This window comes from Streptomyces olindensis, assembly GCF_040645895.1.
GTDB classification, from domain to species: domain Bacteria; phylum Actinomycetota; class Actinomycetes; order Streptomycetales; family Streptomycetaceae; genus Streptomyces; species Streptomyces olindensis.
In genome coordinates this window covers 1-55,393 of the sequence record NZ_JBEYZD010000046.1, presented here as the reverse complement: position 1 = coordinate 55,393, position 55,393 = coordinate 1, and the positions used below count along the sequence as shown (strand labels likewise).

Below are 55,393 nucleotides of genomic sequence, written 5' to 3'. Positions count from 1 at the left end.
CGCCCGGGGCGAGCACCAGTGTGCGCCGCGGTGTGCGCTGCCGCCGTTCCGCCTCGCGTCGCTCATGGGCGACGAGGTAGGGACGGACGAGGCCGATGTCCTCGCCGCGTAACGCGGGCACGCGCGGCAGACGGACCAGTGGTGCCTCCGAGGGCCGCACGGCCCTTGACGGTTCGGGGGCTCGATGGCGGCCTCGTGCCGGCAGCAGCAGTCGCAGCAGCGCTTCGAAGATCCACGCGATAGCGTGACGCATGTCGTCAACCTCCACGGGGTTGGTGGCCACGCCCCCGGACCGGTCGCACGGTCGCGGGGGTCTTCCGACCCTGGCATCGTGCCGACATGCGAAGGCCGGAACTATCAGACATTGCTGATAGCCCCGGCCATTGCCTGCCTTTACGTCACATCCCGAGCCAGGAACCGTAGTTGCCGAAGCTCTCCGGCATCCTGCGCTTGGCCGCCTCCAGACCGGCGTATGTCTCGCGCACGGTCGGGTGGTACCGCGTCTGCTGCGGGGCGAGTTTCCGAGCCTTCAACAGGCTCCGGAACGCCGCGTCCGTGCGGCCCGTCCACATCTCGGCCCGCGCCACCTCGGCGTGGTGGTGAGCGAGGCGCGACGGCGGCCACCCTTCCGGAATCGTCATCTCCTGGGCCGAGCCCACCGCCTCGGCGTACAGGTCGAGTTCGGTGAGCACGCTGACCCGGTGCACGCCGACGTTGGTCGGACCGAAGGAGAGCCACTGAACCTTCTCGGCCGGTCCGGTCTGCCCCGCGATGCGCTCTGCCTCGCCGAGGTGTCCTTCCGCGGTGTCCTTGTCCTTGTCCCGGCCCGCCATCACGGCGGCGCCGAGGTGGAGCTGTCCCGTGACGACATCGGTGACGCGCCCCGGCTCCGCCTGCTCCAGGGTGGCCATGCCCAGCCCAACCAGCCGCTTGCCCGTGCGGTAGTCGCTGGCCCGGAGGTAGACAAGGGCGCGCAGGTACTGGCGCATTCCGCTCAGCACGGGGTCGGAGGCCCGCTGCGCGGCCCACTCCATGTGGTCCAGCGCCACCATGCACAGGTCGGGAAACCCGAGCTTCGTCGTCACGTCGTAGGCGGTCCGGTACGTGCTCGCCAGCAAGCGCCAAGTGCGGTCCGCCGGGTGCGTGTGCGCCGTCGTGGTGGCCTCGTGGATGAGGCCGGGCAGGTCGGCGGCGACCTGTTTGATGTCCGTCGCGCGGACCATGGCGCAGAGCTTCTCCGCGTGCCTCTCCAACTCCTCGACCGGGCGGGGCCTCACCTCCGGGTCGGGGCCCAGATCGTAGATGTTCAGGGCCTCGCGAATCGGGTGGATCAGGCCGTCCAGCTGGTCCTGGCGCAGCTCTTCGAGGTAGGGCTGCCCGGTCAGTTCGGTGACGGGCACGGAGAGGGCACGGGCGAGTGCGCCGATCACCGACGGGCTCGCGGGCAGGACGCCCTGCTCCACCTTGGTCAGGGTGCTGTAGGAAACGTGCGAGAAATCGGCCAACTCGCGTTGCGTCAACCGCCGGACTTTGCGCACGTGCGCGATGCGTGCGCCCGCGCGCTCGTCAGTGTTCGGGGACATCCTGGTCTCCGTTCTGCATCGACACGAGAACGGTACCCCCGCCCCCTGCCGACCTCCTGCGATTGCCTCCCGTCACTCCGAGCCTCCGGCCCCCTCACGACCGATACGGATACGCCCCACCACCCGCTCCCGGAACGACCGCCGCCCCACCGCCTCCGCCACCTCCGTCAGCAACGCGGCCAGCGGCATCGACAGCTCCGCGTCCAGTTCCGCCATGGCCGCTCGCGTGGCCTCCCACTCCGCCTCGATCCGGGGGAGGAGGGCACGGGCCTTGGGGGTGAGGTCGATCAGGCGGCGGCGGGCGTCGTGGGGGTCGGGGGTGTGGGTGACCAGGCCCGCGCGGGCCATCTGCGCCGCCGTCTGGCTCGCGGCGGAGTGCGTGACGCCCAGCGTGGTGGCCAAGTCGCGGACGGACAAGGGACCTTCGGCGACGAGGGCCCGTACGACCGGGGAGTACCGGGGACGGTACTCGGGGAGGCCCTGCTCCTCGTAGACCTTGGCCACGTCGCCGTCGAGGAGTTCGAGGACGTGGCGGAGCAGGGTGCCCACGGCGACGGGATCCGGATGACGGCTCATGCCGATAATCTAACAGTGCTGTTATATTGCAGCGCATTATCGCAGTGCATCTCAATGTGGGGAGGCATCGCACATGGCCGCCGGGCTTCGTCCTAGGCTTCATCCCCCCGTCGAGCCGTACGAGCACGGCATGCTCGACGTCGGCGACGGCAACCGCGTCTACTGGGAGACCTGCGGGAACCCCGTCGGCAAGCCCGCCCTCGTGCTGCACGGCGGGCCGGGATCGGGAGCGGGGCCGTTCTGGCGGCGGCTGTTCGACCCGGCGGCGTACCGGATCGTGCTGTTCGACCAGCGCGGGTGCGGGCGCAGTACGCCCGACGCCGCCGATCCGCGGACCTCCCTCGCCGCCAACACCACGCACCACCTCATCGCCGACATCGAGCTGCTGCGCCGGCACCTGGGCATCGACAACTGGCTGGTCCTGGGCGGCTCCTGGGGCGTGACCCTCGCGCTGGCCTACGCCGAGCGGCACCCGGAGCACGTCAGCGAACTGGTCCTCTTCAGCGTCACCAACACCACCCGCCGGGAGGTGGAGTGGGTCACGCGGGACATGGGGCGGATCTTCCCCGAGGAGTGGGCCCGCTTCCGGGACGCCGTGCCGGAGGCCGAGCGTGACGGCAGCCTGGTGGACGCGTACGCCCGGATGCTCGCCGACCCCGACCCGGCCGTGCGGGAGCGGGCCGCGCGGGAGTGGTGCCGGTGGGAGGACGTGCACGTCTCCACCCACCCGGGGCACAAGCCCGACCCGCGCTACGAGGACCCGCGCTTCCGCTTCCGTTTCGCGCGCCTCGTCACGCACTACTGGCGGCACGCGGCCTTCCTGGACGACGGGGCGCTCCTGCGCGACGCGCCCCGGCTCACCGGCATCCCCGGCGTGCTGATCCACGGCCGGATGGACATCAGCGGACCCCCGGACATCGCCTGGCGGCTGGCCCGGGTGTGGCCCGACGCCGAACTGGTGCTGATCGGCGGGGAGGGGCACGGGCTGTCGGGAGACGCGACGACGGACGCCGTGCTGGCCGCGACAGAACGGTTCAGCGGGACCGAACGGTTCGGCGGGACGGAACGGGGCGGCGGGGCGGAACGGGGCGGCGGGGCGGAACGGGGCGGCGGGGCGGAACGGGGCTAGCGGCGTGTGAGGGTCACCCACCGGTCTCCCGGGCTGACGTGCGCCGGGTGCCGCAGGTCGCCAGGCTGCACCATCTGCGCCGTCCGCGCTCGTCGAGGAACAGCCAGCCGCAGTCGGGGCTCGGGCAACTGCGCAGGGTGAAACGGCGCGCGTCGGCGAGCAGTTCGCCCGCCGTGCGGGCCACCGCGCACAGGGGCAGCCGCAGCCCGGCCGACGGCGACGGCTGCCAGCGCCCGAGCCCGTCCTCGCCCCGGGTGAAGACCGACAGCCGCGCGGCCTCCTCCACCACCTCGGCCACCGCACGGAAGGCGCGGCCGTCCTGCGGGTCGGTCAGGCAGGCGTACAGATCCGTACGGAAGCGCCGGGCCTCGTCCAGCGCGGCCGCGGCCTCCTCCGGCTGCCGTCGGGCCCGCTCGCGCAGCCGGGCGACCTGCCACTCCTCGACCAGGTCCAGGTGCCCGGCCCAGACGGCGAGCGTGGCGTAGCCCCGCAGCCAGTCCGACCCGGGCAGCCGCTCCCCGCCCCACCCCGCGTAGGTGTTGCAGAACTCCAGCGCCGGGTGACCGCCCGTACTCCACGGCAGCCACTGGTCGTCGACCCGTACCGCGTAGACGGGCCCGGGCGGCCGGTCCAGGCGTGGATCGTCGCGCAGCATGCGGGCGTGCAGCGTGCGCAGGTCGCGCCCGGGCTCGACGCCGAGCCGGTCGGCCAGCAACTCGCGGGTGCGGTCGTACAGCCGGAGCGCTTCGGCCCGGCGGCCCGCGCGGTGCAGGGCGGTCATCCCGGCGGCGACCAGGCGTTCCCGCGTGGGGTGTTCGTCCAGCAGCGGCGGCAGCTCCGTGACGACCCGCTCGTGCAGGCCCGTGGTGAGCTGGGCTTCCGCCCGCTGCTCCGCCGCGGACAGCCGCAGTTCGACGAGCCCGCCGCCGAGGCGCGAGCGCAGCCCGTCGTCGGCGACGTCCGCGAGGAGCGGGCCGCGCCACAGCGCGAGGGCCCGGTCGTAGTGGCCGATCCGCGCCAACGGGTCGCCCGCCTCGGCCGCCTGCCCGACGAGCGCGGTGAACTCCTGCGCGTCGATCCGATGCGAGCCCCGTTCGACGGCGTAACCGTCGTGCCGGGTATCGACGGACACCCCGTACGGCCGGAGCGCGGCCCGCAGCCGGCCGACGTACGTGTGCACGGTCGCCCGGGCGGAGGCGGGCGGCGCGCCGTCCCACAGCAGGTCGATGAGGCGCGCGGTCGTGACGGCACGGCCCGCGTGCAGCAGCAGGACCGCCAGCAGGCACCGCTCCTGGCGGCGGCTGCCCAACGGCACCGGCCGCCCCTCGTGGCGGGCGGTGAACGGCCCGAGCAGCTGGAACTCCATGATGGCCCGGCAGCCTAACGCGGCGCCGGTGGTGAGGCTTTGGTCAGCGGCCGGGGCGAGGGTGGCGTACGCCCCGTCCGTCCATCCGTCCGTCCGTCCATCCGTCCATCCGCCCGTCTGCCCGTTCGCTCGTCCGAGGAGAACCCGAGAACCATGCGACGAACCGCCCTCGCACCGCTTGCCCTTGCCGCCCTGCTCTTCGCCGCCCAGCCCGCGTCCGCGGCGGCCGGCCCGGGCTGGGAACCGGCCCCCTCCGCGCCGTGGGACGTCGGCGCCGGCGCGCGCTGCGACTTCCCCGTCCACGGTGAGCCGGTCGTCGACGAGGTGATGCGGCGTGTGCTCGACACCCACCCCGACGGTTCCGCCCGGCACGTCGCCTACCGGGGCGATCTCGTCGTCCGCGTCACGAACACCGGGACGGGTGCCTCCTACGACGCCGACGCGAGCGGCTCGGCCGTCGTCGAGTACGGGCGGGACGGCTCACAGTCCTGGACCGTGCGCGGGCCGGTGCTCGTCGGCGTGGGGGAGGGCCAGGGGAACCTGCCGCGCGGCCTGTACATCGTCGACGGCGTCTTCACGATGCGCATCAGCGCCACCGGCTACAAGGACGTCCGCCTGCTCCACGCGACGACGGACAACCTCTGCGACCGCATCGCCCCGGCGGCGGACTGACACGGCCGTCAGCGGCCGCCCGTGAAGGCCCGCCGGCTGTGGGCGAGCAGCTCCCGCACCGCGGGGCCGTGCGAGCGCCGCCAGACCAGGGCGAGCAGGGCCGGTTCCGTGACGTCGTCGATCGTGCGGGCGACCAGGTCGCCGCCACGGCCGGTCGCCATCGACTCGCTCAGTACGGCGACACCGAGCCCGCGCGCCGCCAGGTCCGCGACGGCGTCCGCGGCGCCGGCCTGCAGGGCGATCACCGGCCGGAGGCCCTGCGCGGCGCAGGCGCGGTCGAAGACCGTGCGCAGGCCGGTGCCCGGGGGCATGCACACGAGGGAATGGCCGGCCAAGTCCTGCAGGCGCACCCGGTCTTGTTCCGCCAGGGGATGCCCGGCCGGGACCGCCACGACGAGGCGCTCGCTGATGACCGTCAGCGATTCCAGGCCCTCGGGGGCGCCGGCGGTCCCGACGAGTGCCAGGTCGACGCTCCCGTCGCGCACCGCCTCGACGAGCCGGTCGGAGTTGTCTTCCAGCAGGGAGAGTTCGACCCCCGGATGGGCCCGGTGGAAGGCGGAGAGGGCGTCGAAGAGCGGGGTGAGCGTGCAGCCGACGACCATCCCGACTCCGAGCCGGCCCCGGATCAGGTCGGTCACCTCGCCGACGGCCTGCCCGACCGCCCCGGCCGCGGCGAGCGCCGCACGGGCGTGGTCGAGCGCGGCGCGGCCGGCGGCGGTGAGGGTGGCGGTGCGCGCGGAGCGGTCGAACAACTCGGCTCCCAGCTCCCGCTCCAACTGGCGGATCTGAGCGCTGACTCCGGACTGGCTGATGTGCACCCGCTCGGCGGCACGCGTGAAGTTCCGCTCCTCGGCGACGGCGACGAAGTACTCCAGCTGCCTCAGTTCCATGACCGGGAATTCTAGCTACCAGTAGATTCATCTGTTGGACTTCTGATCGTGGTCCCGGGACGCTGGAAGCACCGAAGGAACCCGTCGTGTCCTCAGGAGGAGCCGTGTACGAGAAGGCCATGCGTCCCGAAGACCTCACCCGCCTGTTCGTCGAACGCTCCAACGCGGGTGACGCGGCCGGGGTCGCCGCGCTCTACGAGGAGGACGCGGTGCTGGCCTACCCGCCCGGCGAGCGCACGGTGGGCCGGGAGGCGATCCGCGCCCTGTGGGAGAAGGTCCTGGCCGACCGCCCGCGCTTCGAGCCGGAACCACCTCTGCCGACCCTGGTCAGCGGCGACATCGCCCTCACGTCGACTCCGCCGAGGGACGGCGCCGGGGCCCGGGCACAGGTGGCACGGCGCCAGTCCGACGGGAGCTGGCTGCGGGTACTGGACCAGCCGGAGTTCGTGCCGCCCACACGCTGAAACCGGCTCCATACCGCCCCGGCCAGCGTCGTCCCGTGCCGCCGGGGCCTGTTCTGCGGCGCGTCCGCGCACCGGACGGTTTCAGCGCGCCCTACGCGCCGTACTCGCCCGCCGCACCAACCGCGTAGGCACCAGCGTCGTCCCGTGCTCCGTCCCGTCCTGCCGCATCTTGCTCAGGACCCCCTCCACGCACAGTCGTCCCACCTCGGCGAAGTCCTGGTGGATCGTGGTCAGGGGCGGGAGGAAGGACGCGGACTCGGGGATGTCGTCGAAGCCGACGACGCTGATGTCCTCGGGAACGCGGCGGCCCCGCTCGTGCAGGGCCCGGAGGAGGCCCAGGGCCATCTGGTCGTTGGCCGCGAACACCGCCGTGCAGTCCGGCTCGTCGGCCAGGCGGAGGCCGGCCCGGTAGCCGGACTCGGCCGACCAGTCGCCGCGGACCGGGGGCGGCGGGGTGCGGCCCGCCTCGGTGAGCGTCGCGTGCCAGGCGTTGGCGCGGCGCTGGGCGGCGAAGGAGCCCTCGGGGCCCGCCAGGTGCCACACCGTGTCGTGGCCGAGGTCCAGCAGGTGCCGTACGGCGTCCCGGGCCCCGCCCGCCTGGTCGGTGTCGACGACGGTGTAGCGGTCGCCGGCGTCGGAGTCGGCCACGACGACCTGCACTCCGGGCGGCAGCGAGACCGTCGCCGCGTCGAGCAGGTGGATCTCCATGATGACGATGACGGCGTCCACCGCGAGTTCCCCGAGGCGCGAGAAGGCGCCGTTGACCTCGTCCTGGGTGGGGACGGCCACGGGCAGCAGTGTGACGGCGTAACCGTGCTGGGCCGCGGACGTGGCGATGGCCTCCAGGGTGCGGATGTTGCCCATGGTGGACAGGGAGAAGGTGATCACGCCGAGGGTGCGGAACTCGCCGCGGCGCAGCGCGCGGGCCGCGCTGTTGGGCCGGTAGCCCAGCTCCCGCATGGCGGCCAGGACCTGCCGGCGGGTGTCCTCGGTGACGCCGGGGAAGCCGTTGGAGACCCGGGAGACCGTCTGGGACGACACCCCCGCGAGCTGGGCGACGTCCGCCATGGACGCGCCCTGGCGGGGACGGGCCGCACGCCTTCTCGTCCGGCTCGTGCCCCCCGGCACGCTCTCGCCGTCCACGGTGCCCACCTGCCCCTCGCTGCCCTCGCCGCCCGACTGGCGCGAATTTCGGTCCGGAACGACTCCTTGACCCCTGAGATTCGGACAGTGTAGACATCCCGCCAGTGGATGTTTACGTAAACATTGCCTAGTCGAAATCGTACGAGAAGCCGCCAAACCCGTACCACTCGCACCCCCGTAGGCCCCGATCTCTGTGTCCCGCCGGGACGCGCGGCACGCAGAAGAGCTGGAGTACTCGAGATGGCACACCGCACCCGCAAGAGAAGGCTCCTCGGGGCCATCGGCGTCACCGCGCTGGCGACCGGAACCGTCCTGGCGACGACGACCCTGCCGGCCGCGCACGCCGAGCCCGCGGTCCAGGCCGCCGGGGTCACGGTCCGGCCGGACCCCTCCTACTCGGGGGAGAAGTTCGAGGGCTGGGGCACGAGCCTGGTCTGGTTCGCCAACGCCACCGGCGACTACCCGCCCGCGATCCGCGAGAAGCTCTACAAGCTCCTCTTCGGCGACGAGGGCCTCGCCCTGAACATCGCCCGCTACAACATCGGCGGCGGCAACGCCCCGGACGTCAAGGACTACCTGCGGGCCGGCGGCGCGGTCGAGGGCTGGTGGAAGGCCCCGGCGGGCACCACCCGCGAGGACGTCGACTGGTGGGACGCCGAGGACCCGGCCGACTGGAACAGACACGCCGACAAGACGCAACGCTGGTGGGTCGACCGCATCAAGAAGGACATCACCCACTGGGAGACCTTCAGCAACTCCCCGCCCTGGTTCATGACCGAGAGCGGCTACGTCTCCGGCAACTTCGACGCCGGCAAGGACCAGCTGAAGCCCGAGTCGGTCGAGGACTTCGCCAAGTACCTGGTGGGCGCCACCGAGCGTCTTGAGAAGGCGCACGGCATCAAGGTCGACACGCTCGACCCGTTCAACGAGCCGAACACCAACTACTGGGGCACCAAGCTCGGCCCGGACGGCGAGCCGACCGGCGGCCGCCAGGAGGGCGCCCACATGGGCCCCGAGCTCCAGCAGAAGGTGCTCCGCGCGCTGGCCCCGGTCCTGGAGAAGTCCCGTTCGAACGCGGAGATATCCGCGATGGACGAGACCAACCCCGGCACGTTCGCCACCAACTGGAACTCCTACCCCCAGGAGGTCCGCGACCTGGTCGGCCAGATGAACGTCCACACCTACGGCACCGGCCAGCGCACCACGGTCCGCGACCTCGCGAAGGCCGCCGACAAGCCGCTGTGGATGAGCGAGGTCGAGGGCGACTGGGGCGACGGCCAGAGCTTCACCGACATGCGGCCCGGCCTCGGCCTCGCCCAGCGCATCGTCGACGACCTGCGCGAACTGGAGCCCAGGGCCTGGGTGTTCTGGCAGCCCGTCGAGGACTACGACAACATGAAGCCGGGCGGGGAGTCGGCGAAGGGCGGCAACTGGGGCGAGATCCAGCTCCCGTTCAGCTGCACCTCCAAGGACACCCTGGAGACCTGCCCGGTCTACACGAACACCAAGTTCGACACGGCCCGCAACTTCACGCACTTCATCAAGCCCGGCGACCGGCTGATCAAGACGAACGACACGTCCAGCACCGCGGCGATCTCCCGCAAGGGCGACGCGGCGACCGTCGTCCACGTCAACAGCGCCACCGAGGCCCGCGAGGTCACGCTCGACCTGTCGAAGTTCGGCCGGGTCTCCTCCCGCGCCACCGTCACCCCGGTGGTGACCAGCGCCGACGGCAAGCTGGAGAAGCAGAAGCCCGTCGCGGTCACCGGCAAGCAGGCCACGCTGACCGTGCCCGCCCAGTCGGTGACGTCCTTCCTCGTCAAGGGCGTCTCCGGAGTCGCCAAGGACGCGGCGGAACTGCGCAAGGGCCACACCTACCGCCTGACGGGCGTCCAGAGCGGCAAGGACCTCACGATCGCGGACAACGGCACGGGCCTGGTCATCCGGGGCGCGTCCGCCGACCCGGCCGGCCGGCAGTGGACGGTGGAGCAGATCCGCGGCGCCGACAACCGCAAGCGGTACGTCCTCACCGAGTCGTCCACGGACAAGCGCCTGGCCGTCCGGAACGGCGCGCTGGTGGCGGAGCCCGACGAGGGCCGCCGTGACAAGGCCACCGAGTGGATCATGTCGACGACCGGCGACGGCACCTGGACCCTGGTCAACGCCGCGACCGGCCAACTCCCGGACGTCGGCGGCCAGTCCACGAACGAGGGCGCGTCCGTGGGCCTGTGGCAGCCGAACTCCGGGGCGAACCAGCGCTGGAAGGTGACGGAGGTGACGGGCGGCTAGCACACTCCGCTCAGGGCTCCCTGCGACGCCCCCGCCTGCCACTGCCGAATCGGGGTGGCTGGGCCGGGGCGTCGTGCACGCCTACGGTGCCTTCACGCACCGAGTCGAGTTCGGCGTCGCCTGTGGGTCAGTGGGCCCCTTGGCCACAGCTCACTTCACGGACCCTGCGAAGATCGCCGTTTCCATGTCGTAGTCGGGGGCGACCTCGACCTGGAGGTACGACTCGTCGCGGGGCAGCTGGCAACCGAAGAGCGCGGTGATGGTTCGGCCGGGGCGAAGGTGCGTGGACGGTGCCCCTTCGAGGCCTCGGGCGCTGTCGAAGATCTCGTCGCCCTCCTGTCCTTGCTCTCCGTACTGGCACTGGACGGTAAGGCCTCCTAGGTCCAGGATCTGCGAGGTTTCGTTGACCACTTTGAGGTTGAAGCGGGCATAAGGGGTGTTCGACGGCGAGGCGGTGTCGCTGGAGACGGCACGCGTGATGTCTGTGAGTGACAGTTGCACGCCGTTCTCGTACTTGTAGCTCTCGGTCAGCGTGAGCGTCGCGTCACTCGCCTCTTCGCTCGACGTTTGGGCGTCGTCGGTCGGCGTTGTCGGCGTGTCGGTCGGCGTTGCGGTGACGGTCTCCGTGACCGTTTTCGTGCTGCTCGGAGGTGTGTCGTCTCCGCAAGCCGCGACCGTCACGCCCGTAAGGATTATGGCGACGAGGGCGGCGGTCGTGCGCATGGCGGCCCCCTGATAGTTCGGCTGTCTCCATCATGGACACGCAGGGTGAGGACCGCGAGTCGACGCTGCGCCGCGGGCCGGTGCCGTTCGGACCGCGGCGCCGGTTCCGCTGCCTGGTGGCTGCGCCGGACGACCCCACAGGGGAACAGGCAGAGCCGAAGCCCCTCGAAGCCCTGGCCGTCAAGGTTGAGCACGTCGGTGTGACAAGGGGCGGCCGCTCAGCCACCCTCCCCCGGCGTCACCAGCCCCGCCTCGTACGCCACGATCACCGCCTGGGCCCGGTCGCGTAGTTCCAGCTTGGTGAAGAGGCGGTTGATGTGGGTCTTGACCGTGTGGTCGGTGATGGTGAGTCGGTCGGCGATGTCCGCGTTGGACAGGCCCTGGGCGATCAGGAGGAGGACCTCGACCTCGCGGGCGGTGAGGCGGTCCAGGAGGGTCTTGGGGGTGGTGACCGGGCGGCGGGGGGCGAACTCGGCGATCAGGCGGCGGGTGATGCCGGGGGCGAGCATGGCGTCGCCGGCGGCCACCACCCTCACGGCTTGGAGGAGTTCGGGGAAGGTCGCGTCCTTCAGGAGGAAGCCGCTGGCGCCGGCCGCGAGGGCGTCGAAGACGTACTGGTCGAGGTCGAAGGTGGTGAGCATCAGCGCCTTCGTGGCGCCCTCGGTCTCCCGCAGGATCGTGCGCGCGGCCTGGATGCCGTCCAGTTTCGGCATGCGGATGTCGAGGAGCGCGATGTCCGGGCGGTGGGTGAGCGCGAGGGCGACCGCCTGTTCGCCGTCCTCCGCCTCGCCGACGACGTCGATGTCGCCCTGCGTGGACAGCAGGTTCACGAAGCCGGTCCGGACCACCGCCTGGTCGTCGGCCACGATCGCGCGGATCGGTTCCCCCGCCGTCACTCGTACACATCCTCCGCGAAGCTCTTCGCCCCGGCGCGCACCGGGAGTTCGGCCTCGACGAGGAAGCCGCCCCCGGGACCGGCCGGCCCGCAGGTCAGACGTCCGCCGAGTAGGTTCGCACGCTCCCGCATGCCGCTCAAGCCGTGCCCGCCCGAGACCTGCGGGGACCCCTGGGGGCCCGGGCCGTCGTCGGTGATCCGGATGCGGACCTCGTCGTCCGCGAAGGCGAGGCGGATGCCGACCGCGGCGCCGCGGGCGTGGCGGCGGGCGTTGGTCAGGGCCTCCTGGACGATGCGGTAGGCGGTGAGTTCGAGGGACGGGGGAAGGAGCGGGGGGCGAGTGCCCTCCGTGCGGAGGGTGACCTCCCCGCCGCCCGAGCGGTGGGCCTCCAGCAGCGCGTCGAGGGAGTCCAGGGTCGGCTGCGGAAGGACGGGGGCCTCCTCGGCGGCGTCGTCCGCGCGCAGCACGCTGAGCAGTTGGCGCAGTTCCGTCAGGGCCGAGCGGGCCGAGGCGGCGATCTGCTGGAAGCCGTCGCGGGCGGGCGGGGACAGGTCGGGCGTGGTGTACGTGGCGCTCTCCGCCCGGACGGCGATCACGGACACCGAGTGCGCCACGATGTCGTGCAACTCCCTTGCTATGGCGGCCCGTTCCTGGGCGGCGGCGTGCCGGCGCTCCATGGTGATCAGTTCCCGCTGGGCGGCCTCCCGGGCCTGCCGTGACTCCTCCCGGCTGCGGAAGGCGTCCGCGACGCCGACCGTCGCCACCATGCCCACGGCCAGGACGAAGGACTCCGTGAAGTACGACAGCGAGCCGTCGGCGCCCACGGCGGGCGCCCGGCCTCCGAGGTCGTACACGCCCATCGCCAGGTGGCCCGCGTTGACGAGGAGCGCGCCGGTGATCGCGGCCGTGATCAGCACGGCGGGGTGCAGGACGCGGTGGCGGGCGAGCGAGTAGAGGCCCATGACCCCGGCCACCGCGACCGTCATCAGCAGCTCGGGGCGGAAGAGGAAGTTCAGCAGCGCGGCGGGCACCACCAGGAGTCCGACGCGGGGCTCGCGCCGGCGCCAGAGGAGCGGCGGCACCACGAAGGGCAGGGTCGTCAGGACCGTCGTCGAGGTGATGCGGGAGTGCAGGACCTCGGCCGCGGCCAGGAGGACCAGCAGGACGCCGCTGACGTACGGGTAGCGGGGCGAGCGCGGCCAGGCGGTGGGGCGCAGGGACGGCGACAAACGCATGGGCACATTGTCGGCGGGGGGCGTTCCGGCCGCGTCACCGTACGGGTTGACCCGGGCGCCGGGTGAGTACCACGGGTCGACGCCCAGGATCGGAATCCGGTGTGACGCTTCTCGTCCGCCCCTTGCGAAGACTGGCCGACACGAGTGCCGGGTGACAGGGGGAGCGCGATGCAGGGGCTTTGGCGGGGGCCGGTCGACGTGCCGACCTCCTCGGTGGCGGCCGTGCGTACGCCCCTGCCGCGTACGGCGCCGGTGCCGGTGCCGGTCTCCCCCGTGCCGCCCCGGCGCCGCGGCTCCACCCGGCGCTGGGAGACCACCTGCTGGGCGGCCTGCGCGGTGTTCGCGCTGCTGCTGTGCCTGTGGACGACCATCACGCCGCACCGTGTCTGGGGCGCCTGCGCCGCCGTCGGGTACGGGCTCGCCGGGCTCGTCGCGCACCGCTCCGCACGGGTCTGGGGGCGGTCGAGCGCGGCCGTGGCCGCGGCCGGGTCGGTCCTCGTGCCGCTGGTGTTCCTGATCGCCCGCGGGTGGCGGCAGATGGAGGTCGCGGTTGTGGAGCGGGCCGGCGGCCTGCTGCTGGACTCCGGCACGCCTTACGTGCCTGAACCGGGCCATCTCAGCGACTACAACCCGTACTTGCCGGGCATGGCGCTCTTCGGACTGCCCCGGGCCGTCCTCGGTGACGTCCCGCTCGCGGACGCCCGGGTGTGGTTCGCGGTGGTGTCGCTCGGGGCCATGGGTCTGGCGGCCGCGCTGTGCCGTGGTTCCGGCGGTGCCGGGTTTCCGGACGACGCCCGCCGCTGGCCCACCCCCGTCCACGCCCTCCTCTGGCTCGCCGCCACCCCCGCCGTCGCCCTCCCCCTCGCCGTCGGGGGCGTTGATCTGCCCGTCATCGCGCTGATGTGCCTCGCGCTCGCCCTGGCGGGCCGTGGCCGTCCCGTCGCGGCCGGGCTCGCGCTCGGGGCCGCAGCCTCGCTGAAGTGGACCGCCTGGCCGCTGCTGCCCGTCGGGCTCGCCCTGCTGGCCGTGACCGCCGGGCGGCGGGCCACCGTACGGGCCGGGGCCACGGCCGTGGCGCTCGGTGTGCTCGCCGTGGTGCCGGTCGCGTCGGCCGACCCGGGGGCGTTCGCCGAGCACGTGCTGCTCTTCCCGCTGGGCGAGGGCGGCACCGCGTCTCCGGCGACCAGCCCGCTGCCGGGGCACCTCCTGGCGACCCGGGTGCCGGGCGGCTTCGCCCTGGCGGTGGCGGCGCTGGCGCTGAGCGCGGTCGCGGTGGCCGTGTCCCTAGTGACGCGTCCGCCGCGCACCACCGTCGCCGCGGCGGACCGGCTGGCGCTGGGCCTCGGGATCGCCATGTGCCTGATCCCCGCCACCCGCTTCGGATACGCCGTCTACCCGCTGGTGCTGTTCGGCTGGTTCCGGCTCGCGCCGGCCGGCCGCCGGACGGCACGGCCAGGAGGTGCCGTGCCCACGCGACCCGCCACGCCCCCGGAGACCGGGCGTCCGCTGCGCTGGACGTCCTCCCCGCTGCGCGACCGGGCCACCGCGGCGCACCGCAACCACCTGTTCACCGTGAAGCCGCTGGAGGACTGACCGACCATGCCGCGCACGCTCGTCGTCACCAACGACTTCCCGCCCCGCCAGGGCGGCATCGAGACCTTCGTCCACGCCATGACGGTGCGCTTCCCGGCCGACCGGGTCGCCGTCTACACCTCCAGCACCCCGGGCGACCGGGCCTACGACGCCCGGCTGCCGTTCCCGGTGGTGCGGGACCGCACCCACATGCTGCTGCCGACCCGGCGGGTCACCGCCCGGGCGGTCGAGCTGGCCCGCGCGCACGACTGCGACAGCGTCTGGTTCGGGGCGGCCGCCCCGCTCGGGCTGATGGCGGGCGAGCTGCGCCGCCGTACGGACGTCCGGCGGCTGGTCGCCACCACGCACGGGCACGAGGTGTGGTGGGCGCGCACGCCCGGGGCGCGTGCGCTGCTGCGGCGGATCGGGGCCGGGGTGGACAGCGTCACGTACCTCGGCTCGTACACCCGGGCGCGGATCGCCGCCGCGGTCGGGCCGGAGGCGGCGGCGCGGATGCGGCGGCTGGCGCCCGGTGTCGACGCGGACGTCTTCCAGGGCTCCGAAGCCGCGGGGGCCCGGGTCCGTGAGCGGTACGGACTGGGCGACCGGCCGGTGGTGCTGTGCGCGGCCCGGCTCATTCCGCGCAAGGGCCAGGACACGCTGATACGGGCCCTGCGCCGGGTGCGCGGCAGCATCCCCGGCGCGGTGCTGCTGCTGGTCGGGGACGGCCCGCACGCCCGGGCCCTGCACCGGCTCGCGGTCGAGGAGCGGGTGGCGGACGCGGTCGTGTTCGCCGGCGGGCATCCGCACGAGGAGATGCCCGGTTTCTACGCCGCCGCCCAGGTGTTCGCCATGCCGTGCCGGACGCGTCGCGCGGGCATGGAGGTGGAGGGGCTCGGGATCGTGTTCCTGGAGGCGTCGGCCGCCGGACTGCCGGTCGTCGTCGGCGACTCGGGCGGGGCACCGGACACCGTCCGGGACGGGGAGACCGGATACCTGGTCGACGGCCACGACGTACGGGCGCTCGCCGACCGGCTCGCACTGCTCCTCGGCGACACCGGACTGGCCCGGGACATGGGCCGCAAGGGCCGCGCGTGGGTGCGGCGGGAATGGGGGTGGGAGCGGGCGCACGGGCAGCTGACGTCCCTGCTCGGGGCGGGCTGAGCCGCGGGGGCCGCCGGGCCGGGCACAGGGCCCGCCCCGCCGAAACCGGTGTCGTTCAGGCGCAGTGCGTCAGCCACTTGGCGACGATGGCCGCGCGGCTGCGGACGCCGTGGCGGTCGAAGAGCCGCTGCATGGGGGATTCCGAGCCGGCCGGTCTCCTCGGCCGGGCCTGCCCCGACTTCCTCATCGAACGCCCGGCCTCCGCGGGCGGCGGCACCGTCCGGCCGGCCATGCTCCAGCCAGAGGGCCGCGGGGCGCTGGTGGCGCACCGGGACACCCGGAGAGGTCCCTCGTCACCGCCCCGCGTCGCTGGTTCGGCGCGTCCCGGTCAGGCCGCCGATCTCCAGGGCGTCCACCATCCGCAACGCCCGCGTGAGCGTCTCCGCGATCGACGGCCCCTCCGACCGGTCCGGGCGCAGCGCCCACTCCTCCACGCCGATGCGCAGCGCGGTGTTGAGGACCCCTGCCTCCACCCGGACCGCGAGGTCGTCCGCGGGCCGGCCCGTGCGCTCGGCGATCATCGCGGCGAACGCCGCCTCCGCGTCGTAGTGCGCCTCCAGCCACACCGCCCGCAGCCCCGGCTCGTCACGGCACAGCCGCAGCAGGTCGCCCAGGGCCCGCAGGCCGCGGGCGTCGCCGTCGTCGTGCGGGAAACTCAGGATGGCCTCGGCCAGGGAGCGCTGGTCCCCTCCGGAGTCCCGCAGCCGCTCGGTCAGCAGCTCCAGGCCCGTGGTCAGCAGGGGGCGCACGCACTCCTCCTTGGAGCGGAAGTACCGCCACAGCGTGCGCGTCGACACCCCGGATGCGGAGGCGATGTCCTCCGCGGTGACCGCCGCCACGCCCTTGGCGGCGAACAGCCGGACCGCCTCCTCGGCGATCTCCCTGCGCGTCGCGGCGCGCCGCCGCTCCGTCAGCGGTGGCCGCCCCGTGGCACCACCTGCTCGTCCGGCCATGCGCCCTCCTCGACTTGCCCTGCACACCCTATTTTAGGTCGCACCCTGTCTTGCTGGCGGGAAATGACCGTCTGGCACGCCGCGTCTTTATGTCACGCTGCGACAGAAACGGGTACGCTGCCTGACGCCGCACCGCGACGAGCGAAGGAGCGCCATGGGTGCCACGGGTCTGTCAGGCAAGAGCGTCATCGTCACCGGGGCCGCCTCCGGCATCGGCCGCGCGGCCGCACTGCACTTCGCCGCCGAGGGAGCGAGGGTCGTGGTCGCCGACCTGAACGCGGAGGGCGCCGAGAGCACCGTCGAGGCCATCGAGTCCGCGGGCGGCACTGCCGTCGCCGTCCCGGGCGATCTGAGCGACGGCGCGGTGGTGGACGCGGTCGTGGCCGCCGCGACCGGCACCTTCGGCGGCATCGACGTCCTGGTCAACAACGCGGGCGTCATGGACAGCATGTCCGCCGCGGCGGACGTCACCGACGCCGAGTGGGAGCGGGTCCTGCGCATCAACCTCACGGCCCCGTTCCTGCTGACGCGCGCCGCCCTGCCCCACATGATCGCGGCCGGTGGCGGTGCCGTCGTCACCACCGCGTCCGAGGCGTCGCTGCGCGGCAGCGCCGCGGGCACGGCCTACACCGTCTCCAAGCACGGCGTGCTCGGGCTCACCCGTTCCCTCGCGGTGATGTACCGGGACCAGGGCATCCGCGCCAACGCCATAGCCCCGGGCGGCACGGCCACCGCCATCACGGCCGACGTGCACATCGACCCCGAGGCCCACGGACCGGCCGTCATCGGCCGGCACTTTGTCAACATGGGCCGGCTGTGCGAGCCGGAGGAGCAGGCCGCCGCCATCGTCTACCTCGCGTCCGACGCGGCGAGCGGCGTCAACGGCGTGATCCTGCCGGTGGACAACGCCTGGGCCGCCGTCTGACCGCCCAGGCCCGCACGTCCCCATCCTTCCCCCCGCCGGAGAGCCACGAGAAGAAGAGGACCCCCATGTCCACCCCCCACCCCCCGCTCGACTTCGACCCGGAGGCCCTGCGCGCGCGGTACCGGGCCGAGCGCGACCGGCGGATCCGGCCGGACGGCAACCGCCAGTACCGGCGCACCACCGGCGAGTTCGGCCACTTCGACGACGACCCGTACGCCGAGCCCGGGTTCAGCCGGGAGCCCCTGAACGACCACGTCGACGTGGTGGTCGTCGGCGGCGGCTTCGGCGGACTGCTCACCGGTGCCCGGCTGCGCCAGGCGGGCGGCCTGCGAAGCATCCGGATCATCGAGAAGGGCGCCGACTTCGGCGGCACCTGGTACTGGAACCGCTACCCGGGCATCCACTGCGACATCGAGTCGTACGTCTACCTGCCGCTGCTGGAGGAACTCGGCTACGTCCCGAAGTGGAAGTACGCGCCGGGCGAGGAGATCAGGGAGCACGCCCGGGCGATCGCACGCCACTTCGACCTCTACCGCGAGGCCTGCTTCCGCACCCAGGCGCGCGAACTGCGCTGGGACGAGGGCGAGTCCGTCTGGATCGTCACGACCGACCGCGGGGACCGCATGACCGCCCGGCACGTCGTCGTGGCGACCGGGCTGCTCAGCCAGCCCAAACTGCCCGGCATCGAAGGCATCGAGACCTTCAAGGGCCACATGTTCCACACCAGCCGCTGGGACTACGACTACACCGGCGGCGACGCGAACGGCGGTCTGACGAAGCTCGCCGACAAGCGCGTGGCCCTCATCGGCACCGGCGCCACCGCCATCCAGGTCGTTCCCCACCTCGGCCGGGACGCCCGGCACCTGTACGTCTTCCAGCGGACGCCCTCCTCCGTGGACGTGCGCGGCCAGCGCCCGACGGACCCCGAGTGGGCCGCCTCGCTCCGGCCCGGCTGGGCCCGGCGGCGCCGGGACAACTTCCTCGCGGTCGTCACCGGCGCCCGCACCGACGAGGACCTGGTCGCCGACGGCTGGACCAGCAGCGCCCGCCTCCAGCAGAAGCTCATCCCGAGCGACGGCTTCGCCGGTCTCGCGCCCGAGGAGCGTGAACGGCTGGAGGAGATCGCCGACTTCCAGAAGATGAACGAACTGCGCGCCCGCGTCGACGCGATCGTCCGCGACCCGGAGACGGCCGAGAAGCTCAAGCCCTGGTACCGCTACATGTGCAAGCGGCCCACCTTCAGCGACTCGTACCTGGAGACCTTCAACCGGCCCGACGTGACGCTCGTCGACACGGCCGACCACGGGGGCGTCGAGCGCTTCACCGAGAGCGCGGTGGTGGCCGGCGGCGTGGAGTACGAGGTCGACTGCGTCGTCTTCGGCACCGGCTTCGAGGTCGGCGTCTCCGGACTGCTGTCCGGGCAGCTCCCCGCGTACGGCAGGGACGGGGTCGCCCTGCTGGACGCCTGGCGGGCGAGCGGCCCGAAGACCCTGCACGGCTTCTACAGCCGGGGTTTCCCCAACCTGTTCATGCTCGGCTCGGTGCAGAGCGCCAGTTCCGTGAACTACGTGCACGTCCTGGACGAACAGGCCACGCACGTCGCCGAGGTGATCGCCGAGGCCCGCCGGCGCGGTGCCCGCCGCGTGGAACCGGCGGCCGGGGCGCAGGACGCCTGGGTGGCCACGATCCGCGAGAAGTCGGTCGACCTGTTCACGTTCCAGTCCGAGTGCACCCCCGGCTACTACAACGCCGAGGGCATGCCGAGACCGCGCGGCGAGTCGTACGGGGACGGCCCGATCGCCTTCTACGAGCTGATCCGGCGCTGGCGTGCGGAGGGCGGCATGGACGAGGTGCTGGGCTCATGACGCCGTGGCGGGGCGAGCGCCTCAACCGGCCCAATCCGCTTCAGGGTTCCAACGGCGTCGCGTTCGGCCCGGACGGGCGGCTGTACGTCGCGCAGTTCCTCGCGGGGCGGATCAGCGCGGTGGACCCGGCCACCGGTGACGTCGAGGTCGTGGTCCCGGCGGACGGCCCGGTCCGGTCGCCCGACGACCTGGCGTTCGGGGCGGACGGCTCGATGTACATCGCCGACCTGGTCCCCGGCCGGGTGTGGCGCCGCGGCCCCGACGGGGAGTACGGCCTGGTCTCCGACGAGGTGAAGGTGCCCAACGGCATCACCTGCGTCGGCGACCGGCTCTTCGTCAACGAGATGCGGATGAACGGCCGTCTGCTGGAACTCTTCCCCGGCGGCGGCGACCCGGTCGTCCTCACCGACGGCCTGGCCTTCGGCAACGCGATGCAGCTCGGCCCGGACGGCTGCCTCTACTACCCGCACATGATCAGCGGGCAGGTCTGGCGCATACCCCCCGACGGCGGGGTGCCGGAGGTCGTCGCCGAGGACGTGCACGAGCCGGTCGCGGTCCGCTTCGACCTCGGCGGCGTCCTGCACGTCCTCTCGCGCGGCCCCGAGGGCATCGTCACCCGCGTCGACCTGCACGGCGGCGGCTCCCGCTCGCTCGTGACCAGCGGTGTCACGGGCCTGGACAACGCCGCGTTCGACGCGGAGAACCGCATGTTCGTCTCCAGCTTCGCGAGCGGCGGCATCACCGAGCTGCACCCCGACGGCCGCACCCGGCCCGTCGTACCGCGCGGCCTGGACGGCCCCTACGGTGTGACGATCGACCTCGGGGGCACGGTGTACGCGGCGGACCACTACCGCGTGGCCCGCCCGGAACACCCCGCCGAGGACGGCTCGGACGACGTGGCCACGGAGATCCTCCGGCCGTTCTTCCACGGCATCACCGCCGACGGCGGCCTCCTGCACACCACGTCCCAGTACGGCACGGTCCAGACCTACGACCCCGCCGACCGGTCCACGCGCCTGCGGGCGGCCGGCCTGGACCAGCCGCTCGGCATCGCGGCCGGGGCCGACGGCACGCTGGTCGTCGCCGAGACGGGCGCCGGCCGCGTCCTGGCGGTCGACGCGTCCGACACGGTCACCGTCCTCGCCGAAGGCCTCGGACACCCCGTGGACGTGGCCCTCGACGCCGACGGGCGCTGCTACGTCAGCGACGACCGGGCCGGGGCCGTGCTCCGGATCGACGACGGCGAGCCGGTGGTCGTCGCCGACGGCCTCGGCGCCCCGGAGGGCCTCGCCGTCCACGGCGACGCGCTCTTCACCGTGGACACCGGGCACCGCCGCCTGTGGTCGCTCTCCCTGACCACCGGCGAGAGGCGCGTCACGGCCGAGGACCTGCCGGTCGGCCGGCCGCCGGGGACCGCGCACGGCCCCGCCCCGGCCCTCTTCACCCACGGCGTCCCCGGCCTCGCGCCCCGGTTCGCGGGTCTCGCGGCGGCCCCGGACGGCTCGCTGCTGCTGTCGGCCGACGCGGAGGGCACGGTGCTGCGGCTGACGCCGGACGCTTAAGGCCCTGTCGCCGCAGCCCCGCCCGCCCCGCGAGTGGGTTCAGCGGCGGCGGCCCCGGGACGGCCCGCCCCGCCGTCCGCCCGGGGCGGAACCCGTGCGCGCCGGGCGGTTCTCGGCGGCCGGCGGCGTGAGGACGACCGGCACGCCGGACGGCTCCCGGGCACCGGTGATCCGGCTCAGCTCGGCCTCGTCGGAGCGGACCCGGGTGACCTGCGGGGTGATGCCGGCGTCGGCCATCAGCCGGCTCATCTCGCGGCGCTGGTGCGGCAGGACCAGCGTGACGACGGTGCCGGACTCGCCCGCCCGGGCGGTCCGGCCGCCCCGGTGCAGATAGTCCTTGTGGTCGCCGGGCGGGTCCACGTTGACGACCAGGTCGAGGTTGTCGACGTGGATACCGCGCGCGGCCACGTTGGTCGCCACCAGCACCGAGACCTGACCGTCCTTGAACCGGGCCAGGGTCCGGGTGCGCTGGGACTGGGACTTGCCGCCGTGCAGCGCCATCGCGCGCACGCCGACCGCCAGCAGCTTCTTGGCCAGCCGGTCGGCGGCGTGCTTGGTGTCCAGGAACATGATCACGCGTCCGTCGCGGGCGGCGATCCGGGTCGTGGTGGCGTGCTTGTCGTCGTCCTCCACGTGCAGCAGGTGGTGCTCCATCGTGACGACCGCGCCCGCGGACGGATCCACCGAGTGCACGACGGGGTCGTGCAGGTAGGTGCGCACCAGCCGGTCGACGTTGCGGTCCAGGGTGGCCGAGAACAGCATCCGCTGCCCGCCGGGCCGCACCTGGTCGAGCAGCGCGGTCACCTGCGGCATGAAGCCCATGTCGGTCATCTGGTCGGCCTCGTCGAGCACCGTGACGCCGACCTGGTCCAGCCGGCAGTCGCCGCGGTCTATGAGGTCCTTGAGCCGCCCGGGCGTCGCGACGACGACCTCGGCGCCGGTGCGCAGGGCGTTCGCCTGCCGGCCGATCGACAGGCCGCCCACCACCGTCGTGAGCCGCAGCCGCAGCGCCTTGGCGAACGGGGTGAGGGCGTCGGTGACCTGCTGGGCCAGCTCCCGCGTGGGTACGAGGACGAGCGCCAGGGGCTGCCGGGGTTCGGCGCGCTGCCCGTCGACGCGGGCCAGCAGGGCGAGGCCGAAGGCGAGCGTCTTGCCCGAGCCGGTGCGCCCGCGGCCGAGGACGTCACGTCCGGCCAGCGAGTTCGGCAGCGTCGCCGCCTGGATCGGGAACGGGGCGGTCAGGCCCTCGGCGCGCAGCGTCGTCAGCAGCCGCTCGGGCAGGTCGAGTTCGCTGAACGACTCGACGGCGGGGAGCGCCGGGGTGAGGGTGACCGGGGGTGCGAACTCCCGGCCGGCGGCGGGGCGGTGCCCGCCGTTGCCGCCCGCCGGGCGGGAGGCGGTGTTCTGGCCTGCCGCCTTGCGGGGCCGGTGCCCGCCGTTGCGGGAGCGGGTGGAGCCGTTGTTCCTGCGAGCCGTGCGGTCCAAGGGGGAACCTTCCTCGATGCGGCACGTATCGGGGAATGCGCGGCGGCGCCGGAGCGCGGCAGGATTCGCAAGAGCGGGCCGGAATGGGGAAACGAAAAGAGCCGAGGCCCGCACCGCAGGGGTGCGGGCCCCGGTCAGGGCATGCGCGCCGACGTCAGGCGGGAACGATGTTCTCGGCCTGCGGGCCCTTCTGGCCCTGCGTGACGTCGAAGGTGACCTTCTGGCCTTCCTGCAGCTCACGGAAGCCGGAGGTGGCGATGTTCGAGTAGTGGGCGAACACGTCGGGACCGCCGCCCTCCTGCTCGATGAAGCCGAAGCCCTTTTCCGAGTTGAACCACTTCACGGTGCCGGTGGCCATGTGAATCTCCTTTGGGGGGTGCCGTACCCGGAATCCGCACCGTGCGGAAACCGGAGTCGCCGAAATGATCACCCGCCGGAGAGATCCGAAAATCCTCGGCAACAAAAAAGAGCGCTCGTCGACAAAGGTCGAAAGAGCACTCGAAGTCTCTGGGAACCAAAACTGCAACAACAAGCAAGGTAGCACAGGCCCGGGACGAAGTCAGGGGAATGTCGTACCCGCGGTGGACCCGCACGCCCCCGCGTACTGCGATCTGAGTACCGGAGATTGTCGGCAGCCGCACGACGACGGGACGGCCCGCTCACGGAGACGCTTGGCGGACGATCGACACCAGATGTGGAGACCTCCTGCCGTGGCTACTTTCCTGTATCGAGTGGGCCGTCTGGCCTTCCGGCGACGCTGGTACGTCGCACTGGTCTGGGCGGCCGTCCTGGCCGCCGTGGGCCTGGGCGCCCTCAAGGCCCCGGGGGCCGCGGACGAGGAGTTCTCGATGCCCGGCATCGAGTCCCAGAAGGCGTTCGACCTGATGGAGGAGCGCTTCCCCGGAGCCACGGCCGACGGCGCGACCGCCCGGGTCGTGTTCATCGCGCCGGGCGGCGAGAAGGTCACCGCCGCCGGGAACAAGCAGGCCATCGAGGAGGCCGTCGGCGACCTGGGTGACGGCACGCAGGTCGCGAGCGCCGTCGACCCGTTCCAGGCGAAGACGATCAGCAAGGACGGCTCGACCGCCTTCGCGACCGTCACCTACAAGGTCGGCGCCAACGACCTCACCGACGCCAGCCGCACCCACCTGGAGCACGCCATCGACCAGGCCCGGGACTCCGGGCTGACCGTCGAGGCCGGCGGCACCGCGCTGGCCGAGGAGGGCGGGCCGGGCGGCATGGCCGAGGTGATCGGCGTCGCCATCGCCGCCGTCGTGCTGCTCATCACCTTCGGCTCGCTGGCCGCGGCCGGGCTGCCCCTGCTGACCGCCGTCATAGGCGTCGGCGTCAGCATGGCCACGATCCTCGCCCTGTCGAGCGCCCTCGGCCTGTCCACCACCACCGGCACCCTCGCGATGATGCTCGGCCTCGCCGTGGGCATCGACTACGCCCTGTTCGTCGTCTCGCGGTACCGGGAGGAGCGCGCCAAGGGACGCACGCCGCAGGAGGCGACCGGGCTGGCCGTCGGCACGGCCGGGTCCGCGGTCGTGTTCGCCGGGCTCACCGTCGTCATCGCGCTCGCCGGGCTCGCCGTCGTCGGCATCCCCATGCTCACCAAGATGGGCCTGGCCGCCGCGGGCGCGGTCGTCGTCGCCGTGCTGATCGCGCTGACCCTCGTCCCGGCGTTCCTCGGCTTCTGGCCGAACGCCGTGCTCACCCGCAAGGCCCGCAAGAGCGGCCGGATCGAGGAGAGCACCGAGGACAACGGCGGCACCCGCTGGGCCCGGTTCGTGCTGCGCCGCCCCCTGCCCGTGCTGATCCTCGGCGTCGTCGGCCTCGGCGCGCTCGCCCTGCCCGCGACCGGCCTGCAGCTGGGCATGCCCGGGGACGAGGCCAAGCCGACCTCCACCACCGAGCGCCGGGCCTACGACGCCCTCGCCGAGGGCTTCGGGCCGGGCTTCAACGGTCCGCTGACCATCGTCGTGGACGGCAAGGGCGCCGCCGACCCCAAGGCCGCCGCCGACACGATCGCCCAGGAGATCGGCTCCACCAAGGGCGTGGTGTCCGTCTCCCCGGCGCGCTTCAACGAGGCCGGCGACACCGCCGTCTTCTCGGTGGTGCCGTCCACCGCGCCGACCGACGAGAAGACCAAGGACCTGGTGACGACCATCCGGGACGAGCGGCCCGGCATCGAGTCGGACAGCGGCGCGACCTACGAGGTCACCGGCACCACCGCGATGAACATCGACATCGCCGAGAAGGTGCAGGCCGCGCTGGTGCCGTACCTGATCGTGGTGGTGGGCCTCGCGATCGTGCTGCTGCTGGTGGTCTTCCGGTCGCTGCTCGTCCCGCTCAAGGCGGCCCTCGGCTTCCTGCTGTCGGTGCTGGCCTCCCTCGGCGCGGTCGTGGTGGTCTTCCAGCAGGGCCACGGCGCGGAGCTGCTGGGTGTGGAGCAGACCGGCCCGATCATGAGCCTGATGCCGATCTTCCTGGTGGGCATCGTCTTCGGCCTCGCGATGGACTACGAGGTGTTCCTCGTCTCCCGGATGCGGGAGGCCTACGTCCACGGCGAGACGCCCGCGAAGGCCGTCACGTCCGGGTTCCGGCACAGCGCCCGGGTGGTCGTGGCCGCCGCCCTGATCATGATCGCGGTGTTCGCCGGGTTCATCGGCGAGAGCGACTCCATGATCAAGATGATCGGGTTCGGGCTCGCCTCGGCCGTCCTGTTCGACGCGTTCGTCGTCCGGATGGCGATCGTGCCGGCCGTCCTCGCCCTGCTCGGCGACAAGGCGTGGTGGCTGCCGAAGTGGCTGGACCGGCTGCTGCCCCGCGTCGACGTGGAGGGCGAGGCGCTCAGCCGCCGGCCGGAGACGGACCCGGCCCCGCGCTCCGCACCCGACCTGGAGCCGGCCCGCACCTGAGGAACCCCCACCCCCAGGGCCGCCCGTGGCGAAGGACACGGGCGGCCCCTCGGGCGTTCCGACCCGACGTCGACCACGATGGATCCAGCCCATCGACCCGGAGAACCCCCATGTCCCTCATCCCGGAGCGGCGCTACGCCGATCGCCTCGAGGAGTTCACCGACCGCCACGCCCTCCTCGTCGACCTGACGATGGTGCTGGCGCTGATGGGCTGTGCGACGCTCGGCGGCTCGCTCACCCTGCCCAACGCGGATCCGCCCGACCAGGACAAGACCGCCACCGTCCTCATGGGTATCTCCTGCCTCTCCCTGCTCAAGCACCGCACGTACCCCCGCACCGGCGTCGTCGTCACCGCGATCTGCACCGTCGCCGCGGTCAAGGTCGGCTACCTGGTCACCCCCCTGCTGCTGGCGCCGATCATGGCGGCGCTGTACTGGCTGGCCACGCTCACCGACCGCCGGACCACCCGCGTCTACGGCCTCACCACGATGCTGGCGGTGACGGTCGCGGCCGTCTTCGCCGACTCCATGAACCACCTGTCGCTGCTGCTGAGGGCGATGGGCCCGGTCTTCTGGCTGCTGCTGCCGCTCGCCGCCGGCCGCGGGACCCGGGCCCGGCGCGCCTATCTCAAGGCCGTGCAGGCCCGGGCCGAGCACGCCGAGCGGACCCGTGAGGAGGAGGCCCGGCTGCGCGTCACCGAGGAACGGGTGCGCATCGCCCGGGAGCTCCACGACGTGGTGGCCCACCACATGGCCCTGGCCAACGCCCAGGCCGGCACGGCCGCCCACCTGGCCCTCACCAACCCCGAGCAGACGAAGAAGATCCTCACCGACCTGACCGGGACCACGTCCTCCGCGCTGCGGGAGCTGAAGGCCGCGCTGGGCCTGCTGCGCCAGGACGACGACGCCCCCGGAGCGCCGCCGCTGGAGCCGTCCCCCGGCCTCGCGCGGCTGCCCGAGCTGGTCTCGGCGTGCGAGTCGGCGGGCCTGGCGGTCACCGTCACCACGGAGGGCGAGCGGCAGCCGCTGTCGCCCGGCGTCGACCTGACCGCGTACCGGATCGTGCAGGAGGCCCTGACCAACGTCAGCAAGCACGCCGCCGCCGAGTCCGCCCACGTGCGTCTGGAGTACACCGGCTCCCGGCTGCTGCTCACGGTCACCAACGACGGTCCCAGCAAGCCGGGGGCCGCCCCGGGGCGCGGCTTCGGCGTCATGGGCATGCGCGAACGGGCCCAGTCCATCGGGGGCGAGCTGTGCGCGGGCCCCCGCCCCCAGGGCGGCTTCGAGGTCACCACCGCGCTGCCGCTGCAACCCGCCGTCCTCGCGGAAGGAACGACACCATGAGCATCAGGGTGCTGCTCGCCGACGACCAGGCCCTGCTGCGGGCCACGTTCCGGATCCTCATCGACTCCTGCGCGGACATGGAGGTGGTCGCCGAGGCCTCCGACGGCGCGGAGGCGGTGGAGCTGACCCGGACGCACCGCCCGGACATCGTCCTCATGGACATCCGCATGCCCGGCACCGACGGTCTGACCGCCACCTCGGCCCTGTGCGCCGACCCGGAGCTGTCCGCCACCCGCGTGCTGATCCTGACCACGTTCGAGACCGAGGACTACGTCGCCCAGGCCCTGCGCGCCGGCGCCAGCGGCTTCCTCGGCAAGGACGTCACCGCCGACACCCTGCTGACCGGCCTGCGCACCGTGGCCTCCGGTGAGGCCCTCCTCTCGCCCGGCGCCACCCGCTCCCTCATCAGCCGTTTCCTCATGGCCCCGGCCCCCGGCACGCACCTGGCGCCGCCGGAGCGCCTCGCCGACCTCACGGTCCGGGAGCGGGAGGTGATGGCCCTGGCGGCGGAGGGGCGTTCCAACACCGAGATCGCCGAGGACCTCACGCTCAGCCCGCTGACCGTGCGCACCCACATCCACCGGGCCATGACCAAGCTGGGCGCCCGGGACCGGGCGCAACTGGTCGTCATCGCCTACCAGACGGGCCTGGTCCGGGCCACGCCCCCGGAGTGAGGGCGGGGGCCGCGACCCGCTGAGGCAAGGCGGGGGGCTACGGCCGGCCGTACACCGCCACCATGATGTGCTCCGCCACCTTGTTCATCTCCCGGCCCTTGGCGTCCGTGGAGTTGACGCTGTACACGAGGGTGCGCGAGCCGTCCCGGGTGGCGGCGACGGCCGTGTTGTACCCCCAGCGCCCGCCCGTCTTGCCCCAGACCTCGCGCCCGCCCAGCACCTTCATGGAGAGGCCGGCGGAGTGGGCGGCCGGCTCGCCGCTCCGGAAGTCGGTCACCTTCGGCAGGGTGAACATCTCCTCCAGCAGCGGGCCGCGCACGAGGCGCCCCCCGAACAGGGCGTGCGTGAACCGCTCCAGGTCCGCCGTGGTGGAGACGAGGTCCCCGGCCGCCCACGCGTCCGTCGCCCCCCACACGGACACGTCGCGCAGCCCGAGCGTCCCGTCGGCCAGCCGCATCCGCTGGTAGCCGTGGTTGTGCGGCCCGACGATGCGCGGGTTCGTGCCCGGGAAGTACGTGTCGCGCAGTCCCAGCGGCCTCAGCACTCGGCGGGCGACCTGGCGTTCGTAGGTGTCGCCGGTGACGCGCTCGATGACGAGGCCGGTGATCTGGTAGCCGATGTTGAGGTAGTGCTGCCGCGTGCCCGGCGCGAACTCGGGCTTCTTCGACGTCGCCGAGCGGATCAGGTCGCGGGTGTCGTGGACCCGGAAGCGGTTCGCGTACCACTCCTCGACGGTGGTCCCGGGGAGGTCCGGCGCGGGGATGCCGTGCGTGTGGTCGAGGAGCTGCCGGACGGTCACGGCCGCGTACGAGGCCGGGATCAGCTCCGGCAGGTACGAGCGGGCGCTGCGGTCGAGGTCCAGCCGGCCCTCGGCGGCCAGTTGCAGGGCGACCGCCGCCGTGAAGACCTTGGTGACGGACCCGGCGCGGAAGCGGCCGCCCGGATCGGCCGGGCGGCCGGTCCGCAGGTCGTGCACGCCCGAACTGCCCCGCCAGACACCGTCCTTCCCCCCGACCCGCACGAGTGCCGCCGTCGCGTCGGCGTGGGGGAGCCCGGCGAGGGCGGCTTCGAGGGCCGGGTTGGGGGACTGCGCGGCGGACGACGCGGCCGGGGCCGAGGCGGCGGCCGGCAGCGCGGACGGCCCCGCCGTCGCCCCTGCGACGAGCGCGGCGACGAGCAGGCAGGTACGGGCCTTCATGGTCAACTCCAGGGGCGGCAGGCGTCGTTGTGGACGGCTCCATCCTCCGGACCGGGGACGGCACGCGGATCGCCCCCGCGGGCGGTTCCGGCCGGCCGGTTCCTCGCCGGTGCGGGGGAGGCGCCGGCCCGGGCCGCTCACCCGGGCGGGGGATCCCCGGCCGTGACCAGGCCCGTCTCGTACGCGCAGATCACGGCCTGGACGCGGTCCCGCAGGCCCAGCTTGGCGAGGACGTTGCCGACGTGCGTCTTGACCGTGTGGTCGCTGACCACCAGCTCGGCGGCGATCTCGGCGTTCGACAGTCCGCGCGCGAGCAGCAGCAGCGTCTGCCTCTCCCGCGCGGTCAGCACGTCCAGCCGGGGGTCGGGCCGGCGCGGCCGGGCGGTGGCGGGCCGGGTGTACTGCTCCACCAGGCGCCGGGCCACGGACGGCGCGAGCAGCGAGTCGCCCCGGGCGACGACCCGCACGGCGTGCGCGAGGTCGTCCCGCCGGACGTCCTTCAGCAGGAACCCGCTGGCGCCCGCGTGCAGCGCCTCGTACACGTACTCGTCGGAGTCGAACGTCGTCAGCATCACCGTCCGGCAGTCGCCCGCCGCGCTGATCGCACGGCAGGCCTCGATCCCGTCCAGGCGCGGCATGCGGATGTCGAGCAGCGCCACGTCCGGCGCGTGCCGCCGCACCGCGTCGACCGCCGCCGCCCCGTCGCCCGCCTCCGCGACGACCTCGATGTCCGGCTGGACGTCGAGGATCAGCGCGAAGCCGCTGCGCACCAGCTCCTGGTCGTCCGCCACCACGACCCGGATCGTCACGACCCCGCCTCCACCGCGACCGGTACGGGGATCCGCACCCGCACCTCGAATCCGCGCCCGTCCGGCCCCGGCCCGGCGACCGCGCTGCCGCCGTGGGCCGCCGCCCGCTCCCTGACCCCCACCAGCCCGTGCCCGCCGCCACCGGGCGCGGGGCGCGGCCCGCGCCCGTCATCCGTCACCCGGACCTCCAACTCGTCTTGTCCATAGTCCAGTTGAACGGACACGCTACGGGCGGCGGCGTGCCGGACGGTGTTCGTCAGGGCCTCCTGGACGACCCGGAAGACGGTGGCGGCGACCGCGTCCGGCACCGGCCGGACGCGGCCCGTCGTCCCGTACCCGACGGCGAGACCGCTGTCCCGCACCCGGTCGAGGAGGGCGGGCAGTTCGCCGAGCCCGGGCTGCGGGGCGCGCGGGGAGCCGCCGGGCTCGTCCCCGTCGCGCAGCACCCCCAGCATCCGGCGCAACTGCGCCATGGCGTCCCGCCCGGTGGCGGAGATCGCGTCGAAGGCGGCCTCCGCCCGCTCCGGCGCGACCCGCACCGCGACCGGACCGGCCTCCGCCTGCACGATCATCAGGCTCACCGCGTGGGAGAGGATGTCGTGCATCTCCCGTGCGATGCGGGCCCGTTCCCGCGCGGCGGCCCGCTCGGCCTCGACCAGGTGCGCGCGCCGGCGGGCGTCGGTCAGCCGCCCGAAGACGTAGGCGGCGACCAGGACGAAGAAGGAGAAGGTCAGTTCACGCGCGGACCGCGTGTTCAGCCACACGCCCACGGGCACCGCGACGACCATGACCAGCGCGGCGACGAGCCGCTTGCGTGGGGGCGACAGCGCGGCAATCGTGTGCACGACCACGAGCCCGGTGTACGGCAGCGGCTGCCCGGGCCCGTCCAGGGTCAGCCGGTACAGCGCGGTGGTGGCCAGCACCGCGAACAGCACGGCCACGGGGGCGCGCCGCCGCCAGGCCAGGGGCAGCACGGTGAGGGTGCTCAGCCCGTACGCCGCCCAGGTCGCGGGCGGTGCCCCGGGTGCGCGCGGCACGAGGAACGGCATGGTCATCGCGCCCTGGACGAGCAGGGCGACGCCGATGTCGCTCAGCAGCGGGTTGGCCGCCGCCAGGGCCCGCCCCCGCTCCCACCACTCCCGCGGCCCTCCGCGTATGCCCATGGCGACTCACGACCCCCGTCCCGTGCCGGCTGACAACGGAACCGTAAGGGACGCGCCCCCCGGCGACCCGGCGACCCGGCCACCCGACGACCCGGCGGAGCGCGGACGCCGGGTGCGGGCGTCCGTTCAGGCCGTGTCCGGCGGGGTCCACGCCGCCACCAGGGCGAGCAGGCCCGGGAAGCGGGCGTCGAGGTCGGCGACCCGGACGTGGCTGCGGCGTTCCAGGCCGTACTGGCGCTGCCGGGTGACGCCGGCCTCGCGCAGGGCCTTGAAGTGATGGGTGAGGGAGGACTTGGGGCGGTCGAGGCCGAACCAGCCGCAGGAGTGGTCGAACGCCTCCGACTCCAGCAGCAGCTTCTGCACGATCCGCAGGCGCAGCGGGTCGCTCAGCGCGCCCAGCACCGTCTCCAGCCGCAGGTCCTCCACCGCCGGCTCGGGCAGCGGTTCCGGCAGGTCGTCCGGCTCCGGCACCACCTTGATGACCGGCGCCTCGCGCACCGTCGCAGACATAGGCCACTCCCTATAACCCGAATCCTATGTACGAGTTTAATCGTACTGCATGCTAAGTTCGAATGGACTCGTACTGAGCTTGCCCGGAGGGAGCACCCATGTCGGAGAGTCAGACCGTGTCCGCCGAGGCGGTGGACGCACAGCAACGCCCCGCGGCCCCCGCACCACCGGAGCCGGACGCGCCCGCGCGGTCCGAGCGCCGTACGCCCACCTGGTGGGTGTGGCTGGCGGCGTGGCCCGTCACCGCCGTCTTCGTGCTGTCCAACGCGGCGACCCCGCTGTACGTGCTGTGGCAGCGCGACATCGGGTTCTCCAAGGGCACCCTGACCGTCGTCTTCGCGCTCTACATCGTCGGGCTGCTCGGCTCGCTGCTGGTCTCGGGCGTCGTCTCCGACCGGCTGGGCCGCAAGCCCGTGCTGCTGCCCGCCCTCGGCCTCGCCCTGGCCGCCTGCGCGATCTTCGCGACCGCCACGACGGTCGCCGCGCTGATCATCGCCCGGCTGTTCACCGGCATCGCCGTCGGCGCCGTCGTCTCCGCCGGCATGGCGGCCGTGACGGACGTGGCGGGCCCGGAGCGCAAGCGGCTCGCCGCGCTGCTGGCCTCCTGCGCCATGGTCTTCGGGGCCGGCCTCGGCCCGCTGCTCGCCGGCTTGCTGTCCGAGACGCTCCCGGCCCCCACCGTGACCGTCTTCGTCGTCGAGGCCGTCCTGCTGGTCACGGCCGTCCTCGCCGTGCTGCGCATGCCCGTACGCCGTCCCGCCGCCCGCGGCAAGGGCGCCTGGGTGCGCGTGCCCGGCGTGCCGCACGGCAACGGCATCCATCTCACCCTGGGCATCGCGGTGTTCGCGCCCGGCATCACCGCCACGTCCTTCGTGCTGTCGCTCGGCCCGACCCTGCTGACCGAACTGCTCGGCACCACCAGCCGGATCGTCTCCGGGGCCATGGCGTTCGTCATGTTCCTCGCCGCCACCGGCATCCAGTTCGCCGTGCAGAAGCTGCGCCGGCGCACCATCCTGACCGCCGGCGCGATCAGCACCACCCTGAGCATGGGCGCGCTGATCGCCGCCGTGCACGCCTCGTCGGTCGCCCTGCTCGTCGCCTCCGCCCTGCTCGCCGGGGCCGGCCAGGGCATGGGCCAGCTCGGCGGCCTGTCGCTGCTCAACTCCACCGTCCCGGCGCAGCGGCTCGCCGAGGCCAACGCCGCGCTGAACGTGGGCGGTTACATCCCGGCCGGCCTGCTGCCGGTGTCCACCGGCTACCTCATGGACGCCGTGGGCCTGCCCACCGGGGCGACCATCTTCGGCACCGTCCTGATGGGCCTGGCCGTCATCGGCGGCATCGTCGTCCTCACCGGCCACCGCCGGGTGCCCGAGCCGGCGTGACGCCACGGGGGATCGCCGGACCCCCCGTGGACCGGCGTGGCGGTGCTCCGCGGCCCACACCGCGGAGCACCGCCACGCACGGTTCCCGTCGCCGGATCCCGACGGCGCCTCAGTGCGCCCGGATGGCGTGGAAGAGCAGCTCGCTCGTCTCCGCCCAGCGCTCCACCACGTCCGCCCGCCCCTGGAGCACGTCCGAGATGTGCTGGGCCCCGAAGAACGCCGAGACGAGCGACCGCGCCGCCGCGTCCGGCGCCACCCCCTCCCGCAGCCGGCCCTGCTCCCGCGCCGCGACGAGCAGGGAGGCCAGCAGATCGGTCCAGTCGACGTACGGCGTCGGCAGCTCGGCGTCGATGTGCGGACGCTCTATCTGCAACCGCGCCCCCGCCTGGACGACGATGTCGTCCCGGAACGCCACCGCCGTCCGCGCCAGCAGCTGCTCGGCGGTCTCCAGCGGCCCGAAGCCCTCGGCCAGGACCTCTTCGAGGAGCGCCGGCCAGCGGGCGTAGTGCTCCTCCACCACCGCCACCGCGAGCGCCTCCTTGGAGGGGTAGTGGAAGTAGACCGCCCCCTTGGTCATCTCCATGCGGTCGGCCACGTCCTTGACCGACGTGTGGCGGAACCCGTGCTGCGCGAACAGCTCGGAAGCCGCCCTGAGCACCAGCAGCCTGGTGCGCGCGGACCGCTCCTGCTTGGGGTCCGGTCCCCGGCGGGTGACGAACTTCCTCGGCGTGAACGCGGCGATGGCTGGCTGGGGCTCGGGCATGGTCGGTTCCTCTGACTCGGCGGCCTCGGCCGGCGCGGGCGGGGGGTGCGGCCAGGGCAGGCTGAATCATTCCGGCCGTACTGGCTCAAAACAATTCTCGGCACGATACCTTCTGGAAGGTATCTTTTTCCGCGTCGCTGCCCGTGAACGACGGGACCATAGCGGGCCCACTCCCGCTTCCGCGACCCGGAAGGGAACAGAATCTTGCACCGCGTACCGTCCCCCGCCGCTCCGCCGGACCCCGACACCGCAGGGCGTCCCGGCGACCGACTCCGCCACGACCGCCGCGTACCCCGCGAGACCGTGCACAAGTCCGCCCCCGCGGAGGTACTCCTGACCGACGCACAGCACCTGGGCGGCGACCGGTACGCGGTCGCGGCCCGCTGGCCCCGCGACCGCTTCATCGAGCGGGACGGTGCCGTTGACCGGGAGATCCTCGATGACCGGGAGGGCCCGGACCCCGTCCTGCTGGCCGAGACGGCACGGCAGGCGGCGATCCACCTCTCCCACCGCTTCCACGACATTCCCCTCGGGCACCCCTTCGTCCTCGGCGAGATCGCCGTCGAACTCGACGAGACGCTGCCGCCGTTGCGCGACGCCGTGCTGGAGACGCACTGCCGGCGCGCCGCCGGGCATCCCCGCCGCGCCTGCCTGGAGCTGGACGCGACGGTCCGGGCGGCGGGCCGGGAAGCGGGCCGGGCACGGGTGCGCTGGGAGGCCATGGAGCCACGCCGGTACGCCCTGCTCCGCTCGCGCGGCGCGGCGGCGTCCGGGCCCGCCGACCCGGGGGCGGACGGTGCTGTCGCGCTGCCGCCGGCCCTGCTCGGACTGCGGCAGGACCGCGACGTGCTCCTCGCCGCCGACGCCGGGCGGCCGGGCCGGTGGTGGCTGCGGCTGGACCCGGGCCACCCCGTCCTCTTCGACCACCCCTCGGACCACATACCGGGCATGGCCCTCGTCGAGGCCTTCCGTCAGGCGGCCGGTCTCACCGCGGTCGCGCACGGCACCGTCGCCCCCGACCGCGTCCGCGATGTCGGCGCGCTCGCCGTGGAGTTCACGTCCTTCGGCGAGCCGGACCTGCCGGTCGCGATCACGGCGGGGACGGCGGAGCCGGCGGCGGGCACGGCGGGCACGGCGGGCACGGCGAGGGCCGGGGACATGGGAGAGCCGGAGGGCATGGGGGAGCCGGGAGGCATGGGGGAGCCGGGGGAGTCGTACGGCGGTTCCGCCGCCCTCAGGCTGACCGCCACGCAGGGGGACCGCACCCTCGCCCGGGCCCGCATACGGTGCGGGACGGCGGGCCACGCCCGCCGCCGGACGGAGATCGCATGCTGACCGGCGAGCCGACGCGCGCCGCAGTCGGGGTCGCGCCGCACGACCTCACGGACCTGAAGGAGACCGCCCGTCGGGACGCCGTCCTCGCGGAGGAACGGCGGGTCCTCGCGGCCGGTACCGTCGCCGCCCTGACCCGCGCGGGCTTCCCGCGCCACTTCGTGCCCCGTCGGCTGGGCGGCGCGGCAGGGGAGTTCGCCCCGCTCGTGGCCGGCGCGGCCGCCGTGGGGGAGGAGTGCGCCGCCACGGCCTGGTGCGCCGCGCTGTTCGCCGCGCACGGCCGGCTGGCCGCCTACCTCCCGCCCGAGGGGCGGCACGAGGTGTGGGCCGACGGCCCGGACGCACGGATCGCCGCCGCCGTCGTACCGCCCCAGGGCGAGGCGACGCAGGTCGACGGCGGCTGGCGTCTCGACGGCGCCTGGCGCCCGGCCAGCGGGGTCGACCACGCGGACTGGATCCTGCTCGCCTCGTGGACGCACGGCGCGCGGGGACGGGAGCACCGTGTCTTCGCCGTCCCCCGCTCCCAGGTGACCGTGGTGGACACCTGGCACACCTCGGGCCTGCGGGGCACCGGCAGCAACACCGTGCGCTGCGCGGGCGTGGTCGTACCGCGGCACCGGACGTTCACGCTGGACGTGCTGCTGCGGCCGCAACCCGGGGCGGCCCGCTGTCACACCGTGCCGTACCCGATGGTCGCCGCGCTGATGTTCGCCGCCCCGCTGCTCGGCGTCGCCCGGGGCGCGCTGCGCGCCTGGACCGACGAGCGGACCGCGGCGGAGCGGCCGCACCCCGCGACGCACACGGTGCTGTCCCAGGCCTCCGCGCGGATCCACGCCGCCGGTCTGCTGCTCGACGGCGCGGCCGGACAGGCCGACCGGGCGGAGATCACGCCCCTCGCGGTGGCGGAGAACCGCCGGGACGCCACCGCCGCGGCCACGCTGTGCCGGGAGGCGGTCGACGCCCTGTTCCACGCCTCCGGCCTGCGCGCCCAGTCCCCCGACAGCCCCGTCCAGCGCGCCTGGCGGGACGCCACGGCCCTCGCGGCCCACGCCGCCCTGGACCCCGACGCCGCGGCCCGCGCGTACGCGGAAGCGGTGCTGTCCCCGACGGGAGGCGACGCGGCATGAGCGGGGCGACTCCCGTCCCGGTCGCGTTCTTCGACGTCGACGAGACCCTTCTCGCCACGAAGAGCCTCCTCGACTTCTGGGACTTCTGGACGGCTTCGGAGGAGGCCCGGCCGCTCCCCGCGACCGCACCCGCTCCCCGCCCCGCCGGGGTTCCGGCCGACCGGTCGCGGCTCAACCGCGACTACTACCGGCGCTACACCGGTGTCCCCCTCGTCGCCGTGCGCGCCGCCGCCCACCGTTGGTACGCCGCCTACCGCCGGGGCGAGCGGGCGTTCGTGACCGCCGGTCTCGACGCCCTCGCCCGGCACCGGGCCCTCGGGCACGAGATCGTGCTGGTGTCCGGCTCCCCGCGCCCCCTCGTCGAGGCCGTCGCCGCCGACCTCGGGGCCACCGCCGTACGGTGCGCCGCCCAGGCCGTCACGGCGGACGGCGTGCTGACCGGGGACATCGACCGGCCCATGATCGGCCGGGCCAAGGCGGACGCGGTCGAGGCGTTCCTCGCCGAGCGCGGGGGCCGGGCCGCGGACTGTCACGCCTACGGGGACCACGACAGCGACCTGCCCATGCTGCGCGCGGTCGGCCACCCGGCCGTGGTGGGCGGCTCCCCCGCCCTGCGCGACGAGGCCGCCCGCCTCGGCTGGCCGACCCTCTCCGGAGCGCCGGGCCCGCTGTCCTGAACCGACCGGTGATCCGGAAGGGACCGGTGATCCGGAACCGACCGGTGACCCGGAACCGAGCGGTGATCCGGGTCGCCGGTCAGGGAGTGCCGGGTCGCCGGTCAGGGCGTGCTGGGTCACCGCGCCGCGTTCACCGGCCGGCGGCCAGCACGGCTGCGAGGCCCTCCCGCAGGTCCTCGACGAAGTACCCGGGGGCCTCCAGCGACGGGAAATGCCCCCCGCGCTCGGGCGACCTCCACCGGACGATCTGCCGGTACCGCTGCTGTGCCCAGGGGCGCGGACACTTCTCGATGTCGCGGGGATACATGGTGATCGCCGACGGGACGTCGACCCGGAGTTCGGGATCCAGCGAGGCGTGGCTCTCGTAGTAGATGCGGGCCGCCGACGCGCCGGTCCGCGTCAGCCAGTACAGCGTGACGTTGTCGAGGATCCGGTCCATGGAGATCGTCTCGAACGGGCTGTCCTCGGTGTCCGACCACTCGGCGAACTTGTCGAGGAGCCAGGCGAGGAGGCCGACCGGCGAGTCGACGAGCGAGTAGCCGATGGTCTGCGGCCGGGTCGCCTGCTGCTTCGCGTACGCCGCGCGCCGGCTCCAGAAGTCGCGGGTCTCCTCGGTCCACCGGCGTTCGAGGGCCGTCAGCCCGTCCGTCGTCACTCCGGGCGGCGCCTCCGCGAACGTCGAGTGGATGCCGAGCACATGTGCCGGGAACCTGCCGCCGAGAACGGTGGTGATGTTCCCTCCCCAGTCGCCGCCGTGGGCCAGGAACCTGCTGTAGCCGAGCCTGCCCATCAGTTCCACCCACGCGGCGGCGATCTTCTCGGTTCCCCACCCGGTGGTGGCCGGCTTGTCGCTGTAGCCGAAGCCCGGCAGGGACGGGGCCACGACGTGGAACGCGGGCGCGTCCGCGTCCTTCGGATCCGCCAGTTCGTCCACGACGTCGACGAACTCGGCGATGCTGCCCGGCCAGCCGTGCGTCATGACCAGAGGGGTGGCGTCCGCGCGGGCGGAGCGGCGGTGCAGGAAGTGGATTCCCAGACCGTCGATGGCCGTGCGGAAGTGGCCGATACCGGCCAGGCGCTCCTCGAACGCCCGCCACTCGTACCCGTCGCGCCAGTAGTTCACGACGTCGACGAGGTCGGCGAGCGGAATGCCCTGGTCCCACCGGCGACGACCGGGCGCGGCGTGGTGGACCGTCTCCGCCTCCGGCAGTCGCGCCGCGGCCAGCCGCGCGCGCAGATCGTCGAGGTCGGCATCGGTCGCGCGGGCTTCGCACGCTCGCACATCTGCTTGCACATCTGCTTGCACATCTGCGTGCACGTCTGCGTACACGTCGCTGGTCGGACGGGGCATGAGGCCTCCTGGCCATCGCGGAACCGGCTAAGACGGTTCTAACATCCCGGCACGGCAGCGGGCAACCGGCTATGGTGGTTCCATGTCTGCTGCGTTCCCCGACTTCCGCCTCGGCAGCGTGCTGGCGACGAGCTTCACGGGGACCCTCTCGGAGCGTCACGGCACCCCGGTGGAGCGCATTCCCACGCCACAGCGGCTCGTCGACTGGCTGGCGCTGTACGGCCTCGCCGTGGACTCCTGCACGCCTGCCCAGCTCGGCCTCGCCCGGGAGCTGAGGGAGTCGATCCACGCCGCCGCGACAGCGGCCGCCCTCCAGGAGGCGCTCCCCGCGCCCGCCGTCCAGGTCATCAACGACCGCAGCGTGCGGGGACGGGCCGCGGCGGTCCTGACGCCCGAGGGGGAGCGGCGGTGGCGGTTCAGCTCGGCGTCGTGCGTGGAAGACGCCCTCGGGGTGATCGCCGCCGACGCGATCGGCATCATCGCGGGCGAACGGGACGGAAGACTGGCCCTGTGCGCCTCACCGACCTGCCGGGCCGCCTTCTTCGACACCAGCCGAAGCCGCACCCGCAGATGGTGCGACATGAACACATGCGGAAACCGCGAGAAGAAGGCCCGCTTCAACGCCAGCCACCGCAAAGGCCCCGCATCAGCGGAATGACACCCTTGTTTTCAGGCTGCTTCTATGGCCCTTTGCAGCGCGTCCTTGTGTTCCCATGACCACGGCGCGTCCCGCAACTCTTCCGGCAATTCGGCGAGCCCTGTCCTCAAGTGGTCGACTGCCTCGCTGTAGCGCCCCAGGGCGAGTGTGCACAGACCCATGTTCAGCCGGTTGAAGGCAGGGGTCAGCCAATAGGCGGTGGCGGGTGGCGGCAGTGCAGCCGCCTGGTCCATCAAACGTTCCGCGTCCTCGACCGTGCGCAGGGCTGTGTCACGCTCGCCCAGCTCCGCCAATCCGGCCGCCGCTTGCAGGTAGTCCCCGATGCGCTGGGCGGGATGCGCTCCGGGGGTGTTCGCTGCCGCGGCGAACCACCGGGCGATCCCCTGAGGTCGCCCCTGCTGCCGGCTGAGGTAGCCCTTGAAGTTCAGTGCCTGGGCAGCGAGGGTGCCGTTGCCGATTTCGTCGGCCAGCTCCAAAGCGTCATTGAGGAGTCGTACCGCCTCGTCATCCTTGCGTACCTGGGCGAGCATCCATCCAGCGAACTGAACCCATTCTGAAGCGACTTCCGCGAGGCTGTCACGGTGCGGGCCCCGGGCACCCTCGAGAATCCGCGTCACTTTCCGCATCTGTTCCATGGTGGCAGGGATGACCATGTCCGGATCCACGGCGTCATCCAAACGGCGATACGCCGCGAGCACACCGGCCAATGCGTCGACCGTTCCCGCGTCCAGCCGGGACGGCCGGCCGGCTGACTTGGCCACCCTTGATTCGTCGTCGTCATCGAGCACCGTTGCGGCCAACGCGCCCTGTGCACCGATCAATGCGTCCAGCGCCCGCGCCAGATTCGCTGACGGTTTCTGTTTCCCGTTCAGCACTCGCGAGAGATACGACACGTCGTAATTCACGGCGCGTGCGGCAGCCTTCATCGAATAGCACTTGTCCCGCAGGGCTCGCCGAACAAGATCAGCAAAGTCACTCACGGTGAACCTCTGTCGGTTGACTGGTCCTGCTTCCAGAGTAGTCAACGCTGGTCAACTCCCGCGTGAGCACGGCGACTCCAAAAATGGACCGATGCAAGGACCCCCGCGACCGTGCGACCGGTCCGGGGGCGTGGCCAACGCTCAATCCGAGAGGGAGCGTCGACATGGCAGACCTTATCCGCCGCGCACTCGAATGGGTGCGAGCGGTCCTTTGTGGACCGCGCGCCCCAGGCAGTGACAGCCGACACGCGGCGCCCCAGAAATGGCCTCAGGCGCCCACCCTGTACGTAAGAGGAGCGAAACTGGTCCACGTGTCCAGGCCGCCCGCCCGGGGCGCCACTCCGCATCCACCGGTGCGGCCCCTGCCCGGGCCTCACTGGGCGCTGCCGCCTGCCGCCCAGGAGTACACAGGCGCTCTGGTCCGGCCGTACGCCGCCCACGTGGACACGGCGACCAGGAACGCGCAGGCAGCGGCACAGGAAGCACCATGGGCAGGCCCCTGGGCGAACCCCTGGGAGGCCGCCCGATGAGGACGCGCACCTCATGACGACTCCCGTTCGCGTGTGCCGACACTGCCAAGAGGAGATCGCCGGCCCTGAGAAGGACGGCGTGATCGTCGCTCATGAACTGGGCAACTCCGGTCCTGGGTGGCACGTCTGGGTCCACCGTGAGCACGCCGCACAGGTCGACCTGATCCCTGATGACCTGTTGCGGATCATGCTTCGCCTGTGGGCGGCAAGGATGCGGCCCGAAAGGCGGCACCCATGATCGATGAACAGGGAGTCGCGCACGGCATGCCCGGACACGGCAAATGCGTCGTGGCCGACCCTGCCGCCTGGGCGCCCGGACAGCCGCTCTGCAATCCACAGCACGTGCGCCCTTCACCCCCCAGGCCCGAGGGAATCCCCGATCCTAAAGGCCTTCAGTCTGTGGCCCCGACCAGTAACGCGCCTCGCATGAGGTAGGCAACCCAAGGCCCCGTCCCGGCCTCACGGTCCGGGACGGCAGCCCCCAACTGTGACGGGCATGGGCGAGGTTGATCTGGCTCCAGGGGTGAGCGGGCGGGGCTGTCAGGGCGGATACCCGGTGGCCCCTGGCTGAGCAGGTCCAGCACGGCCGGACCGTCACGCGAGCGATGGCCAGTGTGCGGCGGCCCATTCCGGCCATCCCGACCACCCGGGAGGCGGACCTCCTATCTCATGTCCACCGAGTTCCGTGGCGTCGGGCTCCTCGAAGAGCGTCCTCCAGTGCGAGAGGTCCGCCTCGCTCATCGCGAAGGTCTGACCAGGGCTGGTCGACTGGCGGTGGGCGACCCGAGCACGTTGGGTCTCATGGTCCACCGGCACGTACACGAGCCGGCAGGACGCGCCGACGGACATCACCAACCAGCGGATCGCTGACCTCTCGTCACGAGACCAGCAACCGAAATCCAGGACCACGTTCGTTCCCAGCTTCAGTGCCTCCAGCCCCAGCCAGAGCAGCCGTCCTTCCAGCACATCGCGCTTCCCGGGCGGCTGCGGATCGCCGAACAGCGGCAGCATCCACTCATCCGGCGTCAGCCGCAGCGCGTTGTGCTCCGTCGCCAACTGCCGAGCCCTCGTGGTCTTTCCGGCCCCGGGCAGTCCAACCGTCAGGAACAACGTCGTCACGCCCAGACCTTGTCACACAGGCTTCGGTCCTGCGCTTGTGGATCGTCTCGTCGAAGCCGACGGGCCCGCCGCCTCCGCCTGCGCGACCGGTCGACCGCCCCGTTCCGCCGCAGGCCAACGGCATGATCCGGCCGTCTCAGGCCCGTGAGGTACGGCCGACTTTCCCCTCCTCGGAGCAATCCTTCCCGAGGGTATGTTTGTGCTCTCGATCAAGACCGGAGGGCACCCCGCATGGCCAAACAGGAAAGGGCGCTGCGCACGCGTGAGAAGGTGCTGGACGCCGCGGCCGAGGAGTTCGCGGCGCAGGGATACGCCAAGGCCACCCTGAACGACGTGGCGCGGCGGACGGGGATGACCAAAGGAGCCCTCTACGGACACTTCCCGTCCAAGGAGATCCTCGCCGCGACCCTGCTCGCCCAGTCCCGCGTCGCCTGGGAGGAGATGCGGCACACCCGGGACCGGCCCGGCACGGCGGCGCGGGCGGTGCTGGAGGAACTGGTCCTGGAACTCGCCCGGCGCCTGGGGTCGGACGTCCGGCTCCGGGCGGCCCTCCGGCTGGCGACCGACCTGCCCTGCCTGGCGCGCGCGACCCCGGACCTCTTCGAGGACGTCCGCAGCCACCTCGTCGGACTCGTCCACCGGGCACAGCGGGAGGGCGGCATGGCCCCCTACCCGCCGGAACTGGTCGGGGAGTTGCTGCTGACCTCGCTGCACGGCGTGCTCCACGCCTCGCAGTGCGACGACAAGCACGGCAGCGCCCCCACGCGGGAGGCGGTGTGGCGGCTGCTGCTCGACGCGCTCGCCGGCGAGCCCGGGGGCGACCGTGGAGGCGACCGCGACATGGCCGGGCGATGAGGGTGCCGTTTCGGACACGTAAAAAATACCATCCCGAAGGAATTTTCTGTCATGATGAGGTCGTCCCGGTCCGCCGGGCCGCTCGCCGCCCGGCCGCCGGCCGGTCAGCGGAGGCGGTCGCCATGAAGTGACGGAGGCAGGCAGATGAGTGTGCTGGATGAAAGGATCGGTCCGTTCCCCCTCGGGCACGCAGCCCCCGGCCCGTCCCCGGAGGGGTCGAACCAGGAGGAGATTCAGCGCGCTGTCGCGCATGCCGAGCACGTCGACGATTTCGACATGCGGCACCTGCGGTATTTCCTGACGGTGGTCCGCTCCGGCACGGTCTCCGCGGCCGCCAAGGAATTGCGCATATCGCAGCCCAGCCTCAGCCAGCAGATCAAGCGGCTGGAACAGCGGATAGGAGCCTCGCTTTTCGTCCGCAGTTCCCGCGGGGTCGAATTGACGGCGGGCGGCCGGGCCTTCCTGAGGGAAATCCAGAGCATCCCCGGCCAGCTCCGGTCGGCCATCGCGGCCGCCGCCCCCACCCCCACCCTGTGGCCGGTCGGCGTGTGCGGCGGCGTACCGGCACAGGTGCTGACCGATGTGCAGAACGGCCTCGCCGGGCAGAGCGGGCACCAGGGCAGAGGCCGGACCGGGCCGCATCTGCGGATGCGCTCGGTCAGCGCGGCGGACCAGCCCGAGCTGCTGGAGCACGGCGAGATCGTCTTCGGGATCATGCGGCTGCCGGTCACCGCGCCCCGCCTCGCCCGGGCGGTCGTGTGGGACGAGCCGCTCGGCGTCGTCCTGTCCACCACCCACCCCCTGGCCGCACGCCCCCGGCTGACCTGGGAGGACCTCTCCACGCAGCGCCTCCTCTGGTACGACGAGGGATGCGCGCCCGGATACGCCGACGCCGTCCCCGCGCAGCTGACGGCCCTGGGCTGGAAGGCCGTGCTGCACCCCGTCGACCAGGACCAGCGGGCCCTGTTCGTGCACGCCCTGCAGACCACCCGCGACCTGGTGGCCCTGCGCCCGAGCATCGCCGTCATGGACGATCCCCAGCTCGTCTGGCGCCCGCTGCCCACCGCCTCCGCACCGCGCGAGCGCCTGGCCGTGACCGCGCTCGCCGGCAGCCGCGCGGCCCGCTATCTGAGCCGGGCGGCCACCCAGTGCGGATGGCCCTACCGCGCCTGACCACCTCGGCCACCTCGGCCACCTCGGCCTGCCCGGCCGGACTTCGGCGTGACGGGGTCAGCGGTGGACGCCGCGAGCGGCCAGGGCCCGGTGCAGGGCGCGCACCGCGTAGTACGTACGGGACTTCACCGTCCCCCGCGGGACGCCCAGGAGCTCCGAGACCTCGGCCACACTGCTGCCGTCGAAGTACACGAGCCCGAGGATCTCCCGCTGCCGCTCGGTGAGGTCGCCCAGGGCCTCCGTCACCACATGCCCGGTCAGCAGCCGGTTCACCTCGTCGGCGACGGGGACGTCCGTGTCCTGAAGCTCCTCCGGAGTCACCGGGCGCAGCGCCTGCGCGCGGTGGTCGTCGATCAGCAGGTTGCGGACGACGGTGAACAGCCACGGTCGCATCGTCTCCGGCGCGGTGCCCAGCGCACCGGCGTGGCTCCAGGCCCGGACGACGGCCTCCTGCAGGATGTCCTCGGCCCGGTGCCAGTCGCCCCGCAGCCGCCGGGCCGCGTATCCCAGCAGCACCCGGCCGTGCTGTGCGTACACCGCCCGGACGAACGTCTCGGCGTCACCGGTGGACGTTCCGGTCGACGTCCCGGTCGACGTCCAGGCCGACGTTCCCGTCGGTGTCCCGGCCCGTGTCCCGGTCGGCCGGATCTCCGCGACCGGCATCACGGCGCCTCACACTTCCTCACGCGATTCCCCCGTAGTCATCAGGACAGACAGCACGGCCCTACGGCCCCCGCCGCGTCCCACGGCACCGCCCCCGCCGACGGTGCCGTGGGACGCCGGACGGCTCAGCCGAACAGCGCGTCGTACACGTCGCTCTGCCAGTACGTGACGAAGTTGGCGCTGTTGAAGTACACGCCGCCGTCGGGCAGCGGCAGCGTCACGCGCTTGCCGACGGAGCCGTTCAGCTCCTTGTTGGAGAAGTCCACGCCCAGGATCTTGGCGATGTAGCCCTCGTCGCCGTCGGGGCTGGAGGTCCCGATGCCGGCGTATCCGGACTCGCCCGGGGCCAGGGTCACCACGGCCTGGGGCTTGCTGGAGTCCAGCCACGTCACGGGAGCCTGGGCGCCGGCTCCGGCGGCCAGGTAGGGCGCGCCGTGGAGGTTGCAGGGCTTGGTGCCGGTGTTGGTGGCCGTGAGCAGCAGGGTGTTGATGGGCCGCGAGACGTCCTCGACGGTCAGCTTCGTGTTCGCCGCGGTGCAGTCGACGGTCGCGGCGGCCTTCTGCGGAGCGGCCGAGGCGGTCTGGCCCGCGGCCTGGACACCGACGAGCGCGAACGCGGCGGCCGCGACCAGGGAGGAGGCGGCGACGCGGGTGGTGGAGCGGCGTGCGATACGCATGGGATGAACTGCTTTCTCTGAGTGCCAGTTCCGGAATCATGTGTTCCGGTCCATGGATGCCGACCGGTCAGATGCGCGGCCGAAAAAGGGAGTTGAGATCAGCGTCACCGCCCTCGAACAGGGCGGCGTGCTTGGATGACCCAAGCCTGTGCCACGCTCCGTCCCGGGCGCCATTCCACACCGACCTTTGGCACGCTGGGATGCCGGCACCGGCTCTGACCAGGGGGAACGTCCCGTTCGTGGGATGTCGAATGAGATGGAGGACCGGTGGGGGCGGCTGAGGAGACAGCTGATTTCGCGGCGCTTCTACGCGAGTTGAAGCAGCGTTCGGGGCTCAGCTACGAAGCTCTGGCCAAGCGGGCGCACATGAGCACGTCGACGCTGCACCGCTACTGCAAGGGGGAGGGGGTGCCCGCCGACTACGCGTCGGTCTCGCGCTTCGCGCGGGTGTGCAAGGCGACCCCCGAGGAAATGGTGGAACTGCACCGCCGGTGGGTCATGGCCGACGCGGCCCGGGAACGCGCCCGGCGGGCAGCGGCGGCAGCGGACAGTACGGCGGGGCCGCCGGCCGAGGCGGGGCGGAAAGAGGCGCCCGGGCCTGATGCGGGGCCGGGTTTCAGAGCGGTGACCGCGTCCGGGGCGGGAGGCGTGACGGGGCCCGCGGCGGCGGGACATGAGGTCGGACCGGCGGCGGAGCCCGAGGCCGGAGCCGGTCCGGTGCCCGTGGCGGGAGCCGGCCCGTTGTCCGAGGCGGGAGCTGTGCCCGGGCGGGAGGAGGGGCCCGGGGCGGGAGCCCTGGCCGGGCTCGGGGCCGCTGACGAGCCGGTAGTGGTGGCCACGGCAGGGAGTGAGGGTCCGCCCGGAACCAGGGCCGAGGTGCCCCCGGAAACCGGAATGTCCCCGCAGGGCTCGGCGCGGCGGCGGGGCTTCTTCCGGAAGCGGCGGGTCGTGGTCGCCGCGAGCACCCTGGCCGTGGTCGCCCTGACGACGGCGGTCCTGGAGAGCCTCGACGCCGGTGCCGACCCGGGCGGCCGGCCGCGCGCGGCGACCGTGTCCACCGGTTCCTGGGAACCGCAGGAGTCGGCGTCCCCGTCCCCGTCCCCCTCCGCGCGGCCGAGCCGCTCCGCCGCCGCGAAGTCGCCGGGCGTGAAACCGTCGGCGTCGAAGCCGGCGGCGGCGGGCGGCGGTGCCGCGACCGCGGACGACGCACCGGGATCCGCCGCCGAGGAGGACTCCGTGCCGCTGACGGTGAGCGCCCGCGCCCACGACTGGGAGGGCTACTGCGGCACGTTCTACCTGGCCGACAAGCCTCCCGCCCAGGTCCCCCTGCCGCCCGCGACGCTGCAGGACGCCCCCAAGTGGGTGGGTGACGCCGGCGCCGTCGCCTCGGGCCGGCACCGTGTGTCGCTGGCCGTCCAGGGCACGGGGGACAAGGCCGTCGTCATCGAGTCGCTGGACGTCCGCGTGGTCGGCTCGGGCGCGCCCCTCGCCTGGAACGCGTACGAGATGGGCATCGGCTGCGGCGGCGGCGTGGAGCCGAGGGAGTTCGGTCTCGACCTCGACGCGGCCCGGCCCGCCGTGCGCCCGAAGGGCGGCCAGCGCGGCTTCCCGTACAGCGTCAGCCAGTCCGACCCGGAGGTGCTGTACGTCACCGCCCACACCGACACCCGCGACGTGCAGTGGTACCTGGTGCTGGAGTGGAGCAGCGGCGGCCGCCAGGGAACGATCGAGATCACGGACGGCGGCAAACCCTTCCGCACCACGTCCATGACCGGCCGTCCGCTCTACGGCTATCTGCCCGGCAGCACCGAGTGGGAGACACAGGAGCCGCAGCCGTAGCCGTCGGCCGCGCACGTCGGCCGCGAACGCCGTGGGCCGGCCGGACTGGGAAAGTCCGGCCGGCCCACCCGCCTGTTCGCGGTCCTCAGGAGAACGGCACCGCGTCCGCCGCGGACGTGTGCCAGTTGGTGACGACCGGCCGGTCGGCCGTGAACGAGCCGACCCGCAGGGACACCGGGTTCGGGTCGGCGTCGCCGATCGCGACGATGAGGCTGTCCAGTTCCTTGCCCGAGTCGCCGTCGGTGGTCTTCGGGTTCACGCCGGCGTAGGCGACGACCCCGGCGCGCAGGGTGATCGCCGGGCCGACGGACTGCTCGGCGGGCCCGGCCTCCGTTCCGTCCGAGCCGAAGGCCACGGTGGGCAGCGCGGCGGGCAGGGTGCAGGTGATGCCGGACTTGGCCTTCGCCTGGATGAGGAAGTAGCCGCCGGCCTGTGTCCTGGACGCCACGCTCCAGGAGATGTCATTGGCCCCGCAGACCTGCCCGTAGCCGCTCTTGTCACCGCCGCTCCGGTCACCGGCGCTGCCGCTGCCCTCCTTCCCCGCACCGGACGCGCCGTTCGACGTCCCCTCCTGCTTTCCGGACGCACCGCCCGACGTGCCGCCTCCCGCGGCCCCGCCGGCGGTGGGCTCCGCGGCCGGGGAACCACCGCTCCCGCTCCCCGCGCCCTTGCCGGAGCCGGTGGTGGCCGAGGCGTCGGGCGCCGCGGACGACGAGCCGCTCCGCTGGGCCGACGTCGTGTCGCCGCCCTGGCAGGCGGTCATCAGCAGCCCCGCGCCGAGCAGGGCGAGGGCGGCGAGGGCGGTGCGCGGACGACGGTTCATGACGGTGATTCCTCTCCGAGGTGCGGATGCGCGGCACCGCATGTCCGGTGCCGCTCGTTGCCGATCCGCCCTACGGCCGTGGACCGTCACGGGTTCGATCCCGTCGTACGTCCATGACAGTGCCGTGACGCGCCGGTGACACGGCCGCGCGGCGCCGCGCCCTCCGTACGACCTGCCGCTTTTTGTTTCCGTGCGGGAATTCGCGCCTGAACTTACCGCCAGGTCAACTTACCGGAAGGTCACATTCCCGCATAGTCGGAGAGTTATGGCTACTACGCGGTTTCCGTCTTGGACAGGCGAGATGAGGCGAACCTAGTCTCATGTATGTGACACGGATCCGATTCGGTCGCACGGTGAATTACGTATTTCCGTGAACCGCGGATTCATTTCTGATTCATTTCCGAACCCTTCGGCCGCGGCCGGGAAAACAGGGGAGAAGCGTGATCTCGACCAAGCTGACGGAACTGCTCGGCATCGACCATCCGGTCATCAGCGCCCCCATGGGCTCGGTGTCCGGAGGACGGCTCGCCACGGCCGTCACCGGCGCCGGCGGGCTGGGACTCGTCGGCGTCAGCTACGGCGACGCCGCCTTCATCGACGAGCACGTGGCGCAGGCCGCGCAGGGCGGCGGTGTGTGGGGCGTCGGCTGCGTGATGTTCACCTTCGACGAGCGCCCGGGCCTGTGGGACAAGGTGCTCGGCTACGCCCCGCCCGTGATCGCCCTGTCGTTCGGCGACGCCGACCAGGTGCGCCGGTACGTCGCCTCCGCCGCCGACAGCGGCGCCCACGTCGTCGTCCAGGTGCACGATCCCGAGCAGGCGGCCGTGGCCGTGCAGGCCGGGGCCTCCGTACTGGTGGCCCAGGGCGCCGAGGCCGGCGGCCACCACAAGACCCAGGCGACGCTGCCGCTGATCCCGGCCGTGCTCGACCTCACCCAGGGCGCCGTGCCCGTGGTCGCGGCGGGCGGTTTCGCGGACGGGCGGGGCCTGGCCGCCGCGCTGGCCCTCGGCGCCGACGGCGTGATGATGGGCACCCGCTTCGCCCTCACCGAGGAGTCGATGGGCACGCCCGGCTTCAAGTCCTCGCTGATCTCGGGCGCCACCGCGGACCTCGTCGACACCCGCGCCTTCGACGTCGTACGGGGCATCCCGTGGGACGAGGTGTACCGGGCGCGCTCGGTGAGCAACGCCTTCACCCGCGCCTGGACCGGCCGCGACGACGAACTCGCGGCCCGGCGCGGCGAGATCGAGCCCGAGTGGGTGGCGGCGGTCGCCCGCGACGACACGAGCCAGCGCGCCCTGTTCGCCGGCGAGGTCCTCGACCTGGTGCAGGACGTCCGCCCGGCGGCGAGTGTCGTGCGCGACACGGTCGCCGAGGCCGAGGCCATCCTGCGCGGACTCACCGCGCGGCTCACGCCCTGAGCGCTTCTCCGCCTCTCCGTGTTTTCCCCTCACCCCGCATTTCCCCTCACCCCGCACATCCCTTGATCCAGCACCGGAGCCACCCATGATCCACGTCCTGACCCTCTCCTACCTCCAGCCCCGCGAGACCGTCCTCGCGCACATGCCCGAGCACAAGGCCTGGCTGCGGGACCACTCCGACCGGGGCCGCATCCTGCTGAGCGGCCCCCGGCCCGACGGCGGAGCCGTCATCGTCACGGCCGACCTCGACGAGGCCACCGTCACGGAGCTCATCGAGAGCGACCCGTGGCACAAGCTCGGCATCGCCGCCTACGAGCGGGTCTCCTTCGAGGGGAAGAACGCCAGCCCCGGTGTCGTCACCGCGGCCGAGCCGGACGAGAGCGTCCTGCTCATCAACGTGGCCACCACCGAGGACGCGCCCGCCACGGTCGACGCCCTCGCCTCCGCCGTCGAGCACGTCGCCGCCACCGCCGACGGCTTCCGCGGCTCCCGCCTGCTCACCAGCGTCGACGGCGACGCGGTGATCAACCTCGCGGCCTGGACCGACGAGAAGCGGTTCAACGCCATCTTCGACGACCCCGGCTTCACCAGCCGCTACCAGGAGTTCGCGAAGACGGTGACCGGCGCCAAGTACCGCCTCTACCGCACCAGCCGGGTCATCAGCCCCAACCGCTGACCCGCCCCTCCGCGCACCCCACGGCACACCCGCAAGACGCTCAAGGAGCCACCATGTCCGTCCCCGCCACGCCCGCCACGCCGTACGACCTCGTCGTCGTCGGATTCGGCGCCGCCGGCCTGTCCGCCGCCCTCTCCTACGCCGAGGCCACCGAAGGACGCGCCACGCCCGCCCGCATCGCGATCCTCGAACGCTCCACCAAGGAGGAGCGCGGCGGCGCCACCCGCTGGACCGGCGCCTTCCTCCGCGTCGACCAGGAGCGCAGGCTCGACACCGACTGGGCCGAGCACGTCGGCCGCGTCTCCGGCGGCCTCGCCGACGTCGAGTACTGCCGCACGGTCGAGCGGGAGTCCCCGCAGACCCTCGCCTTCGTCGAGAAGCACGGCGTCCAGATCGACTACGCCGACTTCCCGCTGCCGCACACCTTCGAGGGCGGCACCCCCTCCATGACCCCGCCCGCCAGCCCGCGCGGCGGCGGCGCCTCCATCGTCGAGCACCTCGGCGCGGCCCTGGAGAACGACCCCCGCGTCGACATCCACTACGAGACCGAGGCGCTGCGCCTGACCACCTCCGACGACGGTGCCGTCGACGGCGTCGTGGTGCGCGGCCCCGACGGCCGCACCCGTCGGCTCGACGGCCGTGCCGTGGTCCTGGCCTGCGGCGGCTTCGAGGGCAACACAGAGATGCTCACCCGCTACGTCGGCGACCGCGCCTGCGACCTGCCGCTGATCGCGCCCGGCATCGCCAACAACCGCGGCGACGCCCTGCGCATGGCCCTGGAGCTCGGCGCCGACACGGCCGGCCAGTTCGACGGCATCCACGCCGAGCCGGTCGACCGCCGCACCACCAAGGCCGACGCGGTGCTGTACGGCTTCAGCTGCGGCATCTTCGTCAACGGCCGCATGCAGCGCTTCTTCGACGAGGGCCGCGACACCTGGGACAACACCTTCGAGCACGTCGGCTACGAGATCTGGCGGAACCAGGACCAGGAGGCGTACTGGATCGCCGACGCCAAGACCCTCGCCATCCCGGGCATCATGAACTCGCTTCTCAGCGACGTGCCGCCGGAGCAGGCGGACACCCTGGAGGAGCTCGCCGACAAGCTCGGCATCGACGCCGAGGGGCTGCAGAAGACCGTCGCCGAGTTCAACGCGGGCGTCGGACCGGGCGAGTTCGACCCGACCCGCCTCGACGGCAAGAGCACCGTCGGCCTCACCCCGCCGAAGTCCAACTGGGCCACGCCCCTGGACACCGCGCCGTTCATCGGCGTGCCGGTGACCGCCGCGATCTGCTTCACCTACGGCGGCGTCCGCACCGACCTCGACGCCCGGGTCGTCACCCCGTCCGGCACCGCCATCCCCGGCCTGTACGCCGCCGGTGAGGCCACCGGCCTCTTCTACAAGGCCTACCCGCCGGCCACGTCGGTCCTGCGCTCGCTGATCTTCGGCCGGCTCGCCGCGCACCACGCGGCCCAGGCCCATCAGTCCGTCTGACACACCCTCACGTCAGTCCCCTGGAGGACCCATGAGTATGGTCAACATCGATGTCACCCTCCGCGACGGCGGTTATCGCAACGGCTTCGACTTCCCGCTCGGCTACGCCCTCAAGCACGCCAAACTGAGCGTCGAGGCCGGGTTCGACTGGGTCGAGATCGCCTACCGCAAGGGCTCGCTGGTCCCGATGCCGAACCTGGGGATCACCGGCCGCGGCGACGACGACTACATCGCCGCGATGGCCCAGGAGATCGGTCCCCGGCACGTCGCGATGATCCTGCACCCGAAGAACATCACCCGCGACGACCTGCCCGCCATGTACGCGGCCGGGGCGCGGCTGGTCCGGATCATCCTGCCCGCCCGGGGCTACGAGCCCGGCCTGGACTACATCCGCCAGGCCCGCGACATCGGCTTCACCGTGGGCGTCAACTTCGCCCGGATCACCCAGTGGCCGGGCCGCGACGTGGTCGAGGTGGCCGCGGCGGCGACCGACGCGGGCGCCGAGTTCGTCTACCTGGCCGACTCCAACGGCAGCCTGTCGCCGATGGACAGCGCCCACCTGACCACCCTGACCAAGTCGGTCACCGGGCGTCCGGTCGGGCTGCACGCCCACAACAACCTGGGGCTCGCCCTCGCCAACGCCATCAGCGCCGAGGCCGCCGGCGCGACCTGGATGGACTCCTCCATCCAGGGCATGGGCAAGGGCCCGGGCAACCTCATCGCCGAGCAGTGGCTGGCGCACCTCGACCGCACCGACCCGGAGGCCGCCGCGCGCCTGAACCTGGCGCCCGTGCTGGAGCTGGCGGACCTGCTGCTCGCGAACGTCCCGGAGGGCAGGCCCTCGCTGCCGCTGCCGGACCTGGTGCTGGGCCGGTACGACCTGCCGGTGGAGCACCGCAAGGAACTGGTGGGCCGGCACGGCGAGGTCATCGCCACCGCGCGCACCCTCGCGGGCGTCCGGTGACCCACGCCGGACCCGCCGTCCCGGTGGTGGTCCACGACCCCCGGACCACCACCGGCACGGCCCACGCCCTGGTCTTCGCCCCCGTGACACCGGCCTGGGACGAGGGAGCGTTCTTCGCCCCGGTCATCGAGACGCTGACGGGGGCGGCGGGCGGGGAAGCGGTTCCGGGGACCGGGACGCACCCGGCTCCCGCGGCGGCGGGCCGCCACGCCGCGGGCGCGGTGCGCGCGGGGAGCGGTACGGGTCCGGGAACGCGGGCCGGGGCGGGCCTCGAAGTCCGCGCCGGGGCCTGGGAAGAAGCCGGGGCCCGGGCAGAAGCCGGAGCCCGCACCGGGACCGGGGCAGGTTCCCGCGCACGGGCGGCCGGGGCGCGGGCCGGGCTTCGGGTGACCGTCGTCGACACGCTCGCGCTGCTGGACGAGGACGTGCGCACCCTGGCCGACCTCGTCGCCCGCTGGCGGGCCCTGCTCCCGGAGTTCGGCCCCGTGGACCTGCTGTGCGGGAACGCCCTGGGCGGAGCCGTCGCCCAGGGACTGCTCCCGTACGTCGCCCCCGAGACCGGCGTCCTGCTGGTCTCGGGCCCGGCCCGCTCGGACACGCCGCTGGAACAGCGCCTCACGGAGATCGCCGACCTGGCGGCCACGGGCGACCCGGACGCGGCCCTCACCCTCCTGCACCACCGCGTCCTGCCGGAGGGCACGCCCCGGCCCGGCCCCGGCGCACCCCTCTCGGAGTCCACCTCCCGCCGCACCGCCGCCCGCCGGCTCGGCCAGGGCCTGCGGCTGCTGTGCGGCATCGACGTGACACCGGCCGTCGCGGCCCACCCCGGGCCCCTGCTGCACCTCGTCGGGGGGCGTTCCCAGCTCGTGACGGCACGGCACACCGCCGCCGCGCCGCACCACCGGGTGCACGTCGTCCCCGACGCCGGCATGCGCCCCCACACCGATCAGCCCGCTGAGGTCTCCGCACTCATCGAGACCTTCCTGCGGGAGAAGGGACTGACATGAAGCCGACCCCGACCAAGAGCGTCGCCGTCCTCCCGGGCGACGGCATCGGCCCGGAGGTCGTCTCCGCCGCCCTCGACACCGTGGAGAAACTCGGCCTGCCCCTGGACTTCCGGCTCGGCGACATCGGCTGGGACTGCTGGCGCCAGGAGGGCGACCCCGTCCCCCAGCGCACCTGGAAGCTCCTCCAGGAGACCGACACCTGCCTCCTGGGCGCCATCACCAGCAAGCCCCTGCGCGAGACGGAGGCCGAACTCGACCCCTCCCTGCGCGGCACCGGACTGAAGTACGTCTCGCCGGTCCTCCAGCTCCGCCAGCGCCTCGGCCTGTACGCCAACATCCGCCCCGTCACCGACCTGGACGGCGGCCGGTTCGACTTCACCGTCATCCGCGAGAACACCGAGGGCCTGTACGCCGGCATCGACGTCCACGGCCTCGACGAGCCGCTCTGGAACGCCGTACGGCACCACCCGAACGCGGCCGCCTCGGGCCCGGAGGACACGAGCCTCACCCTGCGCCTGCAGACCCGCCACGGCATCGACCGCCTGCTCCGCTTCGGCTTCGCCCACGCCGAGGCCCACGGCAAGCGGCTGCTCACGGTCGTCGACAAGCCGATGGTGCTCCGCAACAGCGGCAACCTGCTGCGCGAGCGCCTTGAGCTGATCGCCCGGGACCACCCGGACATCGAGACCGAGATCCTCAACGTCGACGCCGTCGCCCTGTGGATGGTCCGCAGGCCCGAACGGTTCGGCGTGCTGGTCGCCGAGAACATGTTCGGCGACATCCTCTCCGACCTCGGCGCCGGCGTCATGGGCGGACTCGGTCTCGCCCCCAGCGGCAACATCGGCGACCACGGCAGCTACTTCGAGCCGGTGCACGGCAGCGCCCCCGGCATGGTGGGCCAGGACAAGGCCAACCCCATGGCGATGCTCCTCACCGTCGCCCAGATGCTCGACCACCTCGGCTTCGACGTGCCGGGGGAGGAACTGCGCGACGCCGTGCGGACCGTCGCCCGCGCCCGGACGACCGTCACCTACGACCTGGGCGGCACGGCGGGCACCCGCCAGGTGGCGCGCGCCGTCGCCGACCGGCTGGGACGTGCGGAGGCCGGACCGGAGGAGAACACCGTCGTCCCCGAGGACGTCGTCGACCGGCTGGCCCGTCTGGACACCGCCTCCGTCTCCGACGCCCTGGACAGCCTCGGCGTCGGCGGGGTGCTCGCCGGGCTGAGCGCCCGGGTGCCCGGCGCCCGGACGGCCGGCCTGGCGTACACCGTCACCTACCGGCCGGTGGGCGGCGACGGCCAGGGCTTCCGCAACGCGGCGAACTACCTGGACGACGTGCCCGCCGGCGCCTTCGTGGTCGTCGACAACGCGGGCAGCACCACCTGCACCAACTGGGGTTCGCTGCTGACCTCGGTGGCCCGCAGCCGCGGTGTGCGCGGCACCGCCGTGCACGGCTCCGCCCGGGACATCGACGAGATCCGGGCCGCCGGCTACCCGCTGTTCAGCACCGGCGCCACCATGGTCAGCGGCAAGAACCGGGTGGAACTCGCCGCGACCGGGCGGGCCGTCACCGTCGGCGACGTGACCGTGCGCCCCGGCGACGTCGTCGTCGCCGACGACAACGGCGTCCTCGTCGTCCCCGCGGCGCACGCCGCCGAGGTCGCCGACCGGGCCGAGCGCGTGGAGCGGACCGAGACCGCGATCGCCGAGGCCGTGGGCGGCGGGCTGCGCCTGGACGAGGCCCGCAAGCGGTTCGGCTACGCCCGCCCCTGGGAGGGCCCGGCCCGGCAGACCGCCGATGCGTGAGCTCGCGCGGCGGGTGGTGGACGTCCACTACCACGCGGGACCCGACCTGTACCGGCGCCGCCTCACCACCGGCGGCGCCGGCCGGGCCTACGCCGACATCGACGGCTGGGTGGTCATCAAGAGCCACCTGGGCTGCACCGCGGCGAGCGCGTGGGAGGCCCGCCAGGAGGGGCTGCCCGTCTCCGGCACCGTGGTCCTCAACGACCTCGCCGGGGGCGTGCACCCCCGGGTCGTGGAGCAGGCCGTCTACACCCACGGCGAGGACGGCCCCGCCCGGCTGGTCGTCCACCTCCCCACCCTGGTCGGCCCCGCCCACGCGTCCCGGCTGCGCCGGCAGCCCTTCCACCCCCGGCTGGACCCCGACCGCTGGCGCGGCGCCCGGGTCACGGACGACACCGGGCGGCTCAGGCGCCCCGTGCGCGAGGTCTTGCGGGCCGCCCGGGACCTGCCGGTCGTCCTGGCGACGGGCCACTGCGACCGCGAGGAGACCCTGCGCGTCGTCGAGGAGGCGGCCCGCCTGGAGCTGCCCCGGCTGCTGCTGACCCACCCCACGCACCCGATGACCGGCCTCACCCTCGACGACCTCGCCCGAATCGCCGACGTGCCGGGCGTCCACGTCGAGGTCACCGCCCTGACCCTGCTGCTCGGGCACCGCGACGCCCGGCACCTGGGGGACGTCGTCCGCGCCCACCCCCGGGTGGTGTTCAGCTCCGACCTGGGACAGCCGGACCAGCCCGACCCGGCCGCGTGGCTGACGGTCAGCGAGCGCTGGTTCGCCGAGGCGGGCCTGACGCCCCAGCAGGTCCGGGCCGTCACCTCACTCAACCCGGCCGCGCTGCTGGCGCTCTGAACGGCCGTACCAGGAAGGCTCATGACCGACGTGCCGTACCCCCTCTCGCGCCGCGCGGTCCTGCGCGGCGCGGCGGCCCCCCCCGCCGGTCGGTAGAGCACACCGCGGAAATCCA

At 73.2% G+C, this 55,393-nt stretch carries 51 protein-coding genes (1 of these 51 cut by a window edge); 27 read left to right on the top strand and 24 right to left on the bottom strand.

All coding sequences use genetic code 11. The features are described from left to right. From ABZ948_RS27050 to ABZ948_RS27040, 3 genes are all read right to left on the bottom strand, one after another. Positions 1 to 253 carry the 5' portion of a hypothetical protein gene (locus ABZ948_RS27050; RefSeq protein ID WP_359763683.1) on the bottom strand. It extends 50 nt beyond the left edge of the window, so the window shows 253 of its 303 coding nt (coding positions 1–253); the start codon lies at positions 251 to 253; the stop codon falls past the left edge of the window. A gap of 145 nt (positions 254 to 398) precedes the next feature. Then, the gene (locus tag ABZ948_RS27045; protein ID WP_359763681.1) at positions 399 to 1,583 is read right to left on the bottom strand and encodes a helix-turn-helix domain-containing protein; all 1,185 of its coding nucleotides are present in this window, start codon (positions 1,581 to 1,583) and stop codon (positions 399 to 401) included. Positions 1,584 to 1,655: 72 nt separating this feature from the next. After that, positions 1,656 to 2,159 carry a MarR family winged helix-turn-helix transcriptional regulator gene (locus ABZ948_RS27040; protein WP_359763679.1) on the bottom strand — a complete coding sequence of 168 codons (504 nt, stop codon included), beginning with the start codon at positions 2,157 to 2,159 and terminating at the stop codon, positions 1,656 to 1,658. A 130-nt stretch (positions 2,160 to 2,289) separates the two neighbouring features. Here ABZ948_RS27040 and pip point away from each other — a divergent pair, with 130 nt between their 5' ends. Next, positions 2,290 to 3,288 (top strand): prolyl aminopeptidase, encoded by a 999-nt coding sequence (pip, locus tag ABZ948_RS27035; protein ID WP_435857614.1) that lies wholly within the window; start codon positions 2,290 to 2,292, stop codon positions 3,286 to 3,288. Between the two features lie 13 nt (positions 3,289 to 3,301). Here pip and ABZ948_RS27030 read toward each other — a convergent pair whose 3' ends face one another. Further along, positions 3,302 to 4,654, bottom strand: a complete 1,353-nt coding sequence (locus ABZ948_RS27030; RefSeq protein WP_359763675.1) for a BTAD domain-containing putative transcriptional regulator — start codon at positions 4,652 to 4,654, stop codon at positions 3,302 to 3,304. Positions 4,655 to 4,807: 153 nt separating this feature from the next. Between ABZ948_RS27030 and ABZ948_RS27025 the strand changes: the two genes are divergently transcribed. Beyond that, on the top strand, positions 4,808 to 5,326 hold the full coding sequence (locus tag ABZ948_RS27025) for a hypothetical protein (protein ID WP_359763673.1): 519 nt from the start codon (positions 4,808 to 4,810) through the stop codon (positions 5,324 to 5,326). Between the two features lie 8 nt (positions 5,327 to 5,334). Here ABZ948_RS27025 and ABZ948_RS27020 read toward each other — a convergent pair whose 3' ends face one another. Beyond that, on the bottom strand, positions 5,335 to 6,216 hold the full coding sequence (locus tag ABZ948_RS27020) for a LysR family transcriptional regulator (RefSeq protein ID WP_359763671.1): 882 nt from the start codon (positions 6,214 to 6,216) through the stop codon (positions 5,335 to 5,337). A 119-nt stretch (positions 6,217 to 6,335) separates the two neighbouring features. Here ABZ948_RS27020 and ABZ948_RS27015 point away from each other — a divergent pair, with 119 nt between their 5' ends. Further along, the gene (locus tag ABZ948_RS27015; protein WP_359763714.1) at positions 6,336 to 6,680 is read left to right on the top strand and encodes a YybH family protein; all 345 of its coding nucleotides are present in this window, start codon (positions 6,336 to 6,338) and stop codon (positions 6,678 to 6,680) included. Between the two features lie 81 nt (positions 6,681 to 6,761). Here the strand turns inward: ABZ948_RS27015 and ABZ948_RS27010 are convergent, their stop codons facing one another. Then, positions 6,762 to 7,748, bottom strand: coding sequence for a LacI family DNA-binding transcriptional regulator (locus ABZ948_RS27010; RefSeq protein WP_359763669.1), 987 nt, complete (start codon positions 7,746 to 7,748; stop codon positions 6,762 to 6,764). Between the two features lie 315 nt (positions 7,749 to 8,063). On the opposite strand from ABZ948_RS27010, the gene ABZ948_RS27005 reads away from it, so the two are divergent. After that, entirely contained in the window at positions 8,064 to 10,112 is a 2,049-nt protein-coding gene (locus tag ABZ948_RS27005; RefSeq protein WP_359763667.1) for an RICIN domain-containing protein, read from the top strand. A 150-nt stretch (positions 10,113 to 10,262) separates the two neighbouring features. Here ABZ948_RS27005 and ABZ948_RS27000 read toward each other — a convergent pair whose 3' ends face one another. From ABZ948_RS27000 to ABZ948_RS26990, 3 genes are all read right to left on the bottom strand, one after another. Further along, entirely contained in the window at positions 10,263 to 10,835 is a 573-nt protein-coding gene (locus ABZ948_RS27000) for a hypothetical protein (RefSeq protein WP_359763666.1), read from the bottom strand. A gap of 218 nt (positions 10,836 to 11,053) precedes the next feature. Then, positions 11,054 to 11,731, bottom strand: coding sequence for a response regulator (locus tag ABZ948_RS26995; RefSeq protein ID WP_359763664.1), 678 nt, complete (start codon positions 11,729 to 11,731; stop codon positions 11,054 to 11,056). Next, a complete protein-coding gene (locus ABZ948_RS26990) occupies positions 11,728 to 12,966 on the bottom strand; it encodes a sensor histidine kinase (protein WP_359763662.1) in 1,239 nt (412 codons plus the stop codon). Before ABZ948_RS26990 ends, ABZ948_RS26995 begins: the two co-directional genes overlap by 4 nt. A 168-nt stretch (positions 12,967 to 13,134) precedes the next feature. On the opposite strand from ABZ948_RS26990, the gene ABZ948_RS26985 reads away from it, so the two are divergent. Then, the gene (locus tag ABZ948_RS26985; protein WP_359763661.1) at positions 13,135 to 14,559 is read left to right on the top strand and encodes a glycosyltransferase 87 family protein; all 1,425 of its coding nucleotides are present in this window, start codon (positions 13,135 to 13,137) and stop codon (positions 14,557 to 14,559) included. Between the two features lie 6 nt (positions 14,560 to 14,565). Next, entirely contained in the window at positions 14,566 to 15,702 is a 1,137-nt protein-coding gene (locus ABZ948_RS26980) for a glycosyltransferase family 4 protein (protein ID WP_359763659.1), read from the top strand. Positions 15,703 to 15,757: 55 nt separating this feature from the next. On the opposite strand, the gene ABZ948_RS26975 is transcribed toward ABZ948_RS26980, so the two are convergent. Both ABZ948_RS26975 and ABZ948_RS26970 read right to left on the bottom strand, forming a co-directional pair. Next, positions 15,758 to 15,889, bottom strand: a complete 132-nt coding sequence (locus ABZ948_RS26975) for a hypothetical protein (RefSeq protein WP_359763658.1) — start codon at positions 15,887 to 15,889, stop codon at positions 15,758 to 15,760. A gap of 106 nt (positions 15,890 to 15,995) precedes the next feature. Then, the gene (locus ABZ948_RS26970; protein WP_359763656.1) at positions 15,996 to 16,655 is read right to left on the bottom strand and encodes a TetR/AcrR family transcriptional regulator; all 660 of its coding nucleotides are present in this window, start codon (positions 16,653 to 16,655) and stop codon (positions 15,996 to 15,998) included. A gap of 154 nt (positions 16,656 to 16,809) precedes the next feature. On the opposite strand from ABZ948_RS26970, the gene ABZ948_RS26965 reads away from it, so the two are divergent. From ABZ948_RS26965 to ABZ948_RS26955, 3 genes are all read left to right on the top strand, one after another. Next, positions 16,810 to 17,580, top strand: coding sequence for an SDR family NAD(P)-dependent oxidoreductase (locus ABZ948_RS26965; RefSeq protein WP_359763655.1), 771 nt, complete (start codon positions 16,810 to 16,812; stop codon positions 17,578 to 17,580). Between the two features lie 65 nt (positions 17,581 to 17,645). After that, positions 17,646 to 19,445: a flavin-containing monooxygenase gene (locus ABZ948_RS26960; RefSeq protein ID WP_359763654.1), complete on the top strand. Its 1,800-nt coding sequence runs from the start codon at positions 17,646 to 17,648 to the stop codon at positions 19,443 to 19,445. Next, complete coding sequence (locus tag ABZ948_RS26955) at positions 19,442 to 21,007, top strand: SMP-30/gluconolactonase/LRE family protein (protein ID WP_359763652.1); 1,566 nt, start codon at positions 19,442 to 19,444, stop codon at positions 21,005 to 21,007. The genes ABZ948_RS26960 and ABZ948_RS26955 overlap by 4 nt, the downstream gene beginning before the upstream one ends. A 39-nt stretch (positions 21,008 to 21,046) precedes the next feature. On the opposite strand, the gene ABZ948_RS26950 is transcribed toward ABZ948_RS26955, so the two are convergent. Then, positions 21,047 to 22,492, bottom strand: coding sequence for a DEAD/DEAH box helicase (locus tag ABZ948_RS26950; protein WP_359763650.1), 1,446 nt, complete (start codon positions 22,490 to 22,492; stop codon positions 21,047 to 21,049). Positions 22,493 to 22,646: 154 nt separating this feature from the next. Further along, positions 22,647 to 22,850, bottom strand: coding sequence for a cold-shock protein (locus ABZ948_RS26945; RefSeq protein WP_003991681.1), 204 nt, complete (start codon positions 22,848 to 22,850; stop codon positions 22,647 to 22,649). Between the two features lie 352 nt (positions 22,851 to 23,202). Here ABZ948_RS26945 and ABZ948_RS26940 point away from each other — a divergent pair, with 352 nt between their 5' ends. From ABZ948_RS26940 to ABZ948_RS26930, 3 genes are all read left to right on the top strand, one after another. Further along, a complete protein-coding gene (locus ABZ948_RS26940; RefSeq protein ID WP_359763649.1) occupies positions 23,203 to 25,413 on the top strand; it encodes an MMPL family transporter in 2,211 nt (736 codons plus the stop codon). 110 nt (positions 25,414 to 25,523) lie between these two features. After that, on the top strand, positions 25,524 to 26,756 hold the full coding sequence (locus ABZ948_RS26935) for a sensor histidine kinase (RefSeq protein ID WP_359763647.1): 1,233 nt from the start codon (positions 25,524 to 25,526) through the stop codon (positions 26,754 to 26,756). Beyond that, complete coding sequence (locus tag ABZ948_RS26930) at positions 26,753 to 27,430, top strand: response regulator transcription factor (RefSeq protein WP_359763645.1); 678 nt, start codon at positions 26,753 to 26,755, stop codon at positions 27,428 to 27,430. The genes ABZ948_RS26935 and ABZ948_RS26930 overlap by 4 nt, the downstream gene beginning before the upstream one ends. A 37-nt stretch (positions 27,431 to 27,467) precedes the next feature. Here ABZ948_RS26930 and ABZ948_RS26925 read toward each other — a convergent pair whose 3' ends face one another. The 4 genes from ABZ948_RS26925 to ABZ948_RS26910 all read right to left on the bottom strand — a co-directional run bounded on the left by ABZ948_RS26925 (position 27,468) and on the right by ABZ948_RS26910 (position 31,110). After that, a complete protein-coding gene (locus ABZ948_RS26925) occupies positions 27,468 to 28,628 on the bottom strand; it encodes a serine hydrolase domain-containing protein (protein ID WP_359763643.1) in 1,161 nt (386 codons plus the stop codon). A 137-nt stretch (positions 28,629 to 28,765) separates the two neighbouring features. Further along, entirely contained in the window at positions 28,766 to 29,437 is a 672-nt protein-coding gene (locus tag ABZ948_RS26920; RefSeq protein ID WP_359763641.1) for a response regulator, read from the bottom strand. Next, positions 29,434 to 30,600 carry a sensor histidine kinase gene (locus ABZ948_RS26915; RefSeq protein WP_359763640.1) on the bottom strand — a complete coding sequence of 389 codons (1,167 nt, stop codon included), beginning with the start codon at positions 30,598 to 30,600 and terminating at the stop codon, positions 29,434 to 29,436. Before ABZ948_RS26915 ends, ABZ948_RS26920 begins: the two co-directional genes overlap by 4 nt. A 126-nt stretch (positions 30,601 to 30,726) precedes the next feature. After that, positions 30,727 to 31,110 (bottom strand): ArsR/SmtB family transcription factor, encoded by a 384-nt coding sequence (locus ABZ948_RS26910; RefSeq protein ID WP_359763638.1) that lies wholly within the window; start codon positions 31,108 to 31,110, stop codon positions 30,727 to 30,729. A 98-nt stretch (positions 31,111 to 31,208) separates the two neighbouring features. Between ABZ948_RS26910 and ABZ948_RS26905 the strand changes: the two genes are divergently transcribed. Beyond that, a complete protein-coding gene (locus tag ABZ948_RS26905) occupies positions 31,209 to 32,492 on the top strand; it encodes an MFS transporter (RefSeq protein ID WP_359763636.1) in 1,284 nt (427 codons plus the stop codon). 109 nt (positions 32,493 to 32,601) lie between these two features. On the opposite strand, the gene ABZ948_RS26900 is transcribed toward ABZ948_RS26905, so the two are convergent. After that, positions 32,602 to 33,255 carry a ScbR family autoregulator-binding transcription factor gene (locus ABZ948_RS26900; protein ID WP_359763634.1) on the bottom strand — a complete coding sequence of 218 codons (654 nt, stop codon included), beginning with the start codon at positions 33,253 to 33,255 and terminating at the stop codon, positions 32,602 to 32,604. Between the two features lie 204 nt (positions 33,256 to 33,459). Here ABZ948_RS26900 and ABZ948_RS26895 point away from each other — a divergent pair, with 204 nt between their 5' ends. Genes ABZ948_RS26895 through ABZ948_RS26885 form a run of 3 tightly spaced genes read left to right on the top strand, consistent with a single transcriptional unit; the run spans position 33,460 to position 36,391 of the window. Further along, positions 33,460 to 34,590: a ScbA/BarX family gamma-butyrolactone biosynthesis protein gene (locus ABZ948_RS26895; protein WP_359763633.1), complete on the top strand. Its 1,131-nt coding sequence runs from the start codon at positions 33,460 to 33,462 to the stop codon at positions 34,588 to 34,590. Then, entirely contained in the window at positions 34,584 to 35,714 is a 1,131-nt protein-coding gene (locus tag ABZ948_RS26890) for an acyl-CoA dehydrogenase family protein (protein WP_359763631.1), read from the top strand. Before ABZ948_RS26895 ends, ABZ948_RS26890 begins: the two co-directional genes overlap by 7 nt. After that, positions 35,711 to 36,391, top strand: coding sequence for an HAD family hydrolase (locus ABZ948_RS26885; RefSeq protein WP_359763629.1), 681 nt, complete (start codon positions 35,711 to 35,713; stop codon positions 36,389 to 36,391). The genes ABZ948_RS26890 and ABZ948_RS26885 overlap by 4 nt, the downstream gene beginning before the upstream one ends. A 130-nt stretch (positions 36,392 to 36,521) precedes the next feature. On the opposite strand, the gene ABZ948_RS26880 is transcribed toward ABZ948_RS26885, so the two are convergent. Next, positions 36,522 to 37,742, bottom strand: a complete 1,221-nt coding sequence (locus tag ABZ948_RS26880; protein ID WP_359763628.1) for an epoxide hydrolase family protein — start codon at positions 37,740 to 37,742, stop codon at positions 36,522 to 36,524. Positions 37,743 to 37,824: 82 nt separating this feature from the next. On the opposite strand from ABZ948_RS26880, the gene ABZ948_RS26875 reads away from it, so the two are divergent. Next, positions 37,825 to 38,400, top strand: coding sequence for a CGNR zinc finger domain-containing protein (locus tag ABZ948_RS26875; protein WP_359763626.1), 576 nt, complete (start codon positions 37,825 to 37,827; stop codon positions 38,398 to 38,400). An 11-nt stretch (positions 38,401 to 38,411) separates the two neighbouring features. Here the strand turns inward: ABZ948_RS26875 and ABZ948_RS26870 are convergent, their stop codons facing one another. Both ABZ948_RS26870 and ABZ948_RS26865 read right to left on the bottom strand, forming a co-directional pair. Next, complete coding sequence (locus ABZ948_RS26870) at positions 38,412 to 39,380, bottom strand: helix-turn-helix domain-containing protein (RefSeq protein WP_359763624.1); 969 nt, start codon at positions 39,378 to 39,380, stop codon at positions 38,412 to 38,414. A gap of 1,124 nt (positions 39,381 to 40,504) precedes the next feature. Continuing rightward, positions 40,505 to 41,029, bottom strand: coding sequence for a P-loop nucleotide/nucleoside kinase family protein (locus ABZ948_RS26865; protein WP_359763622.1), 525 nt, complete (start codon positions 41,027 to 41,029; stop codon positions 40,505 to 40,507). A 231-nt stretch (positions 41,030 to 41,260) separates the two neighbouring features. On the opposite strand from ABZ948_RS26865, the gene ABZ948_RS26860 reads away from it, so the two are divergent. Together ABZ948_RS26860 and ABZ948_RS26855 are read left to right on the top strand one after the other, a co-directional pair. Next, positions 41,261 to 41,884, top strand: a complete 624-nt coding sequence (locus tag ABZ948_RS26860) for a TetR family transcriptional regulator (protein WP_359763620.1) — start codon at positions 41,261 to 41,263, stop codon at positions 41,882 to 41,884. A gap of 276 nt (positions 41,885 to 42,160) precedes the next feature. Beyond that, positions 42,161 to 43,057 carry a LysR family transcriptional regulator gene (locus ABZ948_RS26855; RefSeq protein ID WP_359763618.1) on the top strand — a complete coding sequence of 299 codons (897 nt, stop codon included), beginning with the start codon at positions 42,161 to 42,163 and terminating at the stop codon, positions 43,055 to 43,057. Positions 43,058 to 43,114: 57 nt separating this feature from the next. Here ABZ948_RS26855 and ABZ948_RS26850 read toward each other — a convergent pair whose 3' ends face one another. Together ABZ948_RS26850 and ABZ948_RS26845 are read right to left on the bottom strand one after the other, a co-directional pair. Beyond that, on the bottom strand, positions 43,115 to 43,720 hold the full coding sequence (locus ABZ948_RS26850) for a sigma-70 family RNA polymerase sigma factor (RefSeq protein ID WP_359763616.1): 606 nt from the start codon (positions 43,718 to 43,720) through the stop codon (positions 43,115 to 43,117). Positions 43,721 to 43,845: 125 nt separating this feature from the next. Then, positions 43,846 to 44,397, bottom strand: coding sequence for a DUF4232 domain-containing protein (locus ABZ948_RS26845; RefSeq protein ID WP_359763615.1), 552 nt, complete (start codon positions 44,395 to 44,397; stop codon positions 43,846 to 43,848). Positions 44,398 to 44,664: 267 nt separating this feature from the next. On the opposite strand from ABZ948_RS26845, the gene ABZ948_RS26840 reads away from it, so the two are divergent. Then, positions 44,665 to 46,236 carry a helix-turn-helix domain-containing protein gene (locus ABZ948_RS26840; protein ID WP_359763613.1) on the top strand — a complete coding sequence of 524 codons (1,572 nt, stop codon included), beginning with the start codon at positions 44,665 to 44,667 and terminating at the stop codon, positions 46,234 to 46,236. An 85-nt stretch (positions 46,237 to 46,321) separates the two neighbouring features. On the opposite strand, the gene ABZ948_RS26835 is transcribed toward ABZ948_RS26840, so the two are convergent. After that, complete coding sequence (locus ABZ948_RS26835; protein WP_359763611.1) at positions 46,322 to 47,059, bottom strand: DUF4232 domain-containing protein; 738 nt, start codon at positions 47,057 to 47,059, stop codon at positions 46,322 to 46,324. A 440-nt stretch (positions 47,060 to 47,499) separates the two neighbouring features. Here ABZ948_RS26835 and ABZ948_RS26830 point away from each other — a divergent pair, with 440 nt between their 5' ends. The 7 genes from ABZ948_RS26830 (at position 47,500) to ABZ948_RS26800 (ending at position 55,278) form a co-directional block, all read left to right on the top strand. Continuing rightward, positions 47,500 to 48,480 (top strand): NAD(P)H-dependent flavin oxidoreductase, encoded by a 981-nt coding sequence (locus ABZ948_RS26830; protein ID WP_359763609.1) that lies wholly within the window; start codon positions 47,500 to 47,502, stop codon positions 48,478 to 48,480. A gap of 85 nt (positions 48,481 to 48,565) precedes the next feature. Continuing rightward, positions 48,566 to 49,156 (top strand): YciI family protein, encoded by a 591-nt coding sequence (locus tag ABZ948_RS26825; protein WP_359763607.1) that lies wholly within the window; start codon positions 48,566 to 48,568, stop codon positions 49,154 to 49,156. Positions 49,157 to 49,209: 53 nt separating this feature from the next. Then, positions 49,210 to 50,649 carry an FAD-binding protein gene (locus ABZ948_RS26820; protein ID WP_359763605.1) on the top strand — a complete coding sequence of 480 codons (1,440 nt, stop codon included), beginning with the start codon at positions 49,210 to 49,212 and terminating at the stop codon, positions 50,647 to 50,649. A 31-nt stretch (positions 50,650 to 50,680) separates the two neighbouring features. Further along, complete coding sequence (locus tag ABZ948_RS26815; protein ID WP_359763603.1) at positions 50,681 to 51,613, top strand: hydroxymethylglutaryl-CoA lyase-like TIM-barrel protein; 933 nt, start codon at positions 50,681 to 50,683, stop codon at positions 51,611 to 51,613. Further along, positions 51,610 to 52,620: an alpha/beta fold hydrolase gene (locus ABZ948_RS26810; protein WP_359763601.1), complete on the top strand. Its 1,011-nt coding sequence runs from the start codon at positions 51,610 to 51,612 to the stop codon at positions 52,618 to 52,620. The genes ABZ948_RS26815 and ABZ948_RS26810 overlap by 4 nt, the downstream gene beginning before the upstream one ends. Then, positions 52,617 to 54,428 (top strand): isocitrate/isopropylmalate family dehydrogenase, encoded by a 1,812-nt coding sequence (locus tag ABZ948_RS26805; protein WP_359763600.1) that lies wholly within the window; start codon positions 52,617 to 52,619, stop codon positions 54,426 to 54,428. Before ABZ948_RS26810 ends, ABZ948_RS26805 begins: the two co-directional genes overlap by 4 nt. Further along, positions 54,421 to 55,278, top strand: coding sequence for a DUF6282 family protein (locus ABZ948_RS26800; protein ID WP_359763598.1), 858 nt, complete (start codon positions 54,421 to 54,423; stop codon positions 55,276 to 55,278). The genes ABZ948_RS26805 and ABZ948_RS26800 overlap by 8 nt, the downstream gene beginning before the upstream one ends. Positions 55,279 to 55,393: the final 115 nt, after the last annotated feature.

Excerpts from the sequence above, each read along its gene's own strand:
- ABZ948_RS27045 (WP_359763681.1), bottom strand. The coding sequence starts at position 1,583 with ATGTCCCCGAACACTGACGAGCGCGCGGGCGCACGCATCGCGCACGTG.
- ABZ948_RS27040 (WP_359763679.1), bottom strand. The coding sequence starts at position 2,159 with ATGAGCCGTCATCCGGATCCCGTCGCCGTGGGCACCCTGCTCCGCCAC.
- pip (WP_435857614.1), top strand. The coding sequence starts at position 2,290 with ATGCTCGACGTCGGCGACGGCAACCGCGTCTACTGGGAGACCTGCGGG.
- ABZ948_RS27030 (WP_359763675.1), bottom strand. The coding sequence starts at position 4,654 with ATGGAGTTCCAGCTGCTCGGGCCGTTCACCGCCCGCCACGAGGGGCGG.
- ABZ948_RS27025 (WP_359763673.1), top strand. The coding sequence starts at position 4,808 with ATGCGACGAACCGCCCTCGCACCGCTTGCCCTTGCCGCCCTGCTCTTC.
- ABZ948_RS27020 (WP_359763671.1), bottom strand. The coding sequence starts at position 6,216 with ATGGAACTGAGGCAGCTGGAGTACTTCGTCGCCGTCGCCGAGGAGCGG.
- ABZ948_RS27015 (WP_359763714.1), top strand. The coding sequence starts at position 6,336 with ATGCGTCCCGAAGACCTCACCCGCCTGTTCGTCGAACGCTCCAACGCG.
- ABZ948_RS27010 (WP_359763669.1), bottom strand. The coding sequence starts at position 7,748 with ATGGCGGACGTCGCCCAGCTCGCGGGGGTGTCGTCCCAGACGGTCTCC.
- ABZ948_RS27005 (WP_359763667.1), top strand. The coding sequence starts at position 8,064 with ATGGCACACCGCACCCGCAAGAGAAGGCTCCTCGGGGCCATCGGCGTC.
- ABZ948_RS27000 (WP_359763666.1), bottom strand. The coding sequence starts at position 10,835 with ATGCGCACGACCGCCGCCCTCGTCGCCATAATCCTTACGGGCGTGACG.
- ABZ948_RS26990 (WP_359763662.1), bottom strand. The coding sequence starts at position 12,966 with ATGCGTTTGTCGCCGTCCCTGCGCCCCACCGCCTGGCCGCGCTCGCCC.
- ABZ948_RS26985 (WP_359763661.1), top strand. The coding sequence starts at position 13,135 with ATGCAGGGGCTTTGGCGGGGGCCGGTCGACGTGCCGACCTCCTCGGTG.
- ABZ948_RS26980 (WP_359763659.1), top strand. The coding sequence starts at position 14,566 with ATGCCGCGCACGCTCGTCGTCACCAACGACTTCCCGCCCCGCCAGGGC.
- ABZ948_RS26975 (WP_359763658.1), bottom strand. The coding sequence starts at position 15,889 with ATGAGGAAGTCGGGGCAGGCCCGGCCGAGGAGACCGGCCGGCTCGGAA.
- ABZ948_RS26970 (WP_359763656.1), bottom strand. The coding sequence starts at position 16,655 with ATGGCCGGACGAGCAGGTGGTGCCACGGGGCGGCCACCGCTGACGGAG.
- ABZ948_RS26965 (WP_359763655.1), top strand. The coding sequence starts at position 16,810 with ATGGGTGCCACGGGTCTGTCAGGCAAGAGCGTCATCGTCACCGGGGCC.
- ABZ948_RS26960 (WP_359763654.1), top strand. The coding sequence starts at position 17,646 with ATGTCCACCCCCCACCCCCCGCTCGACTTCGACCCGGAGGCCCTGCGC.
- ABZ948_RS26955 (WP_359763652.1), top strand. The coding sequence starts at position 19,442 with ATGACGCCGTGGCGGGGCGAGCGCCTCAACCGGCCCAATCCGCTTCAG.
- ABZ948_RS26945 (WP_003991681.1), bottom strand. The coding sequence starts at position 22,850 with ATGGCCACCGGCACCGTGAAGTGGTTCAACTCGGAAAAGGGCTTCGGC.
- ABZ948_RS26935 (WP_359763647.1), top strand. The coding sequence starts at position 25,524 with ATGTCCCTCATCCCGGAGCGGCGCTACGCCGATCGCCTCGAGGAGTTC.
- ABZ948_RS26930 (WP_359763645.1), top strand. The coding sequence starts at position 26,753 with ATGAGCATCAGGGTGCTGCTCGCCGACGACCAGGCCCTGCTGCGGGCC.
- ABZ948_RS26925 (WP_359763643.1), bottom strand. The coding sequence starts at position 28,628 with ATGAAGGCCCGTACCTGCCTGCTCGTCGCCGCGCTCGTCGCAGGGGCG.
- ABZ948_RS26915 (WP_359763640.1), bottom strand. The coding sequence starts at position 30,600 with ATGGGCATACGCGGAGGGCCGCGGGAGTGGTGGGAGCGGGGGCGGGCC.
- ABZ948_RS26910 (WP_359763638.1), bottom strand. The coding sequence starts at position 31,110 with ATGTCTGCGACGGTGCGCGAGGCGCCGGTCATCAAGGTGGTGCCGGAG.
- ABZ948_RS26905 (WP_359763636.1), top strand. The coding sequence starts at position 31,209 with ATGTCGGAGAGTCAGACCGTGTCCGCCGAGGCGGTGGACGCACAGCAA.
- ABZ948_RS26900 (WP_359763634.1), bottom strand. The coding sequence starts at position 33,255 with ATGCCCGAGCCCCAGCCAGCCATCGCCGCGTTCACGCCGAGGAAGTTC.
- ABZ948_RS26890 (WP_359763631.1), top strand. The coding sequence starts at position 34,584 with ATGCTGACCGGCGAGCCGACGCGCGCCGCAGTCGGGGTCGCGCCGCAC.
- ABZ948_RS26885 (WP_359763629.1), top strand. The coding sequence starts at position 35,711 with ATGAGCGGGGCGACTCCCGTCCCGGTCGCGTTCTTCGACGTCGACGAG.
- ABZ948_RS26880 (WP_359763628.1), bottom strand. The coding sequence starts at position 37,742 with ATGCCCCGTCCGACCAGCGACGTGTACGCAGACGTGCACGCAGATGTG.
- ABZ948_RS26875 (WP_359763626.1), top strand. The coding sequence starts at position 37,825 with ATGTCTGCTGCGTTCCCCGACTTCCGCCTCGGCAGCGTGCTGGCGACG.
- ABZ948_RS26860 (WP_359763620.1), top strand. The coding sequence starts at position 41,261 with ATGGCCAAACAGGAAAGGGCGCTGCGCACGCGTGAGAAGGTGCTGGAC.
- ABZ948_RS26855 (WP_359763618.1), top strand. The coding sequence starts at position 42,161 with ATGCGGCACCTGCGGTATTTCCTGACGGTGGTCCGCTCCGGCACGGTC.
- ABZ948_RS26850 (WP_359763616.1), bottom strand. The coding sequence starts at position 43,720 with ATGCCGGTCGCGGAGATCCGGCCGACCGGGACACGGGCCGGGACACCG.
- ABZ948_RS26845 (WP_359763615.1), bottom strand. The coding sequence starts at position 44,397 with ATGCGTATCGCACGCCGCTCCACCACCCGCGTCGCCGCCTCCTCCCTG.
- ABZ948_RS26835 (WP_359763611.1), bottom strand. The coding sequence starts at position 47,059 with ATGAACCGTCGTCCGCGCACCGCCCTCGCCGCCCTCGCCCTGCTCGGC.
- ABZ948_RS26825 (WP_359763607.1), top strand. The coding sequence starts at position 48,566 with ATGATCCACGTCCTGACCCTCTCCTACCTCCAGCCCCGCGAGACCGTC.
- ABZ948_RS26820 (WP_359763605.1), top strand. The coding sequence starts at position 49,210 with ATGTCCGTCCCCGCCACGCCCGCCACGCCGTACGACCTCGTCGTCGTC.
- ABZ948_RS26815 (WP_359763603.1), top strand. The coding sequence starts at position 50,681 with ATGAGTATGGTCAACATCGATGTCACCCTCCGCGACGGCGGTTATCGC.
- ABZ948_RS26805 (WP_359763600.1), top strand. The coding sequence starts at position 52,617 with ATGAAGCCGACCCCGACCAAGAGCGTCGCCGTCCTCCCGGGCGACGGC.
- ABZ948_RS26800 (WP_359763598.1), top strand. The coding sequence starts at position 54,421 with ATGCGTGAGCTCGCGCGGCGGGTGGTGGACGTCCACTACCACGCGGGA.